The sequence below is a fragment of the Vampirovibrio sp. genome (assembly GCF_041737375.1).
Taxonomy (GTDB): Bacteria; Cyanobacteriota; Vampirovibrionia; order Vampirovibrionales; family Vampirovibrionaceae; genus Vampirovibrio.
In genome coordinates, this window is sequence record NZ_JBGSRV010000010.1 from 287,272 (window position 1) to 344,942 (window position 57,671).

Genomic DNA, 57,671 nt, shown 5'->3' on the forward strand with positions numbered 1-57,671 from the left:
TAAAGCAAAAAACCGCTGTTCAACCCGCCAATGGGCCATTTTACGCAAAACCGGCCCAAGCCAGCCTTAAAACAGGAAAGGCTCAGGCCAGCCCTAAAGCCGAAACAGACCGTCAGGCCAAGCCCTACCCACCCAAAGCAGGCCCACTATTGGCCATTATTGATGATTACCAAACCGGCCTCATTCCTGCCTTTGTTAAAAAGCCCACCCCCTCCAGCAAACTGTTGCTGGAAGCACCCACCAACGGCTTGGCATCGCACGGCCATGTGGTAGAAGCCCATGCCAAAATAACCAGCCCCAACATCCGTATCGAACGGATTCAAGCCCCACTGAAAAAAAACTGGGGAAAGCAGGAGACCGACATTGTGGAGGCACTGCAAATTTTGAACCGAAGACTGGAAACCGACAAATCCATTGACGCCATCAACCTGTCTTTTGGATTGGCCTTACCCATAGAGCGCATTCAACAGGATTTAAACCTGCCGGAGTTAAACGCCCAAAACATTCATCGTCATCGGGAGCGTATTTTAAAGGAGTTTGATCAAATTCAGTTTTCACCCCCCTTGCTGGGCATCAAAGGCTTGCATTTATGGGGCGAGGGGCAAAAAAAGTACATTCAAAAAGCCATGGCCTTACTAAGCGAAATCGCCCGGAAAAAACCCGTGTTTGTTTCAGCGGGCAATGCTGGCAAAGATAACATTAACGTTCTGTCGCTGGTTAAAGGAGTTCACAGCGTGGGGGCAGGCGGTATAAAACCGGGTTTGGCTGATTATAGCGCCGACAACAGCCTGATTCGACACTGGGCCAAAGCCACCAAGCGCTTCATTCCTATTAAAAACGAGCAAGGGCAACTCATGGGCCTGACCTTAGACGACATCAACCACCCTAAAAAAGGGAGTCGCAATCACGGTCAAGAGGTTTTAATCCCGCTCAACGCCCTAAAAATGAGGCCCTGCGGGCAGGGGAAATGGGTAAACGGCCTGGAGCGGGCTGGTATTATGAACAGCGTTTTAAGCGGCACATCGTTCACCTCCTCTCAAGTGGCGGCCCAAAAAGCACAACAGATCCACAGGAATCGAAAACTGTTTGGGTTCACCCCTCAAAACAAGCCCGCCCAGTTGCCAGAGTGAGTCAAGAAACAGGGAATAACCTCCCATTTGGGCTGCCCTGAATACGAGCTGATTAAACCTTTTCGTAAACAAAAGTTACAAAAAGGCAATTTTAGGATTGAAAAGTATATACCAATGAAATAACATTTAGGTATCAGCAGTTCGTTCGCTCCCAAAGCGCAACCCGAATCCAATCTCCAAATGCCAAAGGGCAAAGGGCATAATCAGACAGCGCAAAAGATAGTTACTGGCCTCGTTACGGGATGGCCTGAGCGAGTGAATTCAAGCGCGTATGATCACAGGCCTGAAACCGCTTAAAGCAGCATTTATAAAACCACGAGACTGAACAGACTCCTGGATTAAACACGCACTCCTCTCTCAAAACAACATGCTAGAAGGGAAAGCCTTGCCTTAGGACAAGGCTCTTTTTTTTCGGACCAATTGCCCACCAAGCGGCCACGGTTCAGCCCCACCTAAAAAATACATGTATATAAAGTAGGAGGATCCGCCATGTCCACCTTAACGCCCCAGCCATACCTCTCCAGCGATTTCGACCTTGAGGCTGACACACAGGACTTTACCGAAGAAGCGGAACCCCTGACCCGGCTTGCGGTTTCAGCCATCGATTTTGGAGAAGACACGGCCTCCTGGTACTTAAGGGCCATTTCCGCCCAATCCGGTCTTTTAAGCAAAGAAGAAGAACTGACCTTGGCCCAAAAAATAGCGCAAGGCGACTTAAGCGCCAAACGCAAGCTGGCCAGAGCGAACCTTAGGCTGGTGATCAGCATCGCCAAGCGCTACACAGGGCGTGGGGCATCGTTTATGGATTTGGTGCAGGAAGGCAATTTAGGGCTGATGAAAGCCATCGACAAGTTTAACTACCGGCTGGGCTACCGGTTTTCCACGTATGCCACCTGGTGGATCAAGCAATCGGTGTTGCAGGCCTTTGCCGATCATGATCGCCCCATTCGCCTACCGGGACATGTGGTGGACAGCGTGATTAAACTCCGCAAAGCACGACAGGTATTAAAAGAGACTCTGGATCGCTCGGCAACTGATACGGAGCTGGCCAGTTTTTTAGGCGTTTCTATCCGCAAAATTGAACAATTGACCAGATCCTCGCAAAAAATGATGAGCCTGGAAGCCGAAATGACATTAAAGGATGGAAACACCCAAACTTTGGGAGAAACCATTGAAGATGATCGCCTCCCTGAACCGGATCAAAATCTGCATCGTGATAAATCTTTACAATTATTGAGAATGGCTTTACTGAGTCATCTGGATGAGCGTGAACGTGATATTCTATTGAAGCGCTATGGCATTCAGCCAGAGTGTAACGCCACCCAGATTGAAGAACCGGGCCGAATGACCCTTGAGGAAATTGGCAAACACTACGGCGTAACCAGGGAGTGTATTCGTCAGGCGGAAATACGGGCTATCCGCAAACTTCGTTCCTCGTCATTTATACAACAATTAATCGATTAGACAGTTCTGTTTCCCGTGATATTATTGATATAATTCATTGGTTGGACTATGCTATGCCATAGTCCGGCCCTTCTATTTTGTTTCTGTTGGAGGTATCTCACCCTATGTCCCCCCGTAAAATCAACCCCTACCTCGGGGATGAGGAAATTCAGACGCCTGAAAAGCTTGAATTCGAGAAGCTACTGCAACAATATGATTATGCTTTCAAGCGTGGCGAAATCGTTCGGGGGTCCATTATTGCTTTGGAGTCCAACGGCGCGCTGGTAGATATCGGCGCAAAAACTGCGGCTTTCCTTCCCAACAAAGAAGTAGCCTCTCCTTACGCAACGGCCCAATCGGTTGTAAAACCGGGCGAAGATTTTGATTTCTACATCCTGTTTGAAGAAGATGAGGATGGTCAGCTGACCCTGTCTCTGCGTCGGGTACAAACCGCCCAGAACTGGAATACGCTGGAAGAATTAATGAACAACGACACCGTGGTTCATTGCAAGGTGACCGCGGTTGTTAAAGGCGGCTTACTGGTGGATGTAATGGGCCTGCGTGGCTTCATTCCTTCCAGCCATCTGCGGGTTCGCCAGCAGCTGGAAGAGTTGGTTGGCAACGAACTGCCCGCCAAAATTATTAACCTGGATCGCCAGCGCAACAACATTATTCTGTCTCACCGTAAGATGATGGCCGAGCAAATGGCTGAACAGCGCAAGGATTTGTTCTCCAAGTTGCACGAAGGCGCATTGGTGCAGGGCGAAGTGGTTCGTCTCACCGATTTCGGCGCGTTTGTGGATCTGGGTGGCGTGGATGGCTTGTTGCCCCTGTCTCAAATGTCCTGGCGCTGGGTGGAGCATCCCTCCGATATCCTCAGCATCGGCGACAAAATTCAGGTGGAGGTCATTGGCATTGATCATGAAAAACAACGGGTCAGCCTTTCCATTAAAGGCCAGCATGCCGATCCCTGGAACGAAGTTACCAAGGAACTGGGCATGGGCGATGAAGTGGAAGGCACCATTACCCGCATGAAGCATTTCGGTGCTTTTGTGGAAGTGTACCCCGGTGTGGAAGCACTGCTGCCCAGCAAAGACATTGGCGAATACGAACATCGCAACAACGTCAAGCTGGATGTGGGCCAAACCATCAAAACCTACATCATCAAATTCAGCCCGGATGAGCGCCGCATTAGCTTGAGCTTCCACGCTCCCGCTACCGCCAACGCAGAATAACGCTCACCTTAATGCTTTCGAAAAAGACCTGTTAAAAAAACAGGTCTTTTTCTGTAGAGTTCTTTAAGTTATTTAAGAGTGTAACGATAATCATATTCAGGTTACGTCATTACAACCCATCAGAGTTAAAGTACAATGCTCCATCCATTCTCATTTAAAAAGGGCTTTACACTGGCCGAACTACTCATCGCCCTAGCTATTTTAGGGGTCATTGCCACTTTTACCATTCCCAAAATTCTATCGTCGCAGCAAAACGGGCAGTTTAACGCAGTGGCTAAAGAAGATATCGCCATGCTTTCTGGAGCCTATCAACTGGCTCAACTAGCGGGAACCGTTACCAGCAGCACCACGCCTAGCGATTTGACACCTTATATGAACTACATTGCTCTGGACACCACCTCGACCATTGATGCACTTCATGGCCTTGGGGTCGCTGTATCATGCTCCGGCGGGCAGCCGTGCTTGAGAATGCATAATGGTTCAATAATTCAACTATACCATCGCAGTTTTGGCGGCACCGCCACTAATAATGCAATTTTAGTACTCATCGACCCTGATGGCAGGCAAACGAGCAGTACAACCAATGGGGCAGGCAAAATGATGGAGGCCTTTATTTACTACGATGGGCGCATCGGAAGTCGAGGCACTCTGCACACCACAGCTATATCCAGCGATGGGCCAAGACCTGCCGACCCAAACCATGAGCCATCTTGGTTTAGCTGGTAACCTGAGAAGTTAGAAGCGAATAAAAGCCTCAAGCGCATTGCGATTGGCGGCCCAAACCTGATCCAGAGATTCCGCGGGGGGGAGTTCGGGGTCAAAGGGTTCATCCAAACCGGGGGGGAGCTCCAGCGTTACCACCGGAATTTGACGAATTTTGCCCGCATAAGTCCCAAAAGAACCGGGCGTGGGATAGCCAATACTTTCCACCACCTCATAGCCGGACGCCTCCGACATGGCATCCGCCACCGCTCGGGCGGGTCCGTCAAAGTTCAACACTTTGTAAGGGGAATGAACGGTTAAAATCTTTTGGGGCTGATACTGTTCAATCAGGGCCATCACCAAGCGGGTTTCTGGCTCACTGGCAGCCGCCTTGCCGGAATAATAGGGAGTGTTCAAGTTATCTTCCTGCCAATCCGGGGTGGGGTAATTGCGGTTGAGATCCACCTGATGGGCGTTCATCCGGGTGCCAGCAGCCAAGCCATCCGGGTTTAGCACCGGAATAATCAAGGTGGGCTGGTCATTAAAATCAATGGGGGCTTGGGCAAACTGCCCCGCTTGCAACTGGGCCACAAACCGGGTCAGCAACTGCCCGCTAATGGCCTCATCCCCGTGAAAAACCCCAATAATAAGGCTGTTGAGCTGCTCCGGCTGAGACGGGCCAAAAAATACGCCCTCAATCGGCCGGTTTTGCACCGAGTGAGACAAAATACAACGATGATGGGAAAGGGCAATGCTCATACATTTATTGTACGAGAGAAATTCAATTTTTAGAGCCGCTCCTGCTGATGAAATCCATAGCGGGCATCCGCATGCAAATTCACCCGCATCAACTCCGCCTCCAAATGGGCGCAATGGCTGCGGACTTGCTCCTCGCTCAGGTTCTCTGGCACATGCAGGGGTTTGCCATACACCAGTTGCATGCCCGTAAAGGGCAAGGGGGCATGGTAGTGATCCCAAGATTTCTCAAACTTGCTGAGCAACCATTGGGTGGAGGACCCTAAGGGCACAATGGGGCTTCCGGTCTGGCTAGCCAAACGAATAATACCCGGCTTTACCTTGTAGCGAGGCCCTCGTGGGCCATCCACCGTAAAGGCAATGGAATGATTTCGCTCCAGAAGCTCTTTTCGCAAACCTAAAATAGCCTGTGTTCCGCCTCGCTTGTGCGATCCTCGTACGAAATGCCGAAACCCAATGGTGCGGGCCAAGCGGGTAATAAATTCCCCATCATTACTGGGGCTGACCAGAATGGCCACACTGTCCAGCGGTACCGCCTTAAACAGACAATACATGCGTCCATGCCACAGGGCATAAATCACAGGCTTGCCCGAGTTTAACAGGGTCTGGGCCTCAGGATCGTATTCGGTTCCATCCACCCGCCAGGAGGCCCGAATCAACCGCAATGGCTGTCCGGCCAGTTGAGATAAAAAAACCTTTAGAAACCTGTTATTCTTGATTTTAATGCCCATGGGTCCGCTTCACCTGATTGGATGGGTTCCATCATAGCCTATTTGTGATTATATGAGAAAGTTGGCTGTGTTTTCCCCAAGGAGTGAATCCCCCATGAGTTCTTTCGCCCCGGTGTATGACCCCACGCAAGTGCTGATTGCGCCTTCCATCCTGTCGGCTGACTTTGCCAAACTGGGAGAAGCCCTGCAATGCCTGGAGGCCAGCGGCGCGGATTGGGTGCATGTGGATGTGATGGACGGCATGTTCGTACCCAACCTGACCCTTGGGCCACCCATTATTGAGGCGCTGCGCAAGCACAGCAAGCTGCCCTTTGACGTGCATTTGATGATTGAACAGCCAGATCGCTATTTGTCCCACTTTCGGGATGCCGGGGCCGACGTGCTGACCGTGCATGCTGAAGCCTGTCCGCACCTGCACAGAACCCTCACCGAAATTCGCAGGCTGGGTTGTAAGGCTGGGGTGTCTCTCAACCCTGCCACCCCGGTGTCCGTGCTGGAAAACGTACTGGATGAGCTGGATTTAATTTTAGTCATGTCCGTCAATCCCGGCTTTGGGGGCCAAAGCTTTATTCCCAATAGCCTGAAAAAACTGGCCCAAGTTAAAGCGCTCATTGCCGATCGGCCTATTTTTCTGGAAGTGGATGGCGGTGTATCGCCCCAAAATAGCGGGGCCGTCAAAGCGGCGGGGGCCAATGTGATTGTGGCGGGTTCCGCCGTGTTTAAATCCAAAGATATTCCGGCCACCATTCGGGCGCTAAAAAACGCCTAAGACATGCTCATTGGCCTGCCAACCACAAAACAAGATTGCCGATCCGGCCCAGCCTGCGCTCGTTTTTTTCAAAGGTTTTGGAAAAACAGACCGATACGGTTTACAACAGTTGAAGTCCCTGCGGCAACGGAGCAATCTTTTATGAAGCGCCTATTGGCCATTGCCTTTTTAAGCGTAGCCCTCACCCTGATAAATCCTGCGAGGGGCTGGGCTTGGGATGGAAAGTGGACCAAAGCCAAGTCGGGCAATGCCGAAGATTTGTTTGATGATCCCGGCCGCAGCCAGGGAAAAGCCGGGACCGATCCGCCTCAAAAATTCTGGATGGCTGGCCCCAGAGACTATGTGGACGTAGATCCCGAGGAGTTGAGTGACTATTTTGATCGCAAAAACAAGGATTACACCCCTTACGCTCTGGTCCGTGTTGAGCAAACCCTGCATTACCAAAATCTTCACCTGCCTAAAGGCTATTACCTGATTAAACCCGGCGATGGCATGGATGGCTCTATCAAAGCCAATATAGAAACACTGGACGACTACGGTCCAAAACCGCCACAAGCAGTGCCACCGGTAACAACCTCACCCTTGCCCCCTCTGGAAACGGAGGTGGAAACCGAGATAGAAAATACCGAAAACCCACCGGCAGCCCTACCCCCAACATCCTTACCCACCCGCAGCAGGCCACAGGGCTTAAGCGCCAGGGTACCTGTTTACCAAACCCTGGTCATTATTCGCCAAGGCAGAGTGGTGGGCGTGGTACCGGTGCATCGTATGAGCACATACCGCCCCACTCAAAAACAAAAAATACCCCGACATGCACTGGCCTGGGTAGAATGGGAAGAACGGCGCCCCATATTGAAGTTCTACGATAAGAAATGGGTGTATGAAACCGAGTTTCAGTAAGCGCACGGTGTCAATCCGGTAAATCGGTGGGGTCAAGCACGCATAATATTTGATAGAATGGGGAGATACTTTATCCGAGAGAAGTCCCTGAAAGGATATTTCCCCTTGATTCTGGAAGCGTTCAGCACCCACCTGAAAGCGCATACCAAGCCAAATTACCCGCCTGAGCGGGTTTTAATGGAGTGGTTAACCAGCATTTTGTTACTGCCGCCCAAGCCGGGTGATCTGATTGGCAAAATTGTGCATACGGAAATCAGTCGGGTAGAAGGTCAGGGGCATTACTGGTTTGAGGGAAAAAGCAATACCGGGCGGGAACTTTTGACAACCCTGACCCAATACTGCCGCAGTTATGATCATTGGCAATTCAGTCGCTGGGTGCACGAAGTGCGAGCCTCCGATTTCCAGCGCAAATACGGCTCCTGATTCAAACTCAACCCGCTTGGCGCTGCTGTAAACGTTTTTGCTCCAGGCTGGCCAGGGTTAAAATGCCGATGGGCTGATTGTTTTCCATAACGGCCATAAAATCCAGCCCGCTGCGGATTAACTGCCGTTTGGCTTCCTCTATTGATACATCACTACTCACGGTGAGCGGAAAGGGGCGCAAATACTCGCGAACGTCTAGGTCGTTCAAGGTGGCTGGTGGTAATGCACCCAGTTCTTGAGCAAACACCACCCCAATCATTTGCAACCCTTCCAGCACCACAATCCAGCCGGACTGTTGCTGAGCCATCAGCCGCTGGGCTTCCATGGCGTAATCGTTGACGGAAATAGTGAGCATCACCGGCTCTGTTAGCTCTAAAAGTCTCATCTATCAATGCTTTCTGTGTCTTGTGTTAAAAAATTTTTAGCCTGCAATGGCAATCTATGGCCTAAATAGCCTCCGGCTGGGCCTGTGCTTTTATCAATGGTTAAAACAAACGGAAGGTTAAGCCAATAGCCTCTATTCTAGCCTTATTTTAAGGTATCGTATATTCCACAACCGGACCAATACAGGCTGTGGAAAATAGAAACCCGTAAAAACACGGAAAACGCTTCTTTTAGAAAGCGTTCCAAAGAAAAAAGCACAGCCTAAAGTAAGCTGTGCGCGCTATGAGGAGTTAACTGTAAGTGCAAGTTGAAGTGAAGCTTGAAAAGTCAGTGTTGAGTCGTTGAAATGGCAGGTGAGGAGCGAGTGAAATCTTATATATATAATATAGACCACATGCCAAAAAACTTTAATTCTGGCCCTCAAGCCTTACCCTGATTGACTTTCAGCATGACAGAACAAGGGTTTTTCCCCGATCTTTTCAACCCCTTTAAAAGTATATAAAACCCCAGCACCATCCGCATGTCCGACCCAATCGATGCGAAAAACCCCTAACCCTAAACATCAGAACGCTGGTTCAAATCAATGGCAAAGCCTATTCATCTGGCGAACGGCGGACCAGAATGGCGGGTGGAAAGGATACGTACTGATTACGCCTGAAAATGCGGCTAAGTTCAGCGGCCAGCCCGCTCTGATCGGTCTGTTTGGTTTGCCGTTCCGGCATCACGCTCCCATCGCTTTTCAAAAACTGCAACAAGCATTCTTCATTCAGGTTCATAACGGCACCACAATTAACTTGAAGCCGCCTGCAAGGGAAGCCTTCTACACACTCTTATGGTACCTAACGGAGATGGGTCCCATCATCGGCCAAGCGATTTAACTTGTCCCTAGCCCGAAGATCTACAATAAATAGGGGACCATAGATTCAAAGCACTAGATGTGGCTATCCAGCTGATAACCAAGCATGGCACCCACTACCGGCCCAATAACCCAGCCGATTACAGGCAAGTCCCGGCCGACCGCCAAGCCCAGGGAAGCCCCAGCAAGGGTACCATCCCAGTTAGGGTCCTCAAGCCCCGCGTTTTCGGGGGAGGTGGTTTCCCGCGCAGAAAGCACTCGCCCTTTTTCAACCTTGGCAAAATCAGAATAATTAAAAGCAAAAGCCTGAAGCTGTAAAGCCTGCTCGGGTTGCTTGAGCAACTGTGTAAACATTATGGACATTACACAAAATAACCCACCCATTAACAAAATCCCCGCCAATAAACGATTGCCCAATTTCACCAGCAAAGCGATTCGAGCCTGAGCCGTTTCCAGCAGGTTAAAACAGCGGTCACTCATGGGCGACTCCTTGTTTAATTCAAATTGCGGACGACGAAGCGGGCGCAGGGTGCTACATTAAAATAAAAACAATCAATAGAGCAGGATTGCCTGACTCGGCTTGCAACTTCTGGAACCCTTCGGCCAAAAAGCGCCCAATTCCCTGGCAAGCGGCTAAAATACAATCAGTAATGAACGATTCCGTGCGTGGACTGATGGGTGGACTGAAATGATGAACAAGCGGTTTTTATATCAATGGATTGCCCTCAGTATAACGGCAGCGGTTGGGTTTTGCCTATTCTCCGAATGGGGAGTAGCGGAAAAAACCGTTCAGGCCGAAGCCCGTTATCAAAACCCGACTGATCTGGAAATACTAAAGAACGATTTAAACAAACTGGACAATTTGGCCAGTGACGGCTTATGGGGAGAAGCTTCTGTTATTGTGGGCCAGGATATTCGCGCCAGAGACATTTATACCCGCTATGTGGAGAAAGCCGCTAAAATTAGTGGCGAACTTTTAAAAGTAGGTAAACGACTGTCTGAGGAAGATGCAACCGTCTCCTTACAGCAGCTAGGCGCCATTTGCCAAAAAGTAAGCCTGACCAATACCCGCTTTAAAAACACCTTTCAGCACGGAGAAGAACAATTTCAGACCTATCAACTGATTCAAAAAGCCATTGGCAATCTGGAATCAGCCATCAGCTATTGGCGGGTTTCCAACCGGTATCGTAAAATTTATCGGGGCGGAGCCAGAGAGCGACTGGAAGACGATGAAATTTTAAAAACCAAACTCCTGACAGCCACCAACGCCATTGACGAGCTAAAAACCATTATGACCACTCAAGAAGCCTTATCTCGTAATCTGGAAGAAGAATAAATCAGTGCAAATCCAGCACCTGTGGGCTTGCGGCGTGAACACCCATTCAGCCTGCCAGCTTGCCATGCCAAACCACCCTTTAAAAGTCGCAAACCCAAAGTAATATGTCGACTTGGCTTGACATTGCTTCTTTGGTAAAGTAAGCCAAGGCGTCGCCTATGCAGAGCGTCGACCTGATTAAATTTTAGGAGTTCGATATGCCCGTGATGACAGCGATTCCCAACGAAATCAAAGATCCTTCCCTGGCCCCTCAGGGCAAAAAGCAAATTGAGTGGGCTAATCGGGATATGCCCGTATTGGCGCAAATTCGTGAGCGGTTTGCCAAAGAAAAGCCGTTTGCGGGCATTCGTATCGCCGCTTGCTGCCATATCACCAAGGAAACCGCCAATCTGGCCCGCACCTTGCAAGCTGGTGGCGCTGAAACCGTGCTAATCGCCTCCAACCCGCTCAGCACCCAGGATGACGTGGCCGCCTCTCTGGTTCAGGATTACAACGTTTCCGTCTACGCCCTGAAAGGCGAATCGGTGGAAACCTACACCAAGCACGTGAATATCGCCCTGGATCACAAGCCACAAATTATTATTGATGATGGCTCCGATGTGGTCGCCACCCTGGTGAAAGAGCGCCCCGACCTGATTACCGATATGATCGGCAGTACTGAGGAAACCACCACCGGCATTGTGCGTTTGCAAGCCATGGAAAAAGACGGCAAACTGCCCTGGCCTGCCATTGCCGTAAACGACGCGCAAACCAAACACTTTTTTGACAACCGCTACGGCACCGGCCAAAGCACCATGGATGGTATCATCCGGGCCACCAACATTCTGTTGGCAGGCAAAAATGTAGTGGTCGTTGGCTACGGCTGGTGTGGCAAAGGCTGCGCCATGCGGGCTCGTGGCTTGGGCGCCAATGTAATCGTGACCGAAATCAACCCCATTCGGGCCATTGAAGCGGTTATGGATGGTTTCCGGGTAATGCCCATGACCGAAGCCGCCAAAGAGGGCGATGTGTTTGTCACCGTGACCGGCAACCGCCACGTAATCGACAAAAAGCACTTTGAAGCAATGAAAGACGGCGCCATTGTCTGCAACTCCGGTCACTTCGATTTAGAATTGAACCTGGAAGCCTTGGCCGCTATGTCCAAAGGCCGCCAGCAAATTCGTGAGTTCATGGAAGAGTTCACCATGAGCAACGGACGCCGGGTACTGGTACTGGGCGAAGGCCGCTTGATCAACCTGGCCGCTGCCGAAGGCCACCCTGCCAGCGTCATGGACATGAGCTTTGCCAACCAGGCATTGGCTGTGGAATATCTGGTGAAGAACAAAGGCAAGTTGTCCAATAACGTTCACGTTCTGCCTGCCAGCTTCGATCACGACATTGCTACCCTGAAACTTCAGGCAATGGGTGTGTCTATCGATGTTCTGACCTCTGAAATGACTGAGTACATGAACTCCTGGACCGTTGGGACTTAATAAACCCAGCGTAACCAACCCTTTTTTATAACGCTAAAAGCCCCTTTTCCCAGCGGATAAGGGGCTTTTAGTATTGATACTATCCAGACGGTAACAACGCCCCGTTTTAGCAAAACTATTGATCAATGCCGCAAATGGTTCGATAGGAGCAAAACTTATCCGGGCATTGCAGGCTCTCGGGCAAGGCGTACTCTTCCTCCACCGCCATGGCCGACACAATGGCCTGCAAGGTTTGTCGGGTGGCCTCATGCTTGGCCGAATTATAGGGCAAAACCACTTCTCTCACCGGGGTGTGGGTATCGGCCTTTACTTCCACATACACAAATTGAACCTGCTCGGGCTGAAGCGGCCCATGGGGGTTCAGCCCCAAATCTTCCGCCGATGGGGTGTGCGCCACTTCCAACAAGGCGTATAAATAAAGGCGGGTTTGCCAGTCCAGCTCCGGGTTGCGAGGAACACCCGTGCCGGTTTTCCAGTCAATCACCAAAACCATATCCTGCCTACGGGCCACCCGATCGATTCGACCTGTCAGCCAGTCGGTATAACCCTCTTCGGTAGAAATTGGGGTATGAAAGGCCCACTCATTAGCAATCACCGGCAAATGGGCAATGGGGTGATTGAGAAGTTTTTGCCAACTCACCCTCACATCCATAGGGGCGTTGGCCAGTAGCAACCCGCAATCCAGCCCACGGGCCTGATAATCCAGCAATTTATGCACATCCCGCCCCAGCCGAAAATGCTGAATATCAGCGGGCCACTGCATTTTTTTAACGTGCTTGTAAAAAAACTGTCGCTTGCACCGACTCCAGGATTTAAAGGCATCCGAAGAAATTTGGGTAAATTCAAGTGGCCTGGGCATTTTGAGCCTCCCGAATGGCAACCACGTTATCGGTCATTGGGTGCAACTGGGCTTTAATCACCTGAAACGCCATCGCAGGCTCCATTTTTCGCAATTTATGATACCGGGTCATAGCTTGCGTATGCGCCGATAAATACAAAGCGCGTTTGGCACGGGTCAGCCCCACATAAACCAATCGGGCCTCCTCCTCAATTTTTTCCCGCTTTTTATCCAGCTGATAAGTGTCGGACAAGCTTTGCCCAGCGGCTTTAAGATCAATGCGATCCAGCTCCTGAAGCAATTTATCCGCCTCATCAAAACGAATGCTATCGGCGGCATGGGGAAAGGTTTCCGCTTGCAGAAAAGGCATAAATACCACGTCAAACTCCTGCCCCTTGGACTTATGCATGCTCATCACCTGCACCACCTGATGAGCGTTCTGGGACAAGACATCCCCAAAACTTTTTTTGCCTCGCCAGGATTTTTGAAAGGCATCAAACTGCTGAATCACAATTTCCAGCGGCGATAAATGAACCAGATGCTGGAAACTATTTAAAATATCCTGCGCCATTAACGCGCACAAATAGCCGTTGCTGCGATCCGCCACCGACAGGCAAAACCGATCCGCCATGCGGGCAACCAGCCCGTTAATATTGCTGCCTGCCGCCTGCCTGCCAAAATCCAGAAAATCGTAATGCCATTGCTTAACAATTTCATCCGTGAGGGTTAGAGGAGATTGATAAATCAGCGGCTGGCTTTCCATCCAGGCCTTGCGGGCCTGGTTTTCGGGGATGAGTTGAGCATCTACCTGAAGTTGATACCAGCGACTTTGCAGGGCTAAATCGCTGGGGGTGGCCAACAGCTTGAGGGTGGTGACAATCAGGGAAAAAATGGGATTCACATTCAGTTGATCGCTCAAACTAACCGCCGGAATTTTGGCCTGATGCAACAACCCGGTCAGCCGGTTTACCTGAGAGTTGGTACGCACCAGAATGGCAATGGCGGTTTCCGGCTGATCGGCGCGAATTTGCAGAATACGCTCCACCAGCCACGACTCTTCCATCTTGTCCAGCTCAAATAATTGAGCGCTAGGCGAATACAACAATTCAGGATTTTGACCTTGCACCGGCAACATCTTCACCGGCTGAAAGGCCTGCTCCAGTCCGGGCAAGCCACTGGCGGATTCCATCCAGAAGTTGGCCAGATCAATAATTTCAGGGGCGCAACGGCCACTATGGGTCATATGAACCGGTAGGGCCGCGTTTTTCACAAATTCCCGAAACACGGAAGTATCCGCCGAACTGAAGGTGGTGGTAATGGATTGATTGGTGTCACCAGTGCGAATCAGGTTGGGCGTTTCCCCGCCCAGCAAGGCGATAAAGTCTTGCAACAGGCGAGATGAATCCTGAGCCTCATCCTCAATAATATAAGTAAATTGTTGCTGATATTTCTCTCGAATATCGGGGAAACAACGTAAAATTTCCACGGCCTTAATGATGAGATCCGTAAAATCTAGCGAGCCACTGTGATGCAACTCGTGGTTGTAAAGCTGGAAAGCGGGCAAAAACTCACTTAAGCGAAAGTTGCCCGGCATGGCCTGAATTTGGGTTTGAATGGCTGATTCTGTCACCCCAAACATTTTGCAGTGACTCATGCCCCGATCAATGGCCCGTTGCCAATCCGATAAATTTTTAGTGGATTCAGGCTGAGTCAAAGTGGCCACTTTTAATAGAATGTCTCCCCGGCCATAATCATCCAAAATAGTCATATCATCCGGGAGAAACCCGGCCAGAATGGCGTGATCGTTTTCCGTTAAAATACGCAAGGCCAAACTGTGAATGGTAGACACCACCGGCAACTTACTGGAAATACCAAATAACTTCTTTTTTAAGCGCCCTAGCAGAGTTTTGGCGGCACTATCCATATAAGTCAGCACCAAAATACGATCGGGCTCAATTCCTCGCTGAATGAGTTCCAGCAACATTTCCACGTTTACAAAGGTTTTACCCGCCCCCGGCACGGCGCTAATGGCCATGGTGCCTTGCCGATAATCCAGCACAGGGGCCTGATCGGGGCGTAAAGTGGCTCGCTCCAAATTGTGCAAATCCTTCACCGCCTCAGGTTTATTCAACAGCCGACACTTCAATAAGCCCACCTGAGCGCCGCCCAAATCATCCAGCTCACTGGCATAAGCCTTTACCCGCTCCTGAGCCAGCAACAGCAGGGAGCGGGTGATGTGTCCGGCTCGGGTGCGAATCACCGCCTCGTTAAAGCCCTCGCCAAAGGCGGTGGTTGAACCATCCCATACGGCGGAATGCACCCAGGCGTTGTATAGCGGGGCATTGTCACTGCGAGCCCACTCACGAGATCCCACATCCAGCCACAACTGGATTTTGCGGTAAATTTCCAAATCAATCATTTTTTGAGGGGTGCCAATAATCACCGACTCCGGGTGAATGGCCTCTGGCATTTCCGGCGTGTCAGCCATGGTACCGCTTTTCACCTGCTCCAGCCACCGGCGATTAAAATCATCGCCCGCCACCACACCCTGATGCCCGGTGATCTCCGTGAGTCCCTCATAAATGGCCCGCTGGCGCAGATAACTTTGAATAATGCGGTTCAAATCCGAATACCCGTCTCGGGGGGTGGAATGCTGGGCTAAAATCTCTTTGAAAGCCGAATACAACTGTTGATCAAAGCCCAGTGTGGCAGCCTTTTGCAACCACTGAGCCAATAAATGGTAGCGCTGCTGGGCAAAGACTGAAAGCGCAAAAGGCAGCGTTTCGGTGGGAGGCAAGGGGTAAAACCCTTCCGACGATTGCCCCAGCCAGTCATGCACACTCTGAGACAATTGATCCAGCATTTCACCGCTGATTTCCGGCAATTGGTGGAAATTCAGCACATGGGTTAAAACGGTCTTAATTTCCCAGCGGGTGGGGTAAATTTTCCATTGTGCGGCGTTGGCCCATTGAATAAGGGAAATAAAGCCTTTGCACTTAGGATTATCGCTAGGCCGTTTGGTTCCCGACAACAATTGCACCGGAATGCCCCGCTGGCTGAGCCGACTTTGCAAATGGTAAAAACTGATGAAATCGGTTTTAGGCAACACCACACAAAAATCCCCGGCCCCATAACCGGACTCCAGCAGGGCCAAAATGTCTTCCACCACCTGCTCCAGCATTTCCACGCGGGTAATAAAGCGATCATCCAGGCTTACCAAAGCGGGCATTGGCTGAAAGTCCCGCTCGCTTTTCCAGTTGGTCAGCAGCGTTTGGCCAGCCTGATACACGGCATCCTCTCGGGCAAGCGCCACGGTTTGACCCGGGCGCAACGCTTTTAAAGCGCTCCAGTCATAAGGATAAGCGTTCAAATACCCCCGACGAGAGCCTCCATCCACATCCGCCGCTAAAATCAAAGTCTCCAAAGTGGGCGACAGGTACTCAATCAAGCGTTGTTGAGCCACGATGGTTTCATCCACATCATCCACCACCAGGTGCTTTACATCCGCTTTCAACCATTGAGACATGGCGTTATCTTTTTTCAGCAAACTGCTAAAAATATCCAGCTGCTTATTGGGGTCTAATACCCGCAGCGTATAGCTTTCCACGTCAAACTGCTTTTCCAGCCAGCTCACTTCCGGGCGACACATTTCATCCAGCAAAATAGAGCGCTCCAGCATATCCTTGCGGGTCAGCTGATTTTCGGAGCGCAACCGCAAACGCCGTACAATTTGTTTGAGGATATGTTGATCGGAACCTGGAAAATTCTCAAAAACGCTTTGGCCCTTTTGCTCCGCCTCTTTTCGCAAACGGGCTAACAACCACTTTAAAATCAGTTCCGTATCTTCCAAACCCGACAACTCAGGCCGAATGGCGGCAGCGCCTTTTTTCAGAACCCCCGCCATCTCCTGCTCAACCAACGGCCAGTAATTAAACAAAGTGTTTCTGGCAAAGCCCGCATAGGTATAAATAGGCAACTGGGCCACCGCATGTTGCCGCCCCCCCAGCAAACGTGCCATAAATGCCTGCTGACGGGCGTGATTGCTACACAGCACCAACACCGAAGAGGCTGGGCGGGTTTCCAGCAAGTGTGCCGTTTCTTGAATTAAACGCGTGGTTTTTCCAGAACCCAACGGGCCTTCCACATACAACATCGTTTCAAAACGCCTCTTCAGCCCGACAAAACAGGCCAGCTAAAAGCCAGTTCATCTACTATACCGGATGTGTTGTCAGACCCAAAGCAGTAAATCTTCGGTTTTTTGAAATTAAAAAACAGGAACTTTACCCCCAGAAAACAGCCTCACTCATCCTGCTTTCTATGGAAAGTGCTTAATTAACGCCTTCGCTGGGCATGAATTCTTTTAAAATGGCATCCCGGTTTTGACGAAATTGCAGATAGGTATCCCAATCATTGGCAATCTGCTCCGATTCCTTCAAAAGCCGCTCCAAATCCTGTTGCGTGATGCTTATCATTTTGCGATCCCAATCATCCCTCAAGTGTCCTTTTGGTGAAATATTGTCCCTCTGTCATCGAACGAACCTGCAAAAAGTTTAGAAAAACTGGCCCATTTATGACTTTTTCTTTAAAATGGTTTAGGTATCGTTACATCTTATACATCCCTGAGACGATATTATACAAGAATGAAATAAAAAGTAAAAAGTTGGTGAGAATGGGAACCCCAAATGGCTAACAAAACAATTCAAACCGCGCGATTTGGAGAAGTCTCGGTCGATGATGATCGCGTCATCCATTTCATTGAGCCGATTTTGGGTTTCAGTGATTCTGGACGTTATGTCATCCTGGATCATGCAGAGGATTCACCGTTTAAGTGGCTTCAATCGGCCGATGACGCTGAGCTGGCCTTTGTGGTAACCAATCCCAAATTATTTGGTATTGATTATGAGTTTGTTCTATCGGATGAAACCGCCGAACAATTACTGATTCAAAACGCCGAAGACGCGCTGGTGATGACCATTGTCAATATTCCCCAGGAAGATCCCAGCAAAATGACCACCAACCTGCTAGGCCCCATTGTGGTCAATCAGGCCAGTCGCAAAGCGCTTCAGGTTGTTTTGCACGAAAGTGGCTACAACACCAAAACCCGGCTCCTGCCTGACGATGTGCTACAACAGCAAGCCAAAGGAGCGCCTCCGGTTTCATCCCCGGCATCCGCTGACAAGGGGGAATAGGCATGCTGGTACTGACCCGGAAAACCGGCCAGAAGATCATCATTGCCAACGAAATTGAAATTACAATTTTGGAAACCAAAGGCGATGCGGTCAAAATTGGCATAGAAGCCCCCAAACAAATCACCATTTACCGGGAAGAGATTTTCGAGGAAATCAAAAAAAGTAACCGTCAAGCCACTGAACAGGCTCAGGCAATTCGATTGAACGAGGCCATTGAGGCCGTCAACCTGATCAAACCGAGCTCGCCCAAGCGGGAAGGATAACGACGTGGCTTTCTTGTCCTACATTCAGGAAGCCAGGGATTTTATGTTCCGGGATAAAGACCCGGCCAAGGCGGAAGCAGCTTTGCGTCCCTTCCTGTCTCAACCGGAAAGCGCTGAAGAACAAAGAGCGGTTTACGAGTTGATGGGAATCATTCTTCGAGCTCAATCCCAATATAGCGAGGCCGCCAAGCTGTACCAACAGCTGGGGGATCACTATCAGGTAGGCTATTGTGCCATGTTGCAAGGAAAAACACAGCCTATGCAACAGGCTTGGGGCAAAATGCTGGCGGTCAGGCAAAACCATTGGTGCATTGCGCTGTATGGGCTGATTCATCGTCAACTGCGAAGCTACCCCACTATTTTTCAGATCAGGAACCATATGGAAAGCGATTTGGCCAACCTGATCGCCGCCCAGCAAACAGACTATCTGGAAAGCTTTTTAAGCCATGTGGATCTTTTAACCCAAATCAATCTGGAAACCCCCAAATTCGCGGGGCGGGCCCTGATGAACGCCGGTTGGCTGAACCGGGCCGGGAAATACCTGTTACAGGGCCAGAAAACCTTGCCCAACGATCCCGAAATTTACTTTCACCTAGGCCAATATAGCGCCGCTTTGGATCATATCAAAGAAGCCCGACTGATGCTGAAACAATGCCTGATGATTAGCCCGACCTATCGTCCGGCCAGCGAATTACTGGCCAGTCTACCAGAGCATACCCCATGATGATGAAGAAGCCTCAAACCATCAGTATTTTAATTCCTGTTTATAATGAAGTGAGCTTTTTAGTGGCGCTGCTGGATAAAGTGGAAGCTGTTAATTTTTGCGATTTGCAAAAAGAAATTATTATGGTGGACGATGGCTCTACCGATGGCACCCGAGATATTCTGAAGCGCTACGAAGGCAAAAGCCCTTACCAGGTGATTTTTCACGAAAAAAATAAGGGCAAAGGGGCGGCCCTACGAACTGCGCTTCAATACGCCTCGGGCGATATTATCGTGATTCAGGACGCGGATTTGGAATACGATCCTAAAGATTACCCCGAACTCATTCAATTAATTCTGGATGGCAAGGCCGATGTGGTTTACGGCAGTCGGCTTACTGCGGGAAAGCCGGTCAGGGCCTTTAACGTGCTGCATTATTTTGGCAACAAGTTTTTAACGCTGGTTACCAACATCCTGTACAACACCACCCTTACCGATATGGAAACCTGCTATAAGGCCTTTAAAGCCGACTATGTCAAAAACGTGGTGATTCACGCCAATCGCTTTGACTTTGAGCCGGAAATTACGGCCAAAGTACTCAAACAAGGCGCAAGACTGTATGAGGCGCCCATTTCCTATTGCGGACGAAATTTTGATGAAGGCAAGAAAATAACCTGGAAAGACGGCATTTCCGCCTTATGGACACTGCTTAAATATCGCTTTGTGGATTAATACTTAGCTCGCCGGGGCATCCAAGTCCAGCCCAATATCAATGGCAGGAACGCCCAAAGTAATTTTACTGGTGGAAATAATATCCACCCCCGTTTCCGCAAAAGCCCGAATGGTTTCCAGAGAAATGCCCCCACTGGCCTCAGAAATAGCCCGTTTCTGAATAATGGCCAAGGCTTCCCGAATCATGGGCGGGGCCATATTATCCAGCAAAATGATATCAGCGCCCCCGGCCACCGCCTGCTGAACCTGCTCCAGCCGATCGGCCTCCACCTCAATTTTGGTGGTATGGGAAATGCGGGCTCTTAAAAGCCGAATGGCTTCAGCGATGGGATTATCCGTGGTCTCAGCCAGCGCTTGTAAATGGTTATCCTTTAGCATCACGCAACTACCCAAATTAAAGCGATGGGGCAAGCCACCGCCATGCAACACCGCTTGCTGCTCCAGCAATCGTAAACCGGGGGTGGTTTTTCGGGTATGGGCAATGCGAGTTTGAGTTCCCGCCACCGCTTCCACATAACGACGGGTTTCGGTGGCAATGCCGCTGAGGTGCTGCAAAAAATTCAGCGCGGTTCGCTCCGCCTTCAAAATAGAGGCCATGGAACCTTGCACCGTGCCAATAATGGATCCGGCTTTGGCAAAGCAACCATTTTGGGCCACAGGCTGAAATAAAAGCGTGGAATCGACCGATTGAAAGACCAGAGCGGCTACTGATAAGCCAGACACCACGCAATCCTGACGCACCCGAATCACGGCTTCCCGCTGAAGGTGAGCCAATGCTGGCAGGTGATCAGTGGTCACATCGCCCTGACCCAAATCTTCCAGCAGGGCGGCATCCACAATCAGCCGAATGGCTTGTGAATGCGCCGATAGGGCATGTTGAGCAGATATTACAGGGGCAGGAAACAATGAAGCATCGCACACAGATGGCATTAAGAGCAAACCCCGCCCAACGCCACAGCAACCGACGGCAGGGCCAACAGTTCCGCATCCGGGAAATCCAGTCGGGTATGAGCCCCACGACTTTCCTGACGGGTCAGGGCCGCTTGTGTAATTAAGCGGGCTACATTTAATTGGTTGGCCAATTCAAAGCCGGTGGGAATGACCTTTTGCCATTGCCCGGTTTGAACCTGAGCCAGCAAGGCATCAATGCTGGCCAACGCCTGTTTTAACCCAACGCCGCTGCGAAGAATCCCCACCTGCTCCCACATTAGCTGGTGCAGTTGAGACAAAGCTGCCAACATGGCAGGTTCAGCCTCAAACCCGTACTGCTGAGGCATTTGCAAAGGTCGTTCCACCGGTGCAACTTCAGAACATTGGGCAATATACAGGGCCACTCTGCGGGCCAAAACCACGCATTCCAGCAGGGAGTTACTGGCCAGGCGATTGGCTCCGTGCAACCCGGTATAGGCCGTTTCTCCCACCGCATATAAGCCGGGAACTGTGGTTTTGCCTTCTACATCCACCGTAATGCCGCCCATTAAATAATGAGCCGCCGGAGCAACCGGAATCCAGTCCTTGCGAATATCCACCCCAAACTTCAGGCAGCTGGTCAAGATGGTGGGGAACCGCTTTTCAATGGTTTCAGCAGGAAGATGGGTAATGTCCAGATAGACATAAGGCATACTGACCGCGCGCATTTCAGCGTAAATGGCACGGGTTACAATATCTCGGGGGGCCAGTTCTCCATCCGGGTGATATTTTTGGGCGAAGGGCAATCCATCACGATCGCGCAGAATGCCCCCTTCCCCTCGTAGGGCTTCTGACACCAAAAAGTGCAGCTGCTCGTTGTGGTAAAAAGCAGTGGGGTGGAATTGTATAAATTCCATGTTCTCAATATCCGCCCCGGCGCTGTGGGCCAACGAAATACCATCGCCGGTAGCAATGGCCGGGTTGGTGGTATGGCTATAAATACGCCCCAGCCCCCCGGTGGCCAATACCGTGTGAGGACTGTAAACCAAAACCTCACGCTGGTTTTGATAATCCACCGCCCGACACCCCTGACAGCGACCATCCACCATCAACAGCTCAACCACCTGGGCGTACTCAATCACCTCAACCCGTGGATCGTTGCGAATTTTATCGATCAGGGCCATCTCTACAGAATGTCCGGTGGCATCGCCCCCGGCATGTAGAATGCGCTGGACGCTATGGGCCGCTTCTCGGGTGACGGCAAGGGCATTGTCCGGGTTTCGGTCAAAGGGAACCCCGTAAAATAACAAATCCTCAATGGAAGCATACCCTTCCGACAGCAGAGAGCGGGCGGCCTCTTCATTACAAAGCCCTGCCCCGGCTCGAATGGTATCCTGCAAGTGTAAAGCAAGTGAATCATCCGGGTTAGTGGGCAAAACAGCGGCAATTCCCCCTTGGGCGTACCGAGAGTTGCTTTCATCCAAAGCGGACTTAGTGAGCAACAAGGTTTTAATGCCTGCCGCAGAAAGCTTTAAGGCTGTAAAAAGCCCTGAAATACCAGTCCCGACCACAAGCGCCGAAACTTGTCTAACTGAAAAGACGTCATTTTTCATGAAAGCGGAGCCAAGTAAGAACATCCATCTATGACTATGCGGCCATTATAACCCAAAGCCTCTATTTTTAAGCGGCCATTCCTCATCACCCTTGGGCTAAAACCACAAACCCTAGAATGTCAGGACTTTTTCCCGAAAAAATCACCGGAAAACATCTCACTAAAACTGTTACACTAATATAAGAATAGTTATTGGGTTCAGGGTTTATGCTGTCAGGTTTAAGTGCCGATACGGCAGAGTCCTCTGTCTTGATCATTCTGGCCCTCATTTTTTCAATAGGGGCCATACTGGCCTATGTGCTGCAGCGCTTTCACTTGCCCACGTTTCTGGCATTCATTCTCACCGGCATACTGCTGGGGCCAAACGCGCTTAATTTGGTGCGAATGGATGAAATCCAGACCATGGCCCAAATCGGAATTATTTTTTTATTATTTATTGTGGGCCTGGATTTATCGGTGGATAAATTACGGCAGCTCCGCTATCAGGCCCCATTGGCCGGTATTTTACAACTCGGTTTCACCACCCTGATTCTCACCTTCGCCTTGCGCTATCTAGCCGCCTTTCCTTGGCAATTGGCCTTTCTGCTGGGATCAATTCTGTCGCTCAGCAGCACCGCCATCGTACTCAAAAGCCTGGAAGAACACCGGGAAATTGATTCCGATCATGGCCGTCTGATTCTGGGCATCCTCATTATTCAGGACTTGTCTATTATCCCGCTCATGGCGCTGGTACCATCCTTAACCCAGCCCTTTCACCCCAGTACCGCATCGGAGCTTGGGTGGGTGCTGGGCAAGGCATTGTTATTTGGAGCTATTGCGGTCGCTATCAGCTTAAAACTGGTGCCTGTTTTTCTGGATCGACTGGCCTCCACCAACAAAAAAGAAGTATTTACACTGGCGCTGGTCTGTACCGGATTGGGCATGGCCCTCATTACCCACCTGCTTGGGCTTTCTTATGAGGCCGGAGCCTTTGTGGCGGGCCTTTCTCTGAGCAGAAGCCTGTTTTGCCGTCAAATCATCTCTGATAGCAAGGCATTTCGAGACGTTTTTATCACCCTGTTTTTTGTTTCCATGGGCCTATTGTTTGATATCAGATTCCTGATCCAGCATATCTGGCTGGTGGCTGGGGTCACCCTATTTTTAATTTTGCTAAAGGCGGCTTGTGCCTATGCTGCGGTGCGGGTTCTAAAATTTCCAAACCGCACCGCCCTGTGGGCAGGGCTGTCTTTGTTTCAGGTAGGAGAGTTCTCCTTTGTATTGCTGGGCCGAACACTGGATACGGTGAGCCATGTACCAGACTGGGAGAAACTGCTCAGCTTCTGGAATCCGCTTTTGATTAACGCCATTATTATTTCCATGTTCCTCACCCCGCTAGTGCTACGGGCATTGCACCGCATGACCGCCCCTTACCTAAGGGCCAGACTGAAAAAGGCCGAGGGAACACTGGCCGCCCTGGAAGAGTTGGAAAGCCCGACCAATCGGGTGATCATTGCGGGCTATGGACCCATTGCACGCAATTTAGCCACCGCCCTGGCCGAAAAAGATATTCCCTACACTATTGTGGAGATGAACCTGAAAACCATTCGAAAATTAAAGGCCAAAGGGGTTTCCTGCCTCTATGGCGATATTTCTCGCCCCGAGATACTGGAAGACGCCGGAATCGCCAAAAGCAACATTCTGGTCATTACATTCCCGGACACCCGAACCGCTGAAGCCACCATACAACTGGCCAAGCAACTCAATCCTGGCATCCACGCCATGGTGCGCTCCCGCTACCGGGTGGATGTGGATCGCCTGCATCGCATCGGGGTAGACAGCGTCATTCATGAAGAGTTTGAAACCAGTGTCAGCTTTATTTTCAACATTATGAATCACATGAAATACCCGGTTTTAGAAACGGATCGACTCATCGCAAAGGTTCGAAGTCTTGAAAGTAAGCTCCATCCAGAAGCGGTCAGCAGCAAACATCCCATGTTTGGTCGGTTTAGCCTGTTGGAAGGCACTCAGATAGAATGGCTGGAAGTGGGCGCAGCGTGTACGTTGATTGGTAAAAGCCTTAAGGATGCCAAAATCCGGGAAAAAACAGGCGTCAATATTATTGCAGTAGTACAAGCCGCCGATCAATCCCAAGTGGCCGCCGATCCAGACTTAATGCTGTCGGCGCAGGATGTACTGGTGGCTTTGGGCAACCTGTCACAGCTCCAGGCGCTGGAAAGCCTGCTATATAAGTAGCGATTGAGCGGCTTGCCATAATTTTGTTTATGCTAAAATCACAAATACTTCTTGATGATGGTCAGAAGTGGGTCAATTTTTTCTGGACCCACTTCTTTTCTTAAGGAGGGAATTCGCTGAACGGTGAATGTCCAATCTCCTCATCAAGTGTTCATTAATCTCTCAGGAGTGCTTTATCCCAATATGAAAAACGCGCCGGTCAAACCGATCCAGTTCAAACCGGAACAGATTCAGGACATTCAGCAAGCGGTTTTCAGCTTGGCGGAAACACACCTGGACGAAAAATATTTTCTGGTTGATACCGTCTTTGAAAAAGAGATGGGTTACTGGTACCTGCGCTTATATGTGGATTTAAAAGAAGGCTCTATCTCCATTAGCGAGTGCGAGGCCATTAGCCGTTCGCTAGATACTCTGATTGAAGCCCTTCCTTCGCTTACCGATGCCGCCTACTTCCTTGAAGTCAGTTCTCCGGGGCTTTTTCGCCCCATTAAAACTGAGCGTGAGTTCGCCTTTTATCAGGGAGAACCAGTGCGCATCACCGGGACACCGGACATTAAGAACAAAAAGAAAGCCGCTAAAACCCTGGTATCAGACTTGCCAACGGTGGCCGAAGGCACGTTGCAAGGCTATGACGTAGCCAAACAGGCACTAAGCCTGAAAGACCCCAAAACGGGCAAGCTTTTTGAAGTATGTCTGGACCCCAGCCAATCCGTTTACCTGAACCCTGTCATTCGATTCCCGGAAGAAGAGGATTTAACCGCTTCAACCGAGAGTGACACCCTATAAATTTATCTGAATTATCAACCTATAAACAGGAGGTACGCCCTAACCATGATTAAAGTTGGCCCCGCGTTAATGGAACACGCTGAACAACTGGAACGGGAACGTGGCATCCCTAGGGACGTAGTCATTTCCTCTTTGAAAGAAGCCATGCTGGCTGCTTATAAACGGTATGCCAAGCTGGAAACCCTGACTGGCCACGAGTGCCGACTCAACGAGAAATCTGGCGAAATTGGTATTTATGAGTTGAAGCGGGTGGTCAAAGTCCTCAGCGATCCTGAGGATGTGGAATTTGACGAAGAAGGCGAAGAGATTCCCAAAGAGCCTGAAATCGAGCTGAAGGAAGCCCGCAAAATCAAGCCCGATGTGGAATTGAACGATATTTTGGAAATTGAGGTTACCCCCGATGAATTTGGCCGGATTGCCGCCCAGTCCGCCAAACAGGTCATTACCCAAAGAATTCGGGAAGCCGAGAAAAAACTGGTTCAAAAAGAATTTGAAGAAAAGCGTGGCTCCGTCACCACGGCTATTGTTCAGCGAATTGAAGGCCGCAACGTGATTGTGAACATCGGCAAATCCGAAGCCATTTTGCCGCCTAAAGAGCAGTTGCCTTCAGAATACTACCGGGTTGGCAACAAGCTACGGGTATATGTGCTGGACTTGAAAGATTCCGGCAGAGTGCCTCAAATTCTGGTTTCTCAAGCCCATGCCGCCATGGTAAAGGAAGTGTTTGAACTGGAAGTTCCTGAAATTGAGGACGGACTGGTTGAAATCAAAAGCATTGCCCGTGAAGCCGGTTTCAGAACCAAAGTGGCTGTTATTTCTCACGATCCTGACGTAGACGCCCAAGGCGCCTGCATTGGAACACGGGGAAGCCGGATTCAGGCCATTGTTAATGAATTGAAGAACGAAAAAATTGACATTATCCGCTGGTCACCGGATCCTATGGAGTTTATCGTGCATGCGCTTGCTCCTGCCAAAATCATCCGGGTTTTGATTATGCACGATCCCTGTCAAGCCCGTGGCTTGGTGATTGTTCCAGACGATCAACTGTCTCTAGCCATTGGCAGAGAAGGTCAAAACGTCCGCTTGGCCGCCAAACTCACTGGATTCAAGCTGGATATTAAAAGCATCAGCCAAATTGAACAAGAAGGCGGCCTTGCTTACTTTGAGCAGATGGCGGCCCCGCCTGCCGAATACATGCAGGATCCTGAAGGTATGGAAATGCAGATGGATGTTGACGGGCACCCCATTCCCGTTGCGGCCGGAGAGTTCTCGCCAGAAGCCGAAGATAGTTCAGCCCATTTGGAGCCTGCTGATGAGCTTTCAGCAGAAGCAACTGCGCCCGATGTAGAGGCAGTGGCTGAAGAAACAGAAAAAGAAGAGGCTTAAACACTTGCGGAGGCAGTTTTGCCGAATACTCCATACCGCCAATGTATAAATTGTCGTCAACTCCTTCCTAGAGAAGGGATGCTTCGCCTTACCAGCGATGGCAGTCACCACTTTTCAATTGATGGAAACCCGCCTTTACAAGGACGATCCGCCTACGCTTGCAGGGATAAAACCTGTCTGGCTGAGGCATTAAAGGCGAAGAAGTTTCAGCGGACGTTGAAAAGAGGGATCCCGGATGCTATATTGGAAGCCTTGAATGACCAACTGAAAGGAATCACCTCACTGTGACGTCCCCAAAAGTAAGAGTCCACGAAATATCTAAAATCCTGGGTGTCAGCAATGCCACAGTGATTGATTTACTTGCCCGTGACCATGGTGTCCAGGTCAAAAGCCACTCCAGCACTGTTGAACAACCGGTTGCCGATCGCTTGATCACAAAATTCAAATCAGCCGGTGCTAAACCACCGGAAGTAAAAAAAGAACCGGCCAAGCCACAGCCAATTGATAAAAACGTTGATAAAAAAGTGGCGCCGTCCGAAAAACAGCCCAACGAAACAGTGGCGCCTAAAGCCACTGAGGCAGCAATCGAAAAGCCAGCGGCCTCAGCGGCTCAGTTGCCCCCTCAGGCACCTCAACGGCAAGAGCCGCCCAACCAACCGGGACAAGGATATCAAGGCGGACAGCCTAGCCGTCCAGGACAAGGATATCAAGGTGGACAACCCGGCCAGCCGGGACAAGGGTATCAAGGCGGACAGCCTAGCCGTCCGGGACAAGGGTATCAGGGTGGACAGCCTAGCCGTCCGGGACAAGGATATCAAGGTGGGCAAAACCGTCCGGGGCAAACAGGACAAAGGCCACAGGGAGGTCAAGGACGCCCTCAAGGTCGTCCCTCAGGTCAGCAAACCCGTCGTCCCTCTCCTCATGAACTTCGTATCAACGCTCGCCAGAAAAAAGAAGAAGAGCAAGCCGCTATTGATGCGTTGCCGAAGGTCACCAGTATTGATGAGCCCATTGTGGTTCGTGATTTAGCGGTAAAACTGCGCTTGCGGGATACCGAGGTCATCAAGCATTTATTCATGAAAGGGATGATGGTTACTGTTAACCAGACTCTGGATGTGGATTTTGCCAAAGGGGTGGCCAAAGAATTCGGATTTGAAATTGAAGAAACCGCCAAAGTAAAACATGAAGGCGAATACAGCCACTTGGGCGCTGAAAGCAAAAAGCTGGACGAGACCAAGTTCCACAACCTGATAGGTCGGGGGCCGGTAGTTTCCATTATGGGTCACGTTGACCACGGAAAAACCACCTTGCTGGACTCCATTCGGGAAAGTCGCCACAAAGTAGTCGACAGCGAAGCAGGCGGCATCACCCAAAGCATCGGTGCTTACACCGTTGAAAAGGGCGAACAGAAAATTGTATTTTTAGACACGCCCGGCCACGAAGCGTTTACCTCCATGCGGATGAGAGGCGCGCAAGCGACCGATATCGCCATTTTGGTAGTCGCCGCCGATGATGGCGTCATGCCTCAGACCATTGAGGCCATTAACCACGCCAAAGCCGCCAAAATTCCCATTATTGTGGCCGTTAACAAAATTGACAAAGCCGATGCCGATCCCGACCGGGTGTTGGTGCAGTTGGCCGATTATGGACTCTCCTCTGAGAAATGGGGCGGTGATACGCTGACCGTAGAAGTAAGCGCCCTGCAAAAGCTGGGGCTGGATGATTTGCTGGATTCAATCCTGCTGGTGTCCGAGTTGTTAGAGCTAAAAGCCGATTCCACCGTGCCGGGAGAAGGCGTCATCATTGAAGCGCAGCTTGACAAGAGAATGGGACCAGTGGCCACAGCACTGGTACAAAACGGAAACCTGAAAGTTGGCGACAACGTTCTGATTGGTTCTGTTGGCGGACGAGTCCGCGCCTTGATTGATGATCATGGATTGCGCATTCAACAGGCAGGGCCTGCCACCCCGGTTGAAATTCTGGGACTGGACGGTGTGCCGAACGCGGGCGATGCGTTCCGGGTGGTACGAAACGACAAGGAATTCAAGCAAGCCCTGGCCACCGGCAAACAAAGAGACCGGGATCAGCGCATTGGGGTGAGTCGTTCGGTGGCAGCGGGCTTTAGTGGCCGTTCTGAAATCGAGAGCGATAACGCCGTCAAGGAAAATCAATTCAACCTGCTGGTTAAAGCAGACACCCAAGGCTCACTGGAAGCCGTGGTGGAAGTATTGCAACGGATGACCAGCGATGAAGTGAAAATTAACATTGTGCACAGCGCCACTGGCGATATTTCCGAAGCGGATGTGATGTTGGCGTCCACAGCCAACGCGCTGGTTATTGCCTTTAACGCCAAAATTGACGCCACCCCTCAACGTTTGGCCGAACAAGAAGGCGTTAATATCAAGCGCTACGAAGTGATTTATCACATCACCGAAGAGATTGAAAAATGGGTGCTTGGCCAATTGGAGCCGGAAACCGAAGAAGTGCATATGGGTTCTGCCGAAGTTCGCCAAATTTTCAAGGTGGGCAAAGCCAGTGTCATTGCAGGTTGTATGGTTACCACTGGTAAGCTGATTCGCAATGCCAAAGCAGTCGTTCAGCGCGGGGGCAAGGAAGTTTACTCCGGTACGCTCAACAACCTCAAGCGATTCAAGGACGATGTAAAAGAAGTGGCCACCGGGTATGAATGCGGCATTTCCTTTGACAAGTTTCATGACTTGCAAGAAGGCGATGTGGTTGATATCTTCACCACCAAAGCGCTGGAAAGAACCTCTCTTTAACTTTAAACCCATTGGTTGACGTGCTAAATGATGAAAAAATCGTCTATAATTTTGTGACGCAATCCAATCGGGAAGTTCGGTTTTAAAACAACAGAGATTAACTTCGGAGGATCTAGCCATGGCCAACCGCAACGACTTCAGCCGGGCTGATAAAGTCAGAAAAGCTGTCATTCGTGAATTCAGCGACATTCTGGCGCACGAAATTAAAGATCCGGCGTTGGTGAATCAACTGATTTCCGTAACCGATGTTGAAGTCAGCGGCGATCTGCGTCATGCCCGTGTTTTTGTGAGCATTATGGGCGACGAAGCCGTGCAAAACCAGGTGATGGATGTTCTGGAAGCGCAAACGCCCAAAATCCGCTCTGCGCTGGGCCAACGCATTCGGTTGCGCTACACCCCGGAAATTGATGTTCGGCTGGATAATTCTCTGGAGCGTGGATCGCGCGTCACCCAGCTGCTCAACCAGATTTCTCGCGGCGAAGTTTAAGCATTTTAGCCCACTGGGGCGTTTTAGGCTATCTTACACTGGAATGCCTGGGAGTTTTGCGTGTCTGAATCTATCCCAAAGCAGCGCTGGCATGACAATCGGGGAGACTTATCCCTGGCCATTGAGCTGCTGAAATCCATCCCAGCGAATCTTCGCCCCTACAGTGCGGCTGGATTGGGAGATCGGATGAATCAAGAATTTGAGGCCAGCGCCCTGCTGAGTGGCCTCAAATCGCTGGGAAAAGAGCGGATCATGGCGGTACACCAATCTCGAAAAAAGCGTCGCTGCTACGACCAAAACCCACACCTTCATCAAATTGTAAGCACATTGCTGGTATTGCCAGAAGCGGCTCAAGAATCGGTCGCCGCGGAATTCATCGACTTTATTGGCCTGATGGTAGACTACATGGCCACCTGTGACGCCTTTGGAGCCACGCCCAAAGCGGAAGACCTTGATCAGATGAGACTATGCTATGTAGAAACCGGCTCAACAGCAGTGAAAGCCTACATTGAAGCCATCCATCAAGCCTACAACCAGACTATTGAATCGCCAGAAAGCTTGCCGGAACCGGATTTGACCTTTACCGAAACGGGCGAGCCTCGCCTTCGATCGTAATGGCATCCCCCCCAACGGCTAGCAACTGAGTACGGGTTCGGGCTTTGAGGGTAAGGAATTACTAAGCTGAAAAGCGGCTTTGTACGCTTCAATCAGGCTACAGGGATCCGCAAGTCCTTGACCCACAATGTCGGGGGCCGTGCCGTGGCTAACCGAAGTGCGCAAAAAGGGCAAGCCAATGGTGATATTAACCGCGTTCAAGCCCGCCACCATTTTGAATGGAATCAGGCCCTGGTCGTGATAAGCCGCCACATAAGCATCATAATGCAGCCGGTTAATGTCAAAATGGCGAAAAGCGGCATCGGCGGCAACCGGGGGCTCAATGCCAAAGCCGTATCGTTCCGATACCAGCTTTAGGGCGGGCTTCAAAATCCGCTCTTCTTCCTCACCGTCAATCTCTCCGGCATGAGGGTTCACCCCAAGCACACACAAGCGGGGGCTTTGAATTTTACAGGCCGACTGAAAAAACTCGGCCAGATTGGCCAAAGACTGGTTCACTTCCCGAATACTCAAGGTTTCCGACACTTTGCGCAAGGAAACATGCCGAGTGAGCAACAGCATGCGGAAATGACGATACACAAACAGCATATCAGACTGATAGGGCTGCCCGTAGGCTTTGCGGGCCAAATGTTGCAGCATTTCGGTGTGCCCTGAATATGGCACACCGGCCAACTGAAGATTTTCCTTGGAAATGGGACCAGTGACCAAGGCGTGGGCCTTGCCAGCCTGAATTTCGGAAACACTGGCCTCGATACTCTCGTAAGCCACTTGGCCCGGTGTTTTCCGATCGCTGGAATAGCGGATGTACTGGGTATTCTCGTAATCAAAGCGAGTACCTTCCGGCAGTTCAATACCCAAAGCGTCCGCCGTTTGCACCAGATTGGCGATATCGCCAAAAATGCGTAAATTCACCCCATCCTCTGGCAAAGCCGCTTGATGGGCCAGAAAACGAGCCGTGATTTCAGGCCCAATGCCAGTGGGGTCACCGATGGTGAGGCAAAATGTGTCTGAAACTGAGCGCATATCAAGCATGAACAGAGGTAGACTCATGTTGTTTAATAAACTTGACCACGTTGGCCAGAGCCAAGGGAGTACCAAACCCACCGGATTTGGTAATAATCCAGCGCCCCAAATTGTCGATACTGAGCGGGATCGAATCATCGGCCTCCGCCAGAATTTCCAGCTGCGTGCTTTTCAGTTGATTACAAACCTGACAGGTGGTTTCGCCCCCTACCAGTACCAGCTTCACAGATTTTTGCTGTAAAACCTCATCCACCAGCTGAGACAGCACCTTTTGGGCCTGCTGAGAGGCACTGGCCTCTGGTAAATTATGCTCTTTGGCCAAGCTCACCGTGCGGGCATATGTTTCTTCTTTTAAGGCGCTGGAAAGCAGTACCGTATTTCGCTCGCCCAAAGCCGCTACTAATTTGTCTCGCAACTCATCCAGCGGACTCAAACCCAAAATTTGATCCGGGGTCAGCTCAAAAATTTCCAAATGGCTGCCTTGCCCGTAATAAGGGTAATTTTCCATCAATCGCAAGGCCTGTTGCCGACTGGTATCCGTGGTGCTGCCACTGACGATGAGAATGGGTGAAGGAGGCGCGGACAACCCTTTGTTTTGCTTGAAAGATAACGCTTTTTCTTCTGGCTGATTCGTCCACAAAGCAGCCAAGGCATTGGCCAAACCGGCAGAACCGCAGGGAATCACACGGGCGTATTTCTGGGCTTTTTCAATGGCCAGCGCAATTTGCTCCAGGTCTTCATTGCTGGTGGCATCAATCACCACCAGTTTTTTGCCCTCTTCAATCAGTTCCTTCAGCTTCACCAGCATGGGCCCAGCCCCGTGCAACACCATAGAAAGCGGAATATGTCCCACCAGCCCCGGCTTGGTAGCCTGCCCCAGTAAAGTAGGAACATGCGATTGCCGCACAGGAAACAAAGGATCTCGGGCCACCACCGTTTTTTCCACCGGAACGCCTCGTACCAGTTGATAGCCGCCCACCGTACGCCGCCCCTCCAGGGGATAGGCTGGCACAATCACGGCGCATTGGGCTTTTAACTCATCCAGCATGCCCAGGCACTCATGGGCAATATGTCCACGCAGGGTGGAATCAATTTTTTTGTAGAAATTTTCCACACCCAGCTTATCCCGGCAAAAAGCCACCGATCGCCGCACCAGTGCTTGCGCCTCCAAAGGATCCATGTGCCGGGAGCCGGTATTGATGGACCACACCTGATTCTCTTCATCCGATCCCAAAACCCCTTCGGCCTTGGCCAGTTTTTGAAAATCCAGCAGGATATGGGTTTGGGCTTGCGCCGAAAAGAATTGCAAAGCCGTATCACAGGCACCTGTCAAATCGTCTGCCACAATGCCAACGCTTAAACCGGGAATTTGCATAAAACTCCTTAAATGCAGACAGGAAGAGGGAAGATTATAGATTGGATACCAACATTTCGAGCCATCAAACCCGTTACAGGCTCAATGCGATTGGGTTTGGGCTTAAAAAGCAGCTCCAGCTTCCATAGGGGCTGCGTTATCGCGCTTGGTGCCCACAAAGCCCACATCGGTGGCCTTAATGTAGGGCCATTCCTTAGGATTGCCCGCTTGATCGTTGTAACGATTCACTTCCAGCTGGCCGGTAATGCTGACCAAAGCGCCTTTTTTAATCCATTCCCCTACAAATTCCGCTTTACGGCCCCACACTTCAATGGTGAACCAGTCGGTAATACGGTTTTCCTTGGAGTAGGTGCGATCAACGGCCACCGAAAAGCGGGCTTTCACGCTACCACTTTCAAAGTACTTGATTTCAGGATCCTGACCCAAACGGCCAACCACGGTAACAGAATTTGCCATGACGAAATTCTCCAAAGCATTTTAAAGATGAATGAGCCGTATTATACCGCAAGCATCCCACGCAGCCCAATGGCCCGAAGCCGGGGTGTTAAGCAGCCGAAACGTTTCACAACGAACCTCAGGCATCTTCGCCCAATAGGGCCTGAATTTCCTGATGCAGTCCGTTTCCGTTACTGCCCACCAGATGAATGCGCCGATCGCCATAAGGCACCGCGCCACCGGTTGGGTTGGTCACCAACCCACCGGCTTCTTCTACCAGCAAAATGCCTGCGGCGATATCCCACACCGAAAGCTTGAGTTCCCAAAAGGCATCCAATCGGCCACTGGCCACATAGGCCAAATCCAGCGCCGCCGCTCCGGGACGCCGAACCCCGTGGCACTTCGGGGCAATCCGCTGAAAGTGATCAATATTATTCATGGAGGAAGTGGCGATATCGTAAGGGAACCCCGTTGCCAGCAAGGCGTGATCCAGGGTATGAACCCGGTTTTTACTCACAAAAACAGGCTGATCGTTCAGAAAAGCCCCTCGGTTTTTCAGGGCGTAAAACATCTCTTTTTTTAAAGGGTCGTACACCACCCCGATTTGAGGCACCCCTTCAAAGAAATAAGCGATAGACACCGCAAAGTGCGGGAAACCATGGGCGTAATTGGTAGTGCCATCCAGCGGATCCACCACCCAGGTATTGGACAGATCGATGGACTGGCCTTCCTGAAAGGTTTCTTCAGTTACAAACAAGATATCGGGGCAGGCTTTACGCAACACATCCACAATGGCCGCGTCGCACTCTTTATCCACCGCCGTTACCAGATCAATGCTGGTGCCTTTGATATCCACCTGAATCACTTTACCAAAGGAGGCCATCTGGATTTTTCCGGCCACCAAAGCAGCCTGTTTGGCCGCTTTTAAACAGCGGTCCTCTTTCTCTGGAGTCATCGGATTGACCTTAGTGGCCTCATTGATTTCAGGGGTAATACCAAGCATTTTTAGACGCCTCCGGTTTTAGATATGATATATCTAACCATAGACGCATTTTCTGTACAGAAGTTGAGCCCCTTTCCCCATGATTGCAAATTCTCCAAACTCTGTTTTTTCCACGCCCCTGCAAATTGGGTCTGTTTCCGTGAACAGCCGGGTTATTTTGGCCCCCATGGCCGGTGTGACCGATGTGGTATTTCGGGGTCTGGTACGCCGTTGGGCGCCAGACTCGCTGATTTGCACCGAGATGATCAGCTCTAACGGGCTGGTGTACTCCAAGCGCTTTGACGCCCCCATTCTGGATAAAACGATTGTCGATCAACCCATTGCCTACCAATTGGCGGCCCATCGGGAAGAAGTGCTGCTAGAAGCGGCCCGTGCCATTATTCGAGACAAACAGCCCGATACGCTAGACATTAATATGGGCTGTCCGGTTAAAAAAATTACCGGCAACTTTGAAGGCTGCGCCCTGATGAAAGAGCCGGACCTGGCCTACAAGCTCATTTCCTCGCTGGTTAAAGCGCTGGAGCAAGATGGCACCCCCACCCCGGTTACCGTGAAGTTCCGTCTGGGCTGGGACAGTGAAACCATGAACTATCTGGAATTTGGCAAAATGTGTCAGGACGCCGGGGCCAGCATGGTCACTTTGCATGCCCGAACCCGCGCTCAGGGCTATAAACCGGGCTGCAAGTGGGAAGCCTTTGGCGAGCTGAAGGAAGCCCTCAGCATTCCTGTGATTGCCAATGGCGATATTGTGTCCATGGAAGACGCTTTGCATGTGATGAACACCTACGGGGTGGATGGGGTAATGATTGGCCGGGGCACTCAAGGCCAACCCTGGCTGATTGGCGGGATTGATGAAGCCCTGAAAACCGGCAAGCCGGTCGAAGCCCCCAATATCAAACTTCGATTGGAAAGCGCTTATGAGCATGCCCGCCTGCTGGTGGATTATCGGGGTGAAGTGACCGGTGTAAAAGAAATGCGCCGCCACCTGACCGATTACGTGAAGGGTTTCCCCGGTGCCAGCGGCTACCGTAGCCGCCTCACCAGTGTCAGCACCCTGCAAGAAGTCCACGCCATTCTGGATGAAATCGCCGCCTACGCCGCCTCTCTGGAGTTGGCCGTGGCGGTTTAAAAGCGAGCGCTCACAAACCATGCAGGCTCCTCCATCCTTCCGATGGCGGGAGGGGGGAAATTCTGTAAGCTGAAGGTATTTCCGGGAACTGGATAACCCACAGCAATCGGGATTCGTGAGTGCGCATGCAATATGGCCCTTTTCAAACCAGCGTTAGCCTAACGCTTAGCCTGTGGTTGGGTGTAGCCCTTCCGGGGGCAGTTTGGGCAGAAACCGACTGGTACACCCTGAAGGCCAATGGGCAAGTGATTGGCAAGGTGGGCATTCACAGCTACCCGGCGGTGGGCGATCAGGCTGGCACGGTCACCGAGGTCAGTCACGTCAATCACTTCACCCGGCAAGGCAGCCCGTTTGAGGTAAACTCCCTCAGCCGGTTTGTGGAAAGCCCCCAAGCCCACAAGGCGCTGCGCTTTAGTTATCGCTACGATTTGGGCGAACAACCCCTGATAGAGGCCCACGGCCAACTGAACAACAACGCCCTTGATATGCGCCTGCTGCGGGAAAACACCGAAACCACCGGGCAGGCCCCGGCCGGAGCGGACTTTTTGTTTCCCGGCGGAGAAGGCATCAAGCAGATTTACCGCCAGCACTACGGGGATAAACCGGGCGCTGCCTTCTCCTATCAAACCTTGCATCTGGGGGTTCAGCCCCAAGTGGTCAACACCGCCGTTAAAACCCTGCACCGGGAAAAACTGGCCTTGGCCACGGGAGAATCCAAGCCCGTCCGCAAGTTTGAGCTAAGTACGGCAGCGGATAACCCTCAAAAAATTTACGAGTGGCGAGACGCCCAAGGCAAGCTCTACAAGTCTCAAACCGTGGGGCTGGGCGGCATGGAAATGGTGTATGCCTCTCAGCGGCAAGTGCGCGAAATTGATCGTCAAACCATCGATTTGGTAAACGCCTCGGCGGTGATGAGCGCCACCATTCCCCAAGCCCGAATGACCCATGAGGCGTTGTATAAACTGTCGCCGCTGGCTGGGCAATCCATTCATTTGCAGGCTGAATTTCCGGAAAGCTTGATGCAAAAACAGGTTCCCGGCGTGAAAGGCGATGGCGCTAACACCCTGCATTTACAAGTGCGTAGCCAGCAACCGGCAGATGCCTTGGCCCCTTTTCCCATTCAGTTTGATCCCACTTTTTTAAAAGCCACGCCCTATTTACAGGTGAACGATCCCCAACTGGATCAAACCGCACTTACCATAACCGGCCAGGAAAAACGGGCCTATTACGCCGCCCAGCAGTTACGAGAATGGGTCTATCGCAATATTGCCTACAAGGATTTAACCCTGGGGTTTGCCTCCGCTCAGGAAACCCTGCAACGCCAACAAGGCGATTGCACCGAGCATGCCGTATTACTAGCGGCCCTGCTGCGGGCGGTGGGAATTCCGTCTCGAGTGGCCATTGGGCTGATTTATCTGCAGGAGCCGGGATCTGAGCTTGGGAAATTTGTGTTTCACATGTGGACGGAAGCCTATATTGGCAACCCGAATCAAGGAGACTGGGTGCCGCTGGATGCCACCAACCCGGAACCCTTAACCGATGCCACCCATATTAAACTGGCCGATAGCCCCCTTTCCGCACCCGGCGATTTAATTCATCTGACTGAGCGGGTGACCAACATCATGGGAAAAGTGCGGCTGGATGTGGTGAAAGCCCTATCGCCCACCCAAAGCGTATTAAGCATTCCCCAAAACAGCGGCGCCACCGCCCTGCACATTGCCAAACTGGACATTGAGCGCATGGATATACAGGCGCTTTCCAAACAGGCCATCCAGCATTTTCGGGTTGATTTGCCTCCCGCCGCCTTATCGCCGGATAGCGCTGAAGGCCTTTTTACCAGCGGCATGGAAGCCCAGAGCAAAGGGCTGTCAACACAAGCCAGACAGGCCTTCACCCAATCGCTTAGCAAAGTGCGGCATCCGGTTGCCTTGTATCAAATGGGGGAGCGCTTACTGGCTGTAGGACAATACCACTTGGCCAAACAGGCATTTACCCAAGCCCAAATACAGGATGAAACGCTGGCCCCCCTGGTGGCCAACTGGATGCGGGCGGGACTGCCAGAAACGGAACTGCCCCCCGCTTTGGCAGAGCGCTTTGAGCAGGCCATCGCCCAGCACTATCAAGGGGCTAGCGCCTCGGCTTGCCAGCAATTTCAGGCACTCACCCAGCAAAACATAGGAGCCTTCTTTCCGGCCTACCGGGGATTGGGAGAAAGCTGCTCGGGTTCGCCAGCCGTTCAGGCTTTCAAAACCGCTTTAAGCATCAACCCCAATGACTTTCAAAGCGCCGAAAGCCTGGGCGATTTTTTAATGGAAAATCCAAACCCAAAAAATCAAGGCGCTTATTATGAAGAAGCAGCGCAAGCTTATCAACGGGCCATCAAAAGCTTAAGCGGCCAACCGTTTGCCCGATCCAAGCCCTGGGTTTCCCATCTGGAAGGCAAACTGCACATGGCCACCGGCGCCGCCCGTATCAGCCGAAACCCCAAAGATCCCCAAGGCTGGCTGCATATTGGCAAAGGGCTGGCCCTTCAGCACCGCACCCAAGAGGCCCAGCAAGCCCTGGAAAACGCCCTCGCCCTTCAACCGGGCGAGCCGGAAGCCTTGATGTATCGCTATCAAACGGCGCTGGCGCAATTTGACTGGGCATATTTGAAAGCCCACCAAAATCAATTAACCACGCTGAGCAACCACCATCATTTGGCGGCCCACCTGCTGGCCCAGTATCAAATGCGGATACGTGCCTATGAACCGGCACTGGCCATGGCCCAAAAGGCCGTTGCCCTGAATCCGGCGAATGGCGATGGCTATGAAACGCTTTTTGAAATTTACCAACGCATGGCCGATCAGGCGCTGTGGCAAAAACCGCCTACAGGGCCTCAAAATGCCAATATTTTTCAACAAAAAGCTGAAAACGCCTTGAAAACAGGGATTCGTCAATCCACCGATTTTTCTGAAAACGAGACGCTCACCCTCACCCTGGGCCACGATTTGCTGGGGAAAAACCGGGCGGAGGAGGCCCTGAGCTATACCAATCAAGTGCTCAGCGAAAACCCGTTGAATGGCCCCGCCCACTGGCTAAGGGGAAAAGCCTTGTTTTACACAGGTCAATACCAGCCCGCCCAAGCCGCTTTGAAAACAGCCCTGATTTTACTGCCCAACGATCCAGACACGCTGACCACCTTGGGCCAATTGGCGGAAGAGCAGGGTCGAGAGGCTGAAGCCATGGACTATTACCAGCAAGCCTACAAAGCGGATGCCTCCAGTCACGCAGCCTCTCAAGCCCTACGCCGGTTGATGGAACAACGGCAAGTGGCTGGGAAAAAACCGCCCGCCACCCTGCAACTATCCCCGGATGCACACGATTATCTGGTGCAATTTGTGGCGCTAAACGCGCAAATTGAAAACAGCAACCGGGCCATCAACAACACCCGGCTGAACTTACACGCCAAAGGCAACCAATTTACCATCAGCCGCCTGGAAGCGCTGAAACAGTGCATTCACTTCATGCAAACCGCCGACCGGCAGCAGCGCCAGTTTTATCGTGAACTGGAAAATTTACCAACGCCCCCTCCATTTTCGACGCTGCGGTTTAATTACTTGCAAACCCTGCGCCAGTTGCTCGCTTTGCGCCATGAATCCTTGATTCAACAGGGCGTATTTTCAGAAACGCAGTATTCAAAAATCATGCAGGCCGCTCAACAAACCGATCTAAAAATTCTGGAAACCCAAAATCAATTGGGAGGCCTTTTGCAACAAGCGCTGGGCCAATTGCCCTTGCCACAGGCCAATGGCATTGCCTTGCAAGCGGGCTGGAACCCTCAGGCCCTCACGTTGGAATTAACCAAAGCCACCCAACGCCTCTCCGACTCTGCAACCCAAAGCGCCACGCAGCCCGCACCAGAGCCTTCCCAAAAACCCACCACCAAACAACCGCATTAACCGGGGGACTTAAACGGGAGAATGGAGCGCCCGCTTTAACTGCTGGCACCAATCCGTACACAGGGCCAGCAAAGCATGGGCCAGCAGGGTATCGGCATGCGTTTCATTTTTCCACGGTTTCCAGGCGCATTTTTCATACACAAACGATAAAGGCGTTTCAGGATAACTTTGGCACAGAGCGGGTCGTTTATCCGTGCCATAAACCGTACAGCGATTGTCTTCTCCCACATAAGGGCAATGGTAAAAAAAGATCGATTCCTCGCCTGAGGCCTCTTCCCCGGCCTCAGCCAAAGCGGCGGCCACAATCTCAGGAGCTTTTTCCCGTGCTTTTTGCCGAGAGGCGTATGGCAAAAACACAGAAGTAAACTGCCGAGCAAATTCATCCCCCGCCTCCGCCCGCGAACGCAAGGTGGGGTAATCCGCATCGGTACTGGCCATGCGGCAACAGGCACCGCACATATGGCAACTGAACGTGTTTTTGTAGGTTTCTATCTGTTGCAGTTTATTTAAAATTTCCAGCCCGATTTCCTGCTCCAGCACCCGCAGCACTTCCTGCTGCCAAGCCCGAAAGCCACAGCCTTGATGTGTGGGTCGCAGGGCCTCATTGAAGGTGGAGACTACGCCATCCTTACCACCGGGACAACCGGCGCATGCATAGTGCGCCTTTAGGCTCAACAATTGGGATTCCAGCGAAAGGGCCGCCTGACGCAACATTTCCCGGTATTGTTGTTTTGTATTGGCTAATAAACGATAATGGGGTTGCATCCAACTATTGTAATGGTTACTACCGTTATTGAGCGCAACCGGAAGCCACCCATCTCAATAAAACAAGCGACTCAGCCACCCCACCAGGCTCTGGAGTATGGCCGGTCGGGTTAGTGCCATCAAAAAAAATAAGGCCGAATTGATGTCTTTCAAACTTTGGATGACTCGCCAGCACTATCAGCCAGGAAAAATACCCAGCCCCTGGCTGTGGCCGCTGCTGCCATTCAGCCTGTTTTATGAACTGGCGGTCAGAATCCGGCTAACCGCCTATCAGTATGGATTGCTGAAATCCTACCAAGCCCCGGTACCGGTGATTAGTATTGGCAATTTAACCACGGGTGGTACCGGCAAAACCCCCATAGTGATTGCCATTGCCAAGGGGCTGGTACAGTCGGGAAAAACCGTGGTCATTCTATCTCGGGGTTATGGGGCGGAAGAGAAAATCGCCTACTCCCGTGCGCTGGATCCTCGTTACGGAGATGAAGCCTACCTGATTCAGGAGCAGGTGCCGGAAGCCATTGTGATTGTGGGCAAAAACCGGGTACAGAACTTACGGCGGGCCTTGCATGATTACCGCCCGGACTATGTCATTCTGGATGATGGCTATCAGCATGTTCAACTGGAGCGGGATATGAATATTCTGCTGATTGATGGCCAACGCCTGCTGGGCAATGGGTTTCCCTTGCCGGTAGGCCCCATTCGAGAACCACTGCGGGAAATTGCCAGAGCCAACCTCATCTTTGTCACCAAAGCCGTAAGCCAAACCAGCATGGAAACGGTGGAAAACTGGGTGCGGCAATATGGCCCCATTCCGCCCAAGGCGCCCATTCAGATTATGCCCATCCCCTTTCAGCCGGTGGGGTTAAGGCCCATGGCCGATTTCAAATCGTTGCAAAGCCATAACACCAGCTTAACGAAATTTATCAACCGCCCCACCATTGCGTTTTCGGCGTTGGCCCAATCGGGTCAGTTTGAAAAAGATTTGCGGGCGCTGGGCTTAAAAGTGCTAAAGCACTTCCAGTTTGAGGATCACCATGTTTATACCTCTGCTAATGTGGATGATATTTTGGCTTATTTAGCCCAACAACAGCCACAAAATCCCATACTGGTGACCACCGATAAAGATTTAACCAAATTACGCCGTCTGTTGCCGGAATCCGTTCAGGATAGGGTCTATACCCTGCAAATGGTTCCTATGCTGGACGGGCGATGGTTTTACGATGAGTTTATTACCCAGATACACGGTCATATTTATTCAGGAGCGGGGCATGTCCAGTCATCCAATCGGTAAAGCACGGCAGAAAATTTTAGTGATCCGGTATCGGTTTATCGGGGATACCATACTGACCATTCCCTTTTTGCGAAACCTGCGGGCCGCTTACCCCGATGCCCAAATTGATATGCTGGTGGCTCCCAATTCCGGAGAAGTATTACGAGATTGCCCCTATATTAACGAACTCATCTGGTTTGACACCACCCGTAAGCATCGCTATGAAAATGGGGCAGGCTCCAAAAAATCATTCTGGCACTATGTATCGCTGTTGCGAGAGCGGCAATACGATACCGCCTTTGTGCTGAAACGATCTTTTTCTTCTGCGGCGCTGGCCTTTTTGGCGGGTATCCCGGAACGCATTGGCTTTAACACCGAAGGCCGGGGCCTGCTGCTCACCCAACGGGTGCCTTATCGCAAAAACGAGCATGAAATTGACAGCTTTTTGTCCTTACTGAAAGTGGTTAATATTCCGGTTACCGATCGCCATTTGGAAAGTTGGTGGGGAGAGCCGGAAACAGCTGTCGCCACAGACATTCTTCGTAAAATCAAGGAAGAAGACCCTTCCGCCAGACGGCATGTGGTGGTTCACCTCACCAGCTCCAACACCGCCAAGCAATGGCCGGATAAGCATGCCAAACTGATGGTGGAATGGCTCCTGTCTCGAAAAGATTGCCATGTACATTTTTTAGGGGCTGCCTCAGACGCCACCCATTACGAGCGTCTGAAAGAAGAAATTTTATCGGCCTACCGCAAGAGGGCCCATATTCACTGCGGTCAACTGTCGTTGTTAGAGAGCATGGCCCTGTTGAAACAAATGCACTTGGCGGTGGGCGTGGATTCTGGCACCTTGCATATGGCAGCAGCGGTGGGGGTGCCTGTGGTGGCCCTATTTGGCCCCATGAACGACCGGAAATGGGGGCCGGTGGATGCCCGCATTGTACAAGAACCCTTGGCCTGTCGCCCTTGTGGACTGGAAAAACCGTGCCGCCATGATTTTGCTTGTATGAAGAACTTGCGGCCCGAGGCTGTCATTGAGACAATCAGGGTCTATGCAGGATTCGCTTGATTTACTGGAATGGCCAGCGCTGTTTGATCAGCTTCTCCATGAGTGCTTGACGCCTTATGGCATTCAGGAATGGGAAGCTCAGCCATTTTTGCCCAATGCCGAGGCCATCACCGCCCATCAGCAAGATGTGGATGGCTTAAAAACCCTGCTGATCCGTTACGGGGATGTGATTAGCGATACCGGCCTGCCCGATATTGGCTCTCCCATTAAACGATTGGCCAAGGAAGGGTACCTGAACCTACAGGAAGTCCGGGCCATTATGCGGGTACTGGAGCTGGGCGGGCGCTTACTGCGTCATTTCTCTCGCAGTTTGCGAAGTGAAAGCCAACTGGAGTTCTTGTCCGCCCTGCTGGATGAGTCCGTGATCCCGGATGAAGTACTGGATTACCTATCCACCTTTGTGGAAAGCGACGGCAATATCAAGGATTCCGCCAGCCCGGAACTGTTCAGCCTACGCCAGAAGCTGCGCCATCAGAAGCAGGCCATGCAGCAAAAAATTCAGCACTTTTTACAAAACCCCGACTATGCCCAAGCCCTGCAAAGCGCCACCTTAACCGAGCGGGATGGCCGCTCCGTGTTCCCGGTGAAGGCGGAATACAAAAACAAGCTGCCCGGTGTCATTCACGGGGCCTCCTCCACCGGCTCCACCGTGTATGTGGAACCGCAGGTGCTGGTGACCATTAACAACGCCTTACAAGGCATTCAAGCCGATTTACAAAAAGAAATCGAGCGCATTCTCAAGCAGCTGTCTCTTTATTTACAAGGACACTGGGAAGCGCTGCAAACCCTGATTGACGCCTTGGGCAAGCTGGATCGCCGGTTGGCGGGCGCAAGGCTCAGTCGTTTGCTAAGTGGCAACCCGGTCACCCTGGTTCAGAGTGAACAGCTTATTGATCTTAAACAGGCTCGGCACCCTTTGTTGGTGCTGCAAACCCGCAAGCAATCGCTGATTAAAGTGGTGGCTAACGATATTCAGCTGGGTCTGGATGGCCTGCGCACTATGGTGGTGACCGGTCCCAAGACCGGCGGCAAAACCGTGTTACTGAAAACCGTGGGACTGTTCGCCTGTATGTTGCGTGCAGGCTTGCACTTGCCGGTGGCCGAACACTCTCGCATGTCTGAATTCACAGAGGTGTTGGTGGATATTGGGGATCAACAAAGCATAGCCCAAAGCCTCTCCACCTTTTCAGCGCATATCCATCGCCTAAAAGCATTTTTGGCTGATGAAACAAATTTAAGCCAAGGCCTGGTGCTGATTGATGAAATTGCCGCTGGCACCGATCCCGCCGAAGGGGCCGCCCTGGCCAAAGCGGTGCTGGATGAGCTTTACCGCAAGGGCGCTTTAACCATTGTAACCACCCACTTGGGCGAACTAAAACTGGATGCCCACCAGCATACCGGCTTTGTGAACGCCAGCGTGGAATTTGACGCCGAAACCCTGAGCCCCACCTATCGCTTGATGATTGGGGTTCCCGGCGCCAGTAACGCCATTACCATTGCCGAAAAACTGGGACTGAAGGACACCGTCATTCGCAGGGCCCGAGCGGGGCTAAGCGCGCCGGTGCGAGAATCATCGGAACTGTTGCAAGAACTGGAAACCCGCAACCGACAATTGGAAGATGAACTTCAACGAGCCCGCTCCTACCGGCTGGAAGCCCAGGAAACCTATGAAAAACTGGAGTACGAGCGACAAAAGCTGGAAGCCGATAAACGTCAGGCGCTCAAACAATTTCAAACCAGCCTGAAAGGGCGCATTCACGATCTGGAAAACCAGCTGAAAGAAATGCGAAAAGCCTTTTTACAGGGGCAGGTCAAATATCCCGAAAAAATGGCTGGCAAATTGCGAGACATGGGCAAAAAAGCGGATGAAGCCTTTGCCGATAGCCGGGAAAGCATTGGGGACGTGGTGCGCCTGAAAGTGGCGGACTTAAAAATGGGAGAAACCGTCACCAGCCGCCAGATGGAAGTAACCGGGGAAATCATCGCCATTGCCGCAGAAGCCAAGGAAGTGACCCTGCAAGTGGGCATTTTGCGGATGACGGTGCCAGTCTCCGATTTGGAACGCCCTTACAAATCCCGATTGCCCCAAAAACAGCAGCCCAAAGCCAAAAATCTAGAGCGTAAACGGCGGGTGGATGAAGGGGCCTCCGTACTGGATGAGCCGCTGGACCCCAGCTTAAGTTGCGATGTTCGAGGCCAGCGGGCCGATGATGCCATGTTGCAGGTGGAAAAGTTTCTGGATGAGGCCATTTTAGCCGGGTATCAAGCGGTGGCCATTGTACACGGGCTAGGCACCGGCGCTCTCAAAAAACAGATTCGCCAGTACTTGGCCAGTTCCGGCTATGTAAAACGGCATTACCCGGCACAGGCCACCCAGGGCGGGGATGGCAAAACCATTATTGAGCTTTCCGGTTAATAATTAGCCAGCCCGTCATCAGCAACGCCTGTCACCCGGGCGGAAATCAACTCCCGCTTCCCATGCCACTTCCCGGCTTTACCGATTTAAGACGGGGCACCCGTTAACTGAGGGGTGTTGCTGGATTCAGCCTGTTTCAAAGTGTCATACAGTTCCCGAATGCTCAACCCCAATACCGGGTGAATGAAGGCGGGCGCCACATCCACCATGGGAGTCAGCGCAAAAAATCGCTGGTGCAAGCGAGGGTGAGGCACTTCTAATCCGGGTTCGCTAATGATTTGATCGCCATAAAATAAAATATCAATATCCATGGTGCGGGATAAATAGCCGTTGACAGGCGTATTTTGATCTCTGGTGCGGCCCAGTTGCCGCTCTATAGACAGGCAAACCGATAGCAACTGAGAAGGGCTGAACTCGGTATCAATGCCCACCACCGCGTTCACAAACCACTGAGGATCTCGTTCTTCCTGAATGCCCACCGGCTCGGTTTCCAAAAACTGGGAAATTTGCCGCAGGCGAATGGCCCCATGGGCCTGCAGCAAGCCAATGGCCTGACGCACCTGAAGCACCCGTTCGCCCATATTACTCCCCAAAGCCACATAAGCACGCACTGTTTCGCTCACGCTCTCATCTCCTCAAGCAGCCATCTCTACAACTTTTGTCCCGCTAATTCACTTCCGCTGTAACGCAAACCATTTCACCCAGCAAAGAAAAGGGTAGCGCCTCATTGATTCGAACCTGAACCAAGGTGCCCACTAGCTCATCTTCGCTAAAAGGGGTATCAAAGTTCACCACTTTATTGCTGCGAGTGCGCCCGGTTAAACGGCTAGGATTGCGCTTGCTTTTGCCTTCCACCAGAATTTCAACCGATTGGCCCACATACGGCACGTTCATTTTGAGAGATTGAGCCCGAATGGCTGCAATTAAAATTTGCAGCCGCTCTTCTTTGACGGCTTCCGGGATTTCCTCACCCCGAGCTTCCCAAATGGCGGCAGGGGTTTGTTTACGAGGAGAATAAGCCGCCGTATTGGCGTTGTGAATACCCGACAAGGCCACTGATTCCACCGTGCGACGGAACTGCTCGTCCGTTTCACCCGGAAAACCAACTATGTAGTCGCCACTCACGGCCACATTGGGTACTTTGTCATAAATTTTTTGAACCAAATCGTAGTACTGCTGAGAGGTATATCCCCGTTTCATGCGGGCTAAAATTTCATCATCGCCCGCCTGCATGGGGATATGGATATACTCCATCACCTTGGGCAAATCGGCCACCGCCTGAATGATACGATCGGTCAGATCCAGCGGGTGCGAGGTCATAAACCGAATGCGCTCAATGCCTTCAATTTCACTCAGTTCATGCAACAATTCGGCCAACCCGTACTCACGCTCTGTAAAATCTTTCCCGTAGGAATCCACGGTTTGGCCCAGCAAGGTAATCTCTTTAAAGCCATTGGCAGCCAGTTGCAGCACTTCCCGAATAATAGATTCCGGCGAGCGGCTGATTTGACGACCTCGGGTGTAAGGCACAACGCAATAGGTGCAAAAATAATCGCAGCCTTCAATAATGGTAACCCAGGCGGAAATATCGCTGTCCCGCACCGGCGTAATATCGTTGATATAGTCATAGGTGCTGCGTGGCTTCTGACGATCCACAGCCAGCAGGTTACTCTCGCCATCAAAGGCCTTGCGCACCAGCTCGGGCAACTCGTGAATGTTTTGGGTGCCAAATACAATGTCGACATAAGGGGCGCGCTTGAAAATGCTCTCTTTATTCTGCTGAGAAACACAACCGGCCATGGCAATTTTAATGCGGGGATTTTTGGCCTTCAACTTGCCCCAACGCCCCAAATAGCTAAAGGCTTTGTCTTCCGCTGAACCTCGAATCTGGCAGGTGTTCACAATCAGTAAATCGGCCTGCAAGCGATCTTCCACCCGCTCAAACCCCTCGTTTTTTAGCAGGCCCAGCATCACTTCAGAATCATTGAAGTTCATCTGGCAGCCCAAGGTTTCCATATACACTTTGCGAGGGATATCAGTGGTGCTCATGACGGTTTTCAGTCAGCCTTTTCAGTATGCACTTTGTAGTACCACACTATCAGAAACAAGTTTCTCTCTCAAGCAAAAGGGGGTTCCAGAAGCCTGAAAAAAACCGCTTCCCTACAAAGCGGAAAGCGGTTTTTAAAGCCAGTGCGATGCGCCTAAAGCGCTTATCCCAGTGCTTGTTGCACACCCGAGAGCCACTTGTCAAAGTTGGCCTCGTAGTTCAAATCGCAGTCCACACGGGGGTAAATGCGCTGAGCGCCCATTTTTTCCAGAAATGCGTCAAAATCCTTGCCGCATTTGCAAAATTCGGGATAAGCCGTATCACCCAGCGATAACACGCTAAAGCCCGTTTTGCTCATGTCTACTTTTTGCTTTTGGCAAGCTTCCCACAAATCAATGGCGTTGGCCGGCGGCTCTCCATCGCCCCAGGTGCTGGTTAAAATCAACACTTTGTTGAAACCGGGCAATTGCTCCAGCTTTACGCTGCCCATGCTCACCGCGCGGGCCGTCTTGCCAGCGTCTTTCAACTTATTTTCGGTCATTTCAGCCAAGCCTTGGGCGGTTCCGGTTTCAGAACCCCACAAGACCAGAACATCAACATCGCCCGCCACAATAGCGGCCGGGGCAGCCTTAGGAGCCGGGGCCGCTTCAACAATCGTGGCCTCAGCATCAGCCGCTGGCGTGGTGGTTTCCGAAACCTCAGCCTGAGGCACTTTGGGAGCCAACAAGGCGGCTTCCCGCTCCCGCTTATCCCAAGGGGTTTCTTGAGGTTTTTTCACGCGAGGGGCAGTAATAATGGCCACCAGCAACAGCACCACCGCCAATACAGGTGGCAACCAAATGGCAAAGGCCGGAACCTGCTCGGCACTTAAACCAATAATGCCCATACTTAATAACAATCCAACCAGAATGGCAGGCCAGTACTGCAGATACCACAAGGTTGGGCTGGACGACTGTGCTGTCTCCAAATCGGATTTCGGATTGAGTTCCGGGGGGACGGGGTGGGTCATGAGCGTTATTCCTGCTACTTAAATCTACTAATACTGGTTGTTCATAAGGGCTACATTACGGACAAAGCCGACAAAGCCACCGATTGAGAGGTGAGATAGGCCTTATCAAATAGATGGACGGGCATTTTGAGTCCATTGACCCACCTTCGCAAAAGCTGCAAAAACAGTTCTCACCACAAAAAATCATATGTCATCATTGGGGTTTCAGCAAGTGAAAAGCGCAGGTTTGCATTGAAAAAAGAGCATTGCAAAGCGGGCATTTCATCAAATTCGCAGATATTTACGGGTAGAGGTGGCCGCCCCGCCACTGCCCACAATAATACCCATTAAAAACAACACCAGCATCACCACGCTAAAACTGTAATTACTGGTTGAAAACTGAAAATAATTAAACAGCTGGGCTATGTAGTGCTGCGCAGCACTCAGAGGAAGCAAGGCAATACAAGCCCCCACCAAGCCATAACAGGCTCCCTGCAAGAGGAAAGGCAAACGAATATACCAGTTTCCCACCCCCATCATCCGCATAATCTCAATTTCACGGCCTCTGGCCTCAATGAGCAAATGAATGGTATTACTGATAATAAAAAAGGTAAGCGTTCCTAAAAAGATACTAACCACCAACCCCACCACCGACGTAATGCGGGACACCCCTTGCAGCTTTTCCAGCACCGTTTTGGCAAATGTCACTTCTTCCACCCCGGCCAGCGTTTTCAGTTTTTCCACGGTGGGTTTAATCTGCTCCTGATCTTTCACCTGCACATGAAATGTATTGGGCAGCGGGTTTTGGATATCAGGGACCTGATAGCTTTTTTTCATATCGGCCCAGGCATCTTCCTTGGTTACCAGTTCCACGTTCTTCACCGTGGGCAACTGAATGATTTCCGCCTGTAGATCACGAATATTCCGACCATCCTTGGCATACACCGAAATTTTGAGGGCCGAACCAATATTTTCCACAAACAACTGGGTTTCCAGCACAAATACCGACAAAGTACCAAAAATACTGAGGATAGAGGCCATGGTTACCACAATAATCAAATTCATCCAGCCGGTGCGAGTAACTCCGCCCCAGGTTTCCTGCAAGATGCGGCCAGTAATACGGATTTCCGTGGCCATGTTGTCCATGAAATGAGAACTCATAGACGCTCCTTTAAATGGTTACTCGTAGACACCCTGATGCACATCACGGATCAATTCGCCATTTTGCATGGTGATGACACGTTTACGCATCTGGTTCACAATTTGGTGGTTGTGGGTGGAAATAAGAATGGTGGTGCCTCGCTGGTTAATCTGCTCCAGCAGGTTCATAATTTCCATGGAATTGGTGGGGTCCAGATTGCCAGTCGGCTCATCGGCAATTACCAACGAGGGACCGTTTACAATGGCCCTGGCAATACCAACCCGCTGCTGCTCACCGCCAGACAGCTCTTCCACAAAAGCGTCCACCTTGTCGATCAGGCCCACCACTTTTAAAGCGCCCAATACCCGTTTCCGGGTTTCGGTGGGGCCCACGCCCAAGGCCCTTAACACGTAGGCCACGTTGTCAAACACGGTTTGCCCTGGCAGGAGTTTAAAGTCCTGAAACACGATGCCCATGCGGCGGCGCAGCTTAGGCACCTGATCCGGCTTCAATTGGGAAATGTCCACACGGCCCACCAGTACCGTTCCCGAGGTAGCCACTTCTTCCCGGTAAATCAGCTTCATAATGCTGGATTTACCCGCGCCAGAAGCCCCTACGAAAAAGACAAACTCGCCCATTTCGATATCGAAGCTAACATTGTTAAGCGCGTAGGTATTCCCATAACGCTTGGTGGTGTTTATAAATTTAATCATGCTTAAACAGGCTTCCCAGCTCCAACAGCATCAGGAATCAGCTCTTATTATATCCTGTTTCCAAGGCGGACGGGTTAAATCTCAATGGATTTATACAGCCTGACGAAGTATTCAATGGCCATCCGATCAGAGTCAAAGTAGCTCTGGGAGGTTCGAATGGCATGAATCATCAGGTTAGCCCACCGTTGCTTATCATTGTAATAAGTGGGGATGATTTCATTTTCCAGAATACGCATCATGATGTCGTAATCTTGCTTGTGGCGATCTTCCACATTCAAATACTCAATGCCGTCACCGTCTTTTTCATGGATCAGGTAACCATTGATATTGTCGAAGGTGCCTTCCACGGCCCAGCCATCGTAAATGGAGAAGTGAATGGCCCCATTCATGTTGGCGGACATGCCCGAGGTGCCAGAAGCTTCCAGAGGTCGAACGGGAGTGTTTAACCACACATCCGAACCCCGTTTCAGCAAACCACTGAGTTCCAGCTCGTACCCCGGTCCGGTTAAAACCGCGATTTCGGGGATCTGGCGGGATAGCTCCAGCACTTCGTTGAAAATCTGGCGTCCGGTGGTATCTTTCGGATGAAATTTACCGGCGTAAATCAACTGGATTTTTTTCTGGTTAAACAGTTTTTTAATGCGTTCCAAATCCTGCAAAATCAGGGCAGGGCGCTTGTATTCGGTAAAGCGACGAGCCCAGACCACGGTCAGTACATCGGGATCGAACTGCTTGCCCACGGTTTGACGAATATAATCAAACAGCTCGACTTTCATTTCCCGCTTAACAGCCAGCAGTTTTTCAGGATCTTCCACATTCAGGAAGCGGGGATCTTGCCAGTATTGCAGATTGGTGGCGTTGGTAATGGCGATAATGGGGCAACGGTTATCAACCCAGTGCCACATATTGTTGGCCACTAGCCCGTGCAACTGGGAAACTCCATTGGCCAAGCGGCTCATGCGCAGGGCAGCCACGGTCAGGGAGAAATCTTCTCCGCCCAGGCGAATGGCTTCCTGTACCGGCATTTTGCCAAAAAAGCCAGCCTCAGACAGCAAATGCACATTATGGGTTTCATTTCCGGCGGCAACCGGGGTATGGGTGGTGAACACGGTACTGTTGCGTACCCGGTTCAGATCCCCATTAAAATCTTCCAGCAGTTCAAAAACAGCGGGCAAGGCATGGCCTTCGTTCAAGTGAATCAGGTCGCAATTTTCCTGAGCCGCTTTCAAAATCCGCAAGCCGCCAATGCCCAAAATAATTTCCTGAGCAATGCGAATGCGCTCGTCCCCGTCATACAGCTTGTCGGTCCAGCTTCTGTGTTCAGGGGTGTTTTCCGGGATATCGGTGGTTAAAAAGTAAATGGGTACGGTGCCAAAGGTTTTAGGTTCCAGCAACAAGCCTTTTACCTTGACTGGCTGGCCAAAAATTTCTACTTCAATGACCAGGCCAGTGTCTTTTAAAAATGGATATTCACGCTTGACGTAAACAATTTCGACATTGCCATCGGCACCAACTTGCTGATCGCCGTAGCCAACCGCCCAAAGGATACCAACGCCCACCATGGGGAGATTAAGATGACCTGCGGAACGCATATGGCTCCCCGAGAGGAAGCCCAAGCCTCCCGAATAGGTATGCAAAGACTGATCAATGGCAATTTCCATCGAAAAATAAGCGACTTTCGGTAAGGGCATCGGTGAATAACGCTCCAATTTGACTAATTAAATGTGAGAACTTGATAATAACGGCTTTTAAGCTCGTTAAAGGGGGGGGCCTGCCGGTCATTTCAAAAAGCTTTTCTTTTAAAAAGCTAAGGCTAAGCTTCTTGGAAATCTTATTATAGTAGGCTCAACTTTTCTTGGGGAATAATATGATCGAAAAACATGGTTATGGCAAGTATCAGTACTCGAACACCCCCCTCAAAAGTCAGGCGTTGATAATGAAATAGGCCTCTCACTGATTTGCCCGAGGCCGGATTGAGGATGTTGACCAATATTACGCAATCGTCATAATCTGGAAAATTCAACGGAATTAGGGAAGCGTTTGCATTAATCGTTAAGACACTGGGAGTTCTCTGGGAATGTCAGGTATTGAAAACTTGCGGGAACCGGATTCAAAACCGGAAAAAACAGGTGCAAAAACCCACTGGTTAGCGGGCATTAGCCGCTATCACCTCATGGTTTTTGTGGGTTGCTGGCTGGGCGGTATTTTTGATGGCATGGATTCTACGCTGATGTCGGTGGCCATGCCCACCGCCATTGCAGAATTAACGGGCAGTACGGCCAAAAGCGTGGTAGGCCCCATTGCCTCCTATGTCACCAGTATTTTTTTACTGGGCTGGATGGCTGGGGGCATTTTGTTTGGCGTCATCGGCGATAAATTGGGGCGAGTGCGCTCCATGATTTTTTCAATTTTGCTTTACGCCACTTTTACAGGGCTGGCCGGGCTAACCCAAAGCTGGGAGCAACTGGCCGTTTGCCGATTTTTAACCGGCCTTGGCATTGGTGGAGAACTGGTCAGCATTTCCACCTTTCTGGCCGAGGTATGGCCCGCCCGCTCCAGAGCCATCGCCATTGGGGTGCTGATTACTTCGTATCAGGCGGGGGTTTTCATTGCGGGATCAATCAATACCGTTTTTCAGGACTGGCGAACCGCGTTCTGGATAGGCGCTTTACCCGCCCTGTTGGTCATTTTTCTGCGGTTAACCCTGAAAGAATCGGACCGCTGGATGGAAGCCAAGGAGCGTAGCCTGAAAACCAAGCAACCCCCTTCCCACTTTCAGACATTGTTTCAGCCCAGCCATACCAAAAGCCTGATTATTGGCAGTGTGGCCTTTGGGGGATTACTGGTTGGCTACTGGGCCTCCCTGGCCTGGATTCCTTTATGGATACAGGATTTATTGCAAACCAGCGGCACCGGGCAAGAACGAGGCATCGCCACCATGTACCAGGGCCTGGCTGCCGTGCTTGGATGCGCTATGGCAGGCTTTCTGTCGGATTGGATTGGCCGCCGGGGAACCATTATAGGGGCATCTTTAGGTTGTTTGATGGCATCCGCCCTTCTGTTTTTAGGCAATACAGCGTTTACCCCTGCGGTTTACTGGCAAGTGGCCTTGCTGGGCTATTTTATTGGGGTCATGCAATCGGTGATGTATATCTATTTGCCAGAACTGTTCCCCACCCTGATTCGGGCCTCCGCCACCGGTTTTTGCTTAAATGTAGGTCGCCTGACCACGGCCATTGCTGTTTTTTATGTGGGGGACTTAATCCGAATGATCGATCAACAGAACCTGGCCGCCAGCATTTTTGCCAGCCCAAAGCTGTCTGATTACGGCGTGGCAGCGTTTTTGTTTGCACTTGCCTATCTTGGCTCAGTAGTCGCGGCCTTTTTTGGAACTGAGACACAGGGAAAACCACTGCCCGAGTAAGTAAAACAATCTACACACAGCGAAAACAAAGAAGAAAAAGCCAATTGATTGTTTTTAATTCCAAAAAAGCTTGAACTTAAAGTCAAAATATCTTAATATGATCTTAATAACTAGACCATTCGGTTGGCGCGCCTGCTTTAAAATCTGATTACAATGAAAACAGGATTCTATAAGTTTCAAACGCCCGCATCAGTGAGCTTAGGCCAGTCCAATATTCACTTTAAGGTTCCTTCAGAAACAGTAGGTGTTTTAGCTTGGCTTCTAAATTGTATTGTTCTAAACGTGGTGGTGTGGCTTTATTTTTAGCCGGACTACTGCAATGGTCGCTGGTTTCAACCTTGGCCCCCGCACCCGCTTTTGCCCAGCGAGCCTATCCCGCAACCAGCTCAAAAGCCAGCATTGCTCAAACGGGCCAAACCATCCAATCCTATGGCAGGGCCGTCAAAAGCGGACTGGAAGCTCATGACAAGTCTCCCTTAAACAACCGCATGCCATTGATACTCATTCATGGCATTGGAGCCTCAGCCAGCACCGAATTCAACTGGGAGCGCTTTCTGGATTTCACCAAAAAAGACAAAGCCCTGATGGGGCGCTACAAAATTTATCTGTACCACTACGATAGCAGCCGAAGCGTACCCGCCATTAGCCAAAATCTACAACAGACCCTAAAAAACTTTATCCAGCTGCTGGGCCATAAACCCATTAAAATTGTAGCCTACAGCGAAGGCGGCTTACTAACCCGCAACGCGGTGCAAGACCCTTATCTGGATCAATACATTGATGAAGTCATCACCATTGCCACCCCCTTTCACGGCTCTCCACTGGCCAACCCTGAATGGATAAGGCAACAGGTAAAAACAGAGTCTCGGGTTTCCTTGTTACGAATGAGCCAACGACTGGCCTATAACATCACAGGCCGTCTCTATCCCAGTTTCAAGGAAGATTTTGAGTGGGATAACTTTGATGGGGCCATTCCCAGCGAGCAATACGCTGCTCATCACAAAAAAACCACGCCCACCGATTACGCCTTAGCCCACAAACAAAGGTTTGTAACCTATGGCAGCTACTTTGGCATTGAAGTGGATCCGGCCATTTTACAGCACCAGTTGGGGGTTAAAACCAAACTACCCAAAGAAAAACTGATTTTTGCCAACCTGTTCCGCCGTAACGTCCTGTTTTCGGTGGTTCGGCACAACATTGCCAAACTGCCACTGGCCATTATCCCCATCATCAAGCCCGATAGCAAAGTCAGAACAACCCCATTGCCAACACCAGAAATCACCCCGCCACTGGTGCAAGCCACCCTGCAGGAGTCAGACTCTACTGTTAAAATCGCCCATGCGCTGTTGCCCATTAGCAGTATGGAAACCGAATTGCTCAGTTTGCCAGATGGCCCGGTGGTCTTTGAGCCGGGAAACACGGCAAAGCCTTCTGGGCAATTGGCCCAAGCCAGCGCATTAATTGCCACCGCCCAGATACGTCAGGTACAAACCCTTCAGCAGCAGGCCCCCGCCAGCGTGCCGGTGGTTTCCATGATGATGTTTAATGATGGCATTAGCCCCATTAGCAGTACCCTATGGCTTGGACGATACATGCCGGTTTCCAACGGGGCGGCTGTTTCGGTGGAAAAACTATGGGATACGCTGAGAAAACTGAAGGGCAACCATAACACCCGACTCTTTGCCGGAATGGACCATCGCAACTGGATGGATGGCACCACCCGCACCGGAGAAAGCGAAATTCAGGACCTGCTGAACCCGGACGAGCCCCCAAGAACCATCTTCGCCTGGATTGTCTACGATTTAATGAGCTAATCCTGAGTCATCAGCCCCAAAACTTTGATGCCTCTATTTGCAAGCTCGGGCTTTGCCATGCGCCTCAAACCCGAATGGCCACGCGTAACTTGGCGCTACGGGAACGGGGATTCATCTTGATTTCAGCATCCGTGGCCTCAATGGGCTGGCCTTTGGGCAGCTTAAGGGTGGCCTGATGATGGCATTGGCAAATGGGCAGCCGAGGGGGGCAAATGCAATTTTTGCTTTCGGTTTTGAAAAAATCCTTGATAATGCGATCTTCCAGAGAATGAAAGCTGATGATTAAAATTTTGGCCCCCGGCGCCAGCAAGGGCGGTAAGCTTTGCAGAAAACGCTGTAAACTGCCCAATTCATCATTCACTTCAATGCGTAAGGCCTGAAACACACGGGTGGCCGGGTGAATTTTTTCATGTTTACCCACCCGCTTGTACTGACTGGCGATAAAATTGGCCAAGGCCAAGGTGGTTTCAAAAGGTTGGGCCTTACGATGAATTACAATTTCACGGGCCAGGGTTTTAGACATGTGCTCTTCCCCGTATTCCGAAAAAATACGCAGCAAGTCCGCTTCGCTGTAGGTGTTAATGACCTCGGCGGCGGTTAAGGCGCTGTCCGGGTTCATTCGCATATCCAGCGCCGCCTGTTTGCTAAAGCTGAAGCCCCGTTCCGCCTGATCCAGCTGCATGGAAGACACCCCGATATCCGCCAGAACGCCCCCCGTAATGGGCAAGCCCTGCGCTGGCATTAACCGGGCTATTTCCGAAAAATTTCCCGCCACCGGCTGAAAAGCGCTCCCAAAGCGTAAGAGCCGATCCGTCGCCATTTTTAAAGCGGCAGGATCCTGATCAATACCAAACAACCGCCCATCTACGCCCAAACGCTCTAAAATGGCTTCAGAATGACCGCCCGCCCCCAGGGTGGCATCCACATAAACACGGCCCGCTTCTGGGCTCAAGGCATCCAGAACGGCATTGAGTAAAACCGGGATATGCAGGGGGCGATCACTGGGAGGGAGATTTAGATGTTGAGACACAATAATCCACCGGATTCAGGATGGGAAAGCAGCGCTAAAAAGGCTATAGTCCACTATAGAATGGCAAAGCGTGAAAAGATAGAGGCTGGTCCTTGGCTCGTATTCTGGACAATATGAATGGCAGGCGAATGATTCGGCTCAGCCCGGATGACGTGCTGAACGTGGTGAGCCTTTACCAGCAACAACTGTATGGGCTGGAACAACGAGATTATCAAAGCATCCAGACCCGCTTGCGACAAACCGATTTTTATTTACCAGAAGAAGTGTGAGCCTGTTTTTGTTGTTTTTCAGCCTGGGCAAGCAGCGTAATCATTTCCTGATTGCCTAACTGCTTGGCCATATCCAGCGGGGTCAGGCCATTTTCCCCGCCCTCCAAAATAAATTCTCCGGGCAAATTGAGCCTTTCGCCCTTCAAGGCGGTAACATCCACTTTGGCCCCTGCGCTTGTTAACAGCTTAGCCACTGCCAAGTTACCAGCCAGCACTGCAAAATGTAGAGGCGTACAGTGGCTTCCAGAAGCACTATTGCTGTGAGTTCGGGCGTTGACATCGGCTCCCACGGAGATTAAAAGGGCCGTACTCTCTGCCGGATGATGGGTGGCCAGGTGCAAAGGCGTCTGGCCCTCATCATCCTGGGCGTTAATATCAGCGCCAGCGGCAATCAACAACCTCATATTGTCAGGCTCGGCGATGAGGGCGTGTAAGCAGGTTTGATTGTGATTACGAACAGGCCTTGCATGAACATCAGCGCCTGCCGCAAGCAAGGCTTTGATGTAAGCGGCTGGAGCGCCCGTTCTACAGAGAAGCTCCCTTTTAGTCGCCTCTGAGAGCTTCGTCTCATAATGTTTTCTAACACTCTGATTCAGGAGCCATTGCGCACCAAACTGCTTTCTGATTGTTTTTTGCTGAGAGGGGGTCAGACTATTTTCGGTAGCCGCAAGCAGGGCTTTAATCATATCCTTTTGCCCATAATGTTTCGCATAATCCAAGGCAGAAAATCCCACTTTATCCCGAACCCAGGCAAGCTCTTTGGTTTTGGCGTTTTTTTGAACCACGCTGGCCCCTTTGTTCAACAAGGCATGGGCGGCTTCAGCATCTCCCACCATCAATGCAATCATTAAAGGCGTTCTGCCTAAGCGATCCGAGGCATTGGGCTGATGAAAAAATGGACTGTTGATAACACTAAATACAGATTTATGAAAGCCCTGTGGCTCATTGGAGATCAGCTTGGATACCAAAGGCGTCCCCTGCCCGTCTTTCGCATTGGGATCGGCGCCCATTTTAAAATAAGCGCTCAAAGTCTCCGTCAACAATAAACTCGCCCGTTGCAATGTTTTTAAATATCTTTGCTGCGATTGTGACTGGAGTCGTTGCCAGCGATTCCACTTTACAGAGTCAGAAATATCACTCCGATTAATCTC

General features: G+C 51.1%; 51 protein-coding genes (2 of these 51 only partly in view). 28 read left to right on the plus strand and 23 right to left on the minus strand.

Features of this window, described 5'->3' with window-relative positions; all coding sequences use genetic code 11:
- From ACEW81_RS06310 to ACEW81_RS06325, 4 genes are all read left to right on the plus strand, one after another.
- Window positions 1–1,130, plus strand: the 3' portion of a protein-coding gene (locus tag ACEW81_RS06310; RefSeq protein WP_373532120.1) for a hypothetical protein. It extends 70 nt beyond the left edge of the window; only the last 1,130 of its 1,200 coding nucleotides appear in the window; the start codon falls outside the window, past its left edge; its stop codon occupies window positions 1,128–1,130.
- A gap of 489 nt (window positions 1,131–1,619) precedes the next feature.
- On the plus strand, window positions 1,620–2,594 hold the full coding sequence (locus tag ACEW81_RS06315; protein ID WP_373532121.1) for a sigma-70 family RNA polymerase sigma factor: 975 nt from the start codon (window positions 1,620–1,622) through the stop codon (window positions 2,592–2,594).
- Between the two features lie 104 nt (window positions 2,595–2,698).
- On the plus strand, window positions 2,699–3,808 hold the full coding sequence (locus ACEW81_RS06320) for a 30S ribosomal protein S1 (RefSeq protein ID WP_373532122.1): 1,110 nt from the start codon (window positions 2,699–2,701) through the stop codon (window positions 3,806–3,808).
- A gap of 135 nt (window positions 3,809–3,943) precedes the next feature.
- Window positions 3,944–4,534, plus strand: coding sequence for a type II secretion system protein (locus ACEW81_RS06325; protein WP_373532123.1), 591 nt, complete (start codon window positions 3,944–3,946; stop codon window positions 4,532–4,534).
- Window positions 4,535–4,543: 9 nt separating this feature from the next.
- Here the strand turns inward: ACEW81_RS06325 and ACEW81_RS06330 are convergent, their stop codons facing one another.
- A complete protein-coding gene (locus tag ACEW81_RS06330) occupies window positions 4,544–5,269 on the minus strand; it encodes a M14 family zinc carboxypeptidase (RefSeq protein ID WP_373532124.1) in 726 nt (241 codons plus the stop codon).
- Between the two features lie 29 nt (window positions 5,270–5,298).
- Window positions 5,299–5,997, minus strand: a complete 699-nt coding sequence (locus ACEW81_RS06335) for a lysophospholipid acyltransferase family protein (RefSeq protein WP_373532125.1) — start codon at window positions 5,995–5,997, stop codon at window positions 5,299–5,301.
- Window positions 5,998–6,091: 94 nt separating this feature from the next.
- On the opposite strand from ACEW81_RS06335, the gene rpe reads away from it, so the two are divergent.
- The 3 genes from rpe to ACEW81_RS06350 all read left to right on the plus strand — a co-directional run bounded on the left by rpe (window position 6,092) and on the right by ACEW81_RS06350 (window position 8,089).
- Entirely contained in the window at window positions 6,092–6,766 is a 675-nt protein-coding gene (rpe, locus tag ACEW81_RS06340; RefSeq protein ID WP_373532126.1) for a ribulose-phosphate 3-epimerase, read from the plus strand.
- Between the two features lie 141 nt (window positions 6,767–6,907).
- Entirely contained in the window at window positions 6,908–7,666 is a 759-nt protein-coding gene (locus tag ACEW81_RS06345) for a hypothetical protein (protein WP_373532127.1), read from the plus strand.
- 105 nt (window positions 7,667–7,771) lie between these two features.
- Window positions 7,772–8,089, plus strand: a complete 318-nt coding sequence (locus ACEW81_RS06350; RefSeq protein ID WP_373532128.1) for a hypothetical protein — start codon at window positions 7,772–7,774, stop codon at window positions 8,087–8,089.
- A 7-nt stretch (window positions 8,090–8,096) separates the two neighbouring features.
- Here the strand turns inward: ACEW81_RS06350 and ACEW81_RS06355 are convergent, their stop codons facing one another.
- The 3 genes from ACEW81_RS06355 to ACEW81_RS06365 all read right to left on the minus strand — a co-directional run bounded on the left by ACEW81_RS06355 (window position 8,097) and on the right by ACEW81_RS06365 (window position 9,809).
- Complete coding sequence (locus tag ACEW81_RS06355) at window positions 8,097–8,474, minus strand: CBS domain-containing protein (RefSeq protein ID WP_373532129.1); 378 nt, start codon at window positions 8,472–8,474, stop codon at window positions 8,097–8,099.
- Window positions 8,475–9,066: 592 nt separating this feature from the next.
- Window positions 9,067–9,249, minus strand: coding sequence for a hypothetical protein (locus ACEW81_RS06360; RefSeq protein WP_373532130.1), 183 nt, complete (start codon window positions 9,247–9,249; stop codon window positions 9,067–9,069).
- 155 nt (window positions 9,250–9,404) lie between these two features.
- The gene (locus tag ACEW81_RS06365; RefSeq protein ID WP_373532131.1) at window positions 9,405–9,809 is read right to left on the minus strand and encodes a hypothetical protein; all 405 of its coding nucleotides are present in this window, start codon (window positions 9,807–9,809) and stop codon (window positions 9,405–9,407) included.
- 208 nt (window positions 9,810–10,017) lie between these two features.
- On the opposite strand from ACEW81_RS06365, the gene ACEW81_RS06370 reads away from it, so the two are divergent.
- Both ACEW81_RS06370 and ahcY read left to right on the plus strand, forming a co-directional pair.
- On the plus strand, window positions 10,018–10,665 hold the full coding sequence (locus tag ACEW81_RS06370) for a hypothetical protein (RefSeq protein WP_373532132.1): 648 nt from the start codon (window positions 10,018–10,020) through the stop codon (window positions 10,663–10,665).
- A 197-nt stretch (window positions 10,666–10,862) separates the two neighbouring features.
- Entirely contained in the window at window positions 10,863–12,137 is a 1,275-nt protein-coding gene (ahcY, locus tag ACEW81_RS06375) for an adenosylhomocysteinase (RefSeq protein WP_373532133.1), read from the plus strand.
- Between the two features lie 115 nt (window positions 12,138–12,252).
- Here ahcY and ACEW81_RS06380 read toward each other — a convergent pair whose 3' ends face one another.
- From ACEW81_RS06380 to ACEW81_RS06390, 3 genes are all read right to left on the minus strand, one after another.
- Entirely contained in the window at window positions 12,253–12,996 is a 744-nt protein-coding gene (locus ACEW81_RS06380; protein ID WP_373532134.1) for a PD-(D/E)XK nuclease family protein, read from the minus strand.
- Window positions 12,980–17,128 carry an ATP-dependent helicase gene (locus tag ACEW81_RS06385; RefSeq protein WP_373532135.1) on the minus strand — a complete coding sequence of 1,383 codons (4,149 nt, stop codon included), beginning with the start codon at window positions 17,126–17,128 and terminating at the stop codon, window positions 12,980–12,982. Before ACEW81_RS06385 ends, ACEW81_RS06380 begins: the two co-directional genes overlap by 17 nt.
- Before the next feature lie 175 nt (window positions 17,129–17,303).
- The gene (locus tag ACEW81_RS06390; protein WP_373532136.1) at window positions 17,304–17,447 is read right to left on the minus strand and encodes a hypothetical protein; all 144 of its coding nucleotides are present in this window, start codon (window positions 17,445–17,447) and stop codon (window positions 17,304–17,306) included.
- A gap of 210 nt (window positions 17,448–17,657) precedes the next feature.
- Between ACEW81_RS06390 and fliW the strand changes: the two genes are divergently transcribed.
- From fliW to ACEW81_RS06410, 4 genes are read left to right on the plus strand one after another with little or no spacing between them, the layout of a single operon-like run.
- On the plus strand, window positions 17,658–18,164 hold the full coding sequence (gene fliW, locus ACEW81_RS06395; RefSeq protein ID WP_373532137.1) for a flagellar assembly protein FliW: 507 nt from the start codon (window positions 17,658–17,660) through the stop codon (window positions 18,162–18,164).
- A 2-nt stretch (window positions 18,165–18,166) separates the two neighbouring features.
- Window positions 18,167–18,427 carry a carbon storage regulator CsrA gene (gene csrA, locus ACEW81_RS06400; RefSeq protein WP_373532138.1) on the plus strand — a complete coding sequence of 87 codons (261 nt, stop codon included), beginning with the start codon at window positions 18,167–18,169 and terminating at the stop codon, window positions 18,425–18,427.
- Window positions 18,428–18,431: 4 nt separating this feature from the next.
- Window positions 18,432–19,151 (plus strand): tetratricopeptide repeat protein, encoded by a 720-nt coding sequence (locus ACEW81_RS06405; protein ID WP_373532139.1) that lies wholly within the window; start codon window positions 18,432–18,434, stop codon window positions 19,149–19,151.
- Window positions 19,148–19,861: a glycosyltransferase family 2 protein gene (locus tag ACEW81_RS06410; RefSeq protein ID WP_373532140.1), complete on the plus strand. Its 714-nt coding sequence runs from the start codon at window positions 19,148–19,150 to the stop codon at window positions 19,859–19,861. The genes ACEW81_RS06405 and ACEW81_RS06410 overlap by 4 nt, the downstream gene beginning before the upstream one ends.
- Window positions 19,862–19,864: 3 nt before the next feature.
- Here the strand turns inward: ACEW81_RS06410 and nadC are convergent, their stop codons facing one another.
- Window positions 19,865–20,791 carry a carboxylating nicotinate-nucleotide diphosphorylase gene (gene nadC, locus ACEW81_RS06415; RefSeq protein ID WP_373532141.1) on the minus strand — a complete coding sequence of 309 codons (927 nt, stop codon included), beginning with the start codon at window positions 20,789–20,791 and terminating at the stop codon, window positions 19,865–19,867.
- Window positions 20,791–22,383, minus strand: coding sequence for an L-aspartate oxidase (nadB, locus tag ACEW81_RS06420; RefSeq protein ID WP_373532142.1), 1,593 nt, complete (start codon window positions 22,381–22,383; stop codon window positions 20,791–20,793). Before nadB ends, nadC begins: the two co-directional genes overlap by 1 nt.
- A gap of 206 nt (window positions 22,384–22,589) precedes the next feature.
- Between nadB and ACEW81_RS06425 the strand changes: the two genes are divergently transcribed.
- The 7 genes from ACEW81_RS06425 to ACEW81_RS06455 all read left to right on the plus strand — a co-directional run bounded on the left by ACEW81_RS06425 (window position 22,590) and on the right by ACEW81_RS06455 (window position 30,668).
- Window positions 22,590–24,614 carry a monovalent cation:proton antiporter family protein gene (locus tag ACEW81_RS06425; protein ID WP_373532143.1) on the plus strand — a complete coding sequence of 675 codons (2,025 nt, stop codon included), beginning with the start codon at window positions 22,590–22,592 and terminating at the stop codon, window positions 24,612–24,614.
- Window positions 24,615–24,797: 183 nt separating this feature from the next.
- Complete coding sequence (locus ACEW81_RS06430; RefSeq protein WP_373532144.1) at window positions 24,798–25,400, plus strand: ribosome maturation factor RimP; 603 nt, start codon at window positions 24,798–24,800, stop codon at window positions 25,398–25,400.
- 45 nt (window positions 25,401–25,445) lie between these two features.
- Window positions 25,446–26,786: a transcription termination factor NusA gene (nusA, locus tag ACEW81_RS06435; RefSeq protein ID WP_373532145.1), complete on the plus strand. Its 1,341-nt coding sequence runs from the start codon at window positions 25,446–25,448 to the stop codon at window positions 26,784–26,786.
- Window positions 26,787–26,804: 18 nt separating this feature from the next.
- Window positions 26,805–27,074 carry a YlxR family protein gene (locus tag ACEW81_RS06440; protein ID WP_373532146.1) on the plus strand — a complete coding sequence of 90 codons (270 nt, stop codon included), beginning with the start codon at window positions 26,805–26,807 and terminating at the stop codon, window positions 27,072–27,074.
- On the plus strand, window positions 27,071–29,566 hold the full coding sequence (gene infB, locus ACEW81_RS06445; protein ID WP_373532147.1) for a translation initiation factor IF-2: 2,496 nt from the start codon (window positions 27,071–27,073) through the stop codon (window positions 29,564–29,566). Before ACEW81_RS06440 ends, infB begins: the two co-directional genes overlap by 4 nt.
- Window positions 29,567–29,684: 118 nt before the next feature.
- Window positions 29,685–30,053, plus strand: coding sequence for a 30S ribosome-binding factor RbfA (rbfA, locus tag ACEW81_RS06450; protein ID WP_373532148.1), 369 nt, complete (start codon window positions 29,685–29,687; stop codon window positions 30,051–30,053).
- 60 nt (window positions 30,054–30,113) lie between these two features.
- Window positions 30,114–30,668, plus strand: coding sequence for a hypothetical protein (locus ACEW81_RS06455; protein WP_373532149.1), 555 nt, complete (start codon window positions 30,114–30,116; stop codon window positions 30,666–30,668).
- Between the two features lie 18 nt (window positions 30,669–30,686).
- Here the strand turns inward: ACEW81_RS06455 and ACEW81_RS06460 are convergent, their stop codons facing one another.
- The 4 genes from ACEW81_RS06460 to ACEW81_RS06475 form a co-directional block, all read right to left on the minus strand.
- Window positions 30,687–31,700 (minus strand): PdxA family dehydrogenase, encoded by a 1,014-nt coding sequence (locus ACEW81_RS06460; protein WP_373532150.1) that lies wholly within the window; start codon window positions 31,698–31,700, stop codon window positions 30,687–30,689.
- Entirely contained in the window at window positions 31,693–33,066 is a 1,374-nt protein-coding gene (locus tag ACEW81_RS06465; protein WP_373532151.1) for a four-carbon acid sugar kinase family protein, read from the minus strand. The genes ACEW81_RS06460 and ACEW81_RS06465 overlap by 8 nt, the downstream gene beginning before the upstream one ends.
- A gap of 102 nt (window positions 33,067–33,168) precedes the next feature.
- Window positions 33,169–33,522 (minus strand): single-stranded DNA-binding protein, encoded by a 354-nt coding sequence (gene ssb, locus ACEW81_RS06470; protein ID WP_373532152.1) that lies wholly within the window; start codon window positions 33,520–33,522, stop codon window positions 33,169–33,171.
- A gap of 118 nt (window positions 33,523–33,640) precedes the next feature.
- The gene (locus ACEW81_RS06475; RefSeq protein ID WP_373532153.1) at window positions 33,641–34,504 is read right to left on the minus strand and encodes an inositol monophosphatase family protein; all 864 of its coding nucleotides are present in this window, start codon (window positions 34,502–34,504) and stop codon (window positions 33,641–33,643) included.
- 79 nt (window positions 34,505–34,583) lie between these two features.
- On the opposite strand from ACEW81_RS06475, the gene dusB reads away from it, so the two are divergent.
- The gene (gene dusB / locus ACEW81_RS06480; protein ID WP_373532154.1) at window positions 34,584–35,633 is read left to right on the plus strand and encodes a tRNA dihydrouridine synthase DusB; all 1,050 of its coding nucleotides are present in this window, start codon (window positions 34,584–34,586) and stop codon (window positions 35,631–35,633) included.
- A 125-nt stretch (window positions 35,634–35,758) separates the two neighbouring features.
- Window positions 35,759–39,574, plus strand: coding sequence for a transglutaminase domain-containing protein (locus ACEW81_RS06485; RefSeq protein ID WP_373532155.1), 3,816 nt, complete (start codon window positions 35,759–35,761; stop codon window positions 39,572–39,574).
- Window positions 39,575–39,583: 9 nt separating this feature from the next.
- On the opposite strand, the gene ACEW81_RS06490 is transcribed toward ACEW81_RS06485, so the two are convergent.
- Window positions 39,584–40,339 carry a YkgJ family cysteine cluster protein gene (locus ACEW81_RS06490; RefSeq protein WP_373532156.1) on the minus strand — a complete coding sequence of 252 codons (756 nt, stop codon included), beginning with the start codon at window positions 40,337–40,339 and terminating at the stop codon, window positions 39,584–39,586.
- Between the two features lie 142 nt (window positions 40,340–40,481).
- On the opposite strand from ACEW81_RS06490, the gene lpxK reads away from it, so the two are divergent.
- From lpxK to ACEW81_RS06505, 3 genes are read left to right on the plus strand one after another with little or no spacing between them, the layout of a single operon-like run.
- Window positions 40,482–41,630, plus strand: a complete 1,149-nt coding sequence (gene lpxK / locus ACEW81_RS06495) for a tetraacyldisaccharide 4'-kinase (RefSeq protein WP_373532157.1) — start codon at window positions 40,482–40,484, stop codon at window positions 41,628–41,630.
- Window positions 41,608–42,678: a lipopolysaccharide heptosyltransferase II gene (gene waaF, locus ACEW81_RS06500; protein WP_373532158.1), complete on the plus strand. Its 1,071-nt coding sequence runs from the start codon at window positions 41,608–41,610 to the stop codon at window positions 42,676–42,678. Before lpxK ends, waaF begins: the two co-directional genes overlap by 23 nt.
- A complete protein-coding gene (locus tag ACEW81_RS06505; protein ID WP_373532159.1) occupies window positions 42,662–45,094 on the plus strand; it encodes an endonuclease MutS2 in 2,433 nt (810 codons plus the stop codon). Before waaF ends, ACEW81_RS06505 begins: the two co-directional genes overlap by 17 nt.
- A gap of 86 nt (window positions 45,095–45,180) precedes the next feature.
- Here the strand turns inward: ACEW81_RS06505 and folK are convergent, their stop codons facing one another.
- From folK to glgP, 6 genes are all read right to left on the minus strand, one after another.
- A complete protein-coding gene (folK, locus tag ACEW81_RS06510; protein ID WP_373532160.1) occupies window positions 45,181–45,717 on the minus strand; it encodes a 2-amino-4-hydroxy-6-hydroxymethyldihydropteridine diphosphokinase in 537 nt (178 codons plus the stop codon).
- A gap of 43 nt (window positions 45,718–45,760) precedes the next feature.
- Window positions 45,761–47,143 (minus strand): tRNA (N6-isopentenyl adenosine(37)-C2)-methylthiotransferase MiaB, encoded by a 1,383-nt coding sequence (gene miaB, locus ACEW81_RS06515; RefSeq protein ID WP_373532161.1) that lies wholly within the window; start codon window positions 47,141–47,143, stop codon window positions 45,761–45,763.
- A gap of 161 nt (window positions 47,144–47,304) precedes the next feature.
- Window positions 47,305–48,150 carry a flavodoxin domain-containing protein gene (locus ACEW81_RS06520; protein WP_373532162.1) on the minus strand — a complete coding sequence of 282 codons (846 nt, stop codon included), beginning with the start codon at window positions 48,148–48,150 and terminating at the stop codon, window positions 47,305–47,307.
- A 264-nt stretch (window positions 48,151–48,414) separates the two neighbouring features.
- The gene (locus ACEW81_RS06525) at window positions 48,415–49,290 is read right to left on the minus strand and encodes a cell division protein FtsX (protein WP_373532163.1); all 876 of its coding nucleotides are present in this window, start codon (window positions 49,288–49,290) and stop codon (window positions 48,415–48,417) included.
- Window positions 49,291–49,308: 18 nt separating this feature from the next.
- Window positions 49,309–49,983 carry a cell division ATP-binding protein FtsE gene (gene ftsE / locus ACEW81_RS06530; RefSeq protein ID WP_373532164.1) on the minus strand — a complete coding sequence of 225 codons (675 nt, stop codon included), beginning with the start codon at window positions 49,981–49,983 and terminating at the stop codon, window positions 49,309–49,311.
- 74 nt (window positions 49,984–50,057) lie between these two features.
- Complete coding sequence (gene glgP, locus ACEW81_RS06535) at window positions 50,058–51,674, minus strand: alpha-glucan family phosphorylase (protein WP_373532165.1); 1,617 nt, start codon at window positions 51,672–51,674, stop codon at window positions 50,058–50,060.
- Window positions 51,675–52,060: 386 nt separating this feature from the next.
- Here glgP and ACEW81_RS06540 point away from each other — a divergent pair, with 386 nt between their 5' ends.
- Entirely contained in the window at window positions 52,061–53,407 is a 1,347-nt protein-coding gene (locus ACEW81_RS06540) for an MFS transporter (protein WP_373532166.1), read from the plus strand.
- Window positions 53,408–53,661: 254 nt separating this feature from the next.
- The gene (locus ACEW81_RS06545; RefSeq protein ID WP_373532167.1) at window positions 53,662–55,221 is read left to right on the plus strand and encodes an esterase/lipase family protein; all 1,560 of its coding nucleotides are present in this window, start codon (window positions 53,662–53,664) and stop codon (window positions 55,219–55,221) included.
- A gap of 64 nt (window positions 55,222–55,285) precedes the next feature.
- Here the strand turns inward: ACEW81_RS06545 and rsmH are convergent, their stop codons facing one another.
- On the minus strand, window positions 55,286–56,251 hold the full coding sequence (rsmH, locus tag ACEW81_RS06550) for a 16S rRNA (cytosine(1402)-N(4))-methyltransferase RsmH (RefSeq protein ID WP_373532168.1): 966 nt from the start codon (window positions 56,249–56,251) through the stop codon (window positions 55,286–55,288).
- Between the two features lie 92 nt (window positions 56,252–56,343).
- On the opposite strand from rsmH, the gene ACEW81_RS06555 reads away from it, so the two are divergent.
- Window positions 56,344–56,520 (plus strand): hypothetical protein, encoded by a 177-nt coding sequence (locus tag ACEW81_RS06555; protein WP_373532169.1) that lies wholly within the window; start codon window positions 56,344–56,346, stop codon window positions 56,518–56,520.
- On the opposite strand, the gene ACEW81_RS06560 is transcribed toward ACEW81_RS06555, so the two are convergent.
- Window positions 56,499–57,671 carry the 3' portion of an ankyrin repeat domain-containing protein gene (locus tag ACEW81_RS06560; protein WP_373532170.1) on the minus strand. 222 nt of this gene lie beyond the right edge of the window, so the window shows 1,173 of its 1,395 coding nt (coding positions 223–1,395); its start codon lies off the right edge, out of view; the stop codon is at window positions 56,499–56,501. The genes ACEW81_RS06555 and ACEW81_RS06560 overlap by 22 nt on opposite strands.

Coding starts and splice junctions, on each gene's coding strand:
- ACEW81_RS06315 (WP_373532121.1), top strand. CDS start 1,620: ATGTCCACCTTAACGCCCCAGCCATACCTCTCCAGCGATTTCGACCTT.
- ACEW81_RS06320 (WP_373532122.1), top strand. CDS start 2,699: ATGTCCCCCCGTAAAATCAACCCCTACCTCGGGGATGAGGAAATTCAG.
- ACEW81_RS06325 (WP_373532123.1), top strand. CDS start 3,944: ATGCTCCATCCATTCTCATTTAAAAAGGGCTTTACACTGGCCGAACTA.
- ACEW81_RS06330 (WP_373532124.1), bottom strand. CDS start 5,269: ATGAGCATTGCCCTTTCCCATCATCGTTGTATTTTGTCTCACTCGGTG.
- ACEW81_RS06335 (WP_373532125.1), bottom strand. CDS start 5,997: ATGGGCATTAAAATCAAGAATAACAGGTTTCTAAAGGTTTTTTTATCT.
- rpe (WP_373532126.1), top strand. CDS start 6,092: ATGAGTTCTTTCGCCCCGGTGTATGACCCCACGCAAGTGCTGATTGCG.
- ACEW81_RS06345 (WP_373532127.1), top strand. CDS start 6,908: ATGAAGCGCCTATTGGCCATTGCCTTTTTAAGCGTAGCCCTCACCCTG.
- ACEW81_RS06355 (WP_373532129.1), bottom strand. CDS start 8,474: ATGAGACTTTTAGAGCTAACAGAGCCGGTGATGCTCACTATTTCCGTC.
- ACEW81_RS06360 (WP_373532130.1), bottom strand. CDS start 9,249: ATGAACCTGAATGAAGAATGCTTGTTGCAGTTTTTGAAAAGCGATGGG.
- ACEW81_RS06365 (WP_373532131.1), bottom strand. CDS start 9,809: ATGAGTGACCGCTGTTTTAACCTGCTGGAAACGGCTCAGGCTCGAATC.
- ACEW81_RS06370 (WP_373532132.1), top strand. CDS start 10,018: ATGATGAACAAGCGGTTTTTATATCAATGGATTGCCCTCAGTATAACG.
- ahcY (WP_373532133.1), top strand. CDS start 10,863: ATGCCCGTGATGACAGCGATTCCCAACGAAATCAAAGATCCTTCCCTG.
- ACEW81_RS06380 (WP_373532134.1), bottom strand. CDS start 12,996: ATGCCCAGGCCACTTGAATTTACCCAAATTTCTTCGGATGCCTTTAAA.
- ACEW81_RS06385 (WP_373532135.1), bottom strand. CDS start 17,128: ATGTTGTATGTGGAAGGCCCGTTGGGTTCTGGAAAAACCACGCGTTTA.
- ACEW81_RS06390 (WP_373532136.1), bottom strand. CDS start 17,447: ATGATAAGCATCACGCAACAGGATTTGGAGCGGCTTTTGAAGGAATCG.
- fliW (WP_373532137.1), top strand. CDS start 17,658: ATGGCTAACAAAACAATTCAAACCGCGCGATTTGGAGAAGTCTCGGTC.
- csrA (WP_373532138.1), top strand. CDS start 18,167: ATGCTGGTACTGACCCGGAAAACCGGCCAGAAGATCATCATTGCCAAC.
- ACEW81_RS06410 (WP_373532140.1), top strand. CDS start 19,148: ATGATGATGAAGAAGCCTCAAACCATCAGTATTTTAATTCCTGTTTAT.
- nadC (WP_373532141.1), bottom strand. CDS start 20,791: ATGCCATCTGTGTGCGATGCTTCATTGTTTCCTGCCCCTGTAATATCT.
- nadB (WP_373532142.1), bottom strand. CDS start 22,383: ATGAAAAATGACGTCTTTTCAGTTAGACAAGTTTCGGCGCTTGTGGTC.
- ACEW81_RS06425 (WP_373532143.1), top strand. CDS start 22,590: ATGCTGTCAGGTTTAAGTGCCGATACGGCAGAGTCCTCTGTCTTGATC.
- ACEW81_RS06430 (WP_373532144.1), top strand. CDS start 24,798: ATGAAAAACGCGCCGGTCAAACCGATCCAGTTCAAACCGGAACAGATT.
- nusA (WP_373532145.1), top strand. CDS start 25,446: ATGATTAAAGTTGGCCCCGCGTTAATGGAACACGCTGAACAACTGGAA.
- rbfA (WP_373532148.1), top strand. CDS start 29,685: ATGGCCAACCGCAACGACTTCAGCCGGGCTGATAAAGTCAGAAAAGCT.
- ACEW81_RS06460 (WP_373532150.1), bottom strand. CDS start 31,700: ATGCTTGATATGCGCTCAGTTTCAGACACATTTTGCCTCACCATCGGT.
- ACEW81_RS06465 (WP_373532151.1), bottom strand. CDS start 33,066: ATGCAAATTCCCGGTTTAAGCGTTGGCATTGTGGCAGACGATTTGACA.
- ssb (WP_373532152.1), bottom strand. CDS start 33,522: ATGGCAAATTCTGTTACCGTGGTTGGCCGTTTGGGTCAGGATCCTGAA.
- ACEW81_RS06475 (WP_373532153.1), bottom strand. CDS start 34,504: ATGCTTGGTATTACCCCTGAAATCAATGAGGCCACTAAGGTCAATCCG.
- dusB (WP_373532154.1), top strand. CDS start 34,584: ATGATTGCAAATTCTCCAAACTCTGTTTTTTCCACGCCCCTGCAAATT.
- ACEW81_RS06485 (WP_373532155.1), top strand. CDS start 35,759: ATGCAATATGGCCCTTTTCAAACCAGCGTTAGCCTAACGCTTAGCCTG.
- ACEW81_RS06490 (WP_373532156.1), bottom strand. CDS start 40,339: ATGCAACCCCATTATCGTTTATTAGCCAATACAAAACAACAATACCGG.
- lpxK (WP_373532157.1), top strand. CDS start 40,482: ATGTCTTTCAAACTTTGGATGACTCGCCAGCACTATCAGCCAGGAAAA.
- waaF (WP_373532158.1), top strand. CDS start 41,608: ATGTCCAGTCATCCAATCGGTAAAGCACGGCAGAAAATTTTAGTGATC.
- ACEW81_RS06505 (WP_373532159.1), top strand. CDS start 42,662: ATGCAGGATTCGCTTGATTTACTGGAATGGCCAGCGCTGTTTGATCAG.
- miaB (WP_373532161.1), bottom strand. CDS start 47,143: ATGAGCACCACTGATATCCCTCGCAAAGTGTATATGGAAACCTTGGGC.
- ACEW81_RS06520 (WP_373532162.1), bottom strand. CDS start 48,150: ATGACCCACCCCGTCCCCCCGGAACTCAATCCGAAATCCGATTTGGAG.
- ACEW81_RS06525 (WP_373532163.1), bottom strand. CDS start 49,290: ATGAGTTCTCATTTCATGGACAACATGGCCACGGAAATCCGTATTACT.
- ftsE (WP_373532164.1), bottom strand. CDS start 49,983: ATGATTAAATTTATAAACACCACCAAGCGTTATGGGAATACCTACGCG.
- glgP (WP_373532165.1), bottom strand. CDS start 51,674: ATGCCCTTACCGAAAGTCGCTTATTTTTCGATGGAAATTGCCATTGAT.
- ACEW81_RS06540 (WP_373532166.1), top strand. CDS start 52,061: ATGTCAGGTATTGAAAACTTGCGGGAACCGGATTCAAAACCGGAAAAA.